This window comes from Aeromonas sp. R1-2 (assembly GCF_040908505.1).
GTDB lineage: Bacteria > Pseudomonadota > Gammaproteobacteria > Enterobacterales > Aeromonadaceae > Aeromonas > Aeromonas veronii.
The window spans coordinates 1-53,285 of record NZ_JBFODU010000027.1 but is presented as its reverse complement, the minus strand read 5'-3'; the positions used below and the strand labels follow the sequence as shown (position 1 = coordinate 53,285).

At 59.2% G+C, this 53,285-nt stretch carries 62 protein-coding genes and 1 pseudogene (1 of these 63 running past the window's edge); 48 read left to right on the top strand and 15 right to left on the bottom strand.

The features are described 5' to 3' along the window. A protein-coding gene (gene priA / locus AB5Y76_RS10655) for a primosomal protein N' (protein WP_263717994.1) crosses the window boundary here: on the top strand, positions 1-2,073 show its 3' portion. Its footprint begins 135 nt before the window's first position; 2,073 of the gene's 2,208 nt are visible here — the last part of the coding sequence; its start codon lies off the left edge, out of view; its stop codon occupies positions 2,071-2,073. A 66-nt stretch (positions 2,074-2,139) separates the two neighbouring features. Here priA and AB5Y76_RS10650 read toward each other — a convergent pair whose 3' ends face one another. Next, the gene (locus AB5Y76_RS10650; RefSeq protein ID WP_263717995.1) at positions 2,140-3,231 is read right to left on the bottom strand and encodes a hypothetical protein; all 1,092 of its coding nucleotides are present in this window, start codon (positions 3,229-3,231) and stop codon (positions 2,140-2,142) included. Between the two features lie 286 nt (positions 3,232-3,517). Between AB5Y76_RS10650 and AB5Y76_RS10645 the strand changes: the two genes are divergently transcribed. From AB5Y76_RS10645 to dtd, 5 genes are all read left to right on the top strand, one after another. After that, positions 3,518-4,951, top strand: coding sequence for an SDR family oxidoreductase (locus AB5Y76_RS10645; protein WP_263717996.1), 1,434 nt, complete (start codon positions 3,518-3,520; stop codon positions 4,949-4,951). Between the two features lie 169 nt (positions 4,952-5,120). Further along, positions 5,121-6,347, top strand: coding sequence for an aromatic amino acid transporter (locus AB5Y76_RS10640; RefSeq protein ID WP_159162701.1), 1,227 nt, complete (start codon positions 5,121-5,123; stop codon positions 6,345-6,347). Positions 6,348-6,601: 254 nt separating this feature from the next. Continuing rightward, complete coding sequence (locus AB5Y76_RS10635; protein ID WP_263717997.1) at positions 6,602-7,843, top strand: malic enzyme-like NAD(P)-binding protein; 1,242 nt, start codon at positions 6,602-6,604, stop codon at positions 7,841-7,843. Positions 7,844-8,019: 176 nt separating this feature from the next. Continuing rightward, entirely contained in the window at positions 8,020-8,892 is an 873-nt protein-coding gene (locus AB5Y76_RS10630; protein ID WP_005340664.1) for a virulence factor BrkB family protein, read from the top strand. 86 nt (positions 8,893-8,978) lie between these two features. Continuing rightward, entirely contained in the window at positions 8,979-9,416 is a 438-nt protein-coding gene (dtd, locus tag AB5Y76_RS10625; protein WP_263717998.1) for a D-aminoacyl-tRNA deacylase, read from the top strand. Here dtd and AB5Y76_RS10620 read toward each other — a convergent pair. Then, positions 9,405-10,085 carry a spermidine synthase gene (locus AB5Y76_RS10620; RefSeq protein ID WP_263718009.1) on the bottom strand — a complete coding sequence of 227 codons (681 nt, stop codon included), beginning with the start codon at positions 10,083-10,085 and terminating at the stop codon, positions 9,405-9,407. The genes dtd and AB5Y76_RS10620 overlap by 12 nt on opposite strands. 51 nt (positions 10,086-10,136) lie before the next feature. On the opposite strand from AB5Y76_RS10620, the gene AB5Y76_RS10615 reads away from it, so the two are divergent. Further along, positions 10,137-11,045 (top strand): bifunctional GNAT family N-acetyltransferase/hotdog fold thioesterase, encoded by a 909-nt coding sequence (locus tag AB5Y76_RS10615; protein ID WP_263717999.1) that lies wholly within the window; start codon positions 10,137-10,139, stop codon positions 11,043-11,045. Positions 11,046-11,099: 54 nt separating this feature from the next. Here the strand turns inward: AB5Y76_RS10615 and AB5Y76_RS10610 are convergent, their stop codons facing one another. The 4 genes from AB5Y76_RS10610 to gntU form a co-directional block, all read right to left on the bottom strand. Next, on the bottom strand, positions 11,100-13,217 hold the full coding sequence (locus AB5Y76_RS10610; RefSeq protein ID WP_263718000.1) for an AsmA family protein: 2,118 nt from the start codon (positions 13,215-13,217) through the stop codon (positions 11,100-11,102). Between the two features lie 143 nt (positions 13,218-13,360). Beyond that, a complete protein-coding gene (gene recG, locus AB5Y76_RS10605) occupies positions 13,361-15,430 on the bottom strand; it encodes an ATP-dependent DNA helicase RecG (protein WP_263718001.1) in 2,070 nt (689 codons plus the stop codon). A 190-nt stretch (positions 15,431-15,620) separates the two neighbouring features. Beyond that, positions 15,621-16,970, bottom strand: coding sequence for a CDP-diacylglycerol--serine O-phosphatidyltransferase (gene pssA / locus AB5Y76_RS10600; protein WP_263718002.1), 1,350 nt, complete (start codon positions 16,968-16,970; stop codon positions 15,621-15,623). A gap of 150 nt (positions 16,971-17,120) precedes the next feature. After that, entirely contained in the window at positions 17,121-18,461 is a 1,341-nt protein-coding gene (gntU, locus tag AB5Y76_RS10595; protein ID WP_005355418.1) for a gluconate transporter, read from the bottom strand. A 245-nt stretch (positions 18,462-18,706) separates the two neighbouring features. Here gntU and AB5Y76_RS10590 point away from each other — a divergent pair, with 245 nt between their 5' ends. The 3 genes from AB5Y76_RS10590 to AB5Y76_RS10580 are packed head-to-tail and all read left to right on the top strand — an operon-like array spanning position 18,707 to position 21,660. Then, positions 18,707-19,216, top strand: coding sequence for a gluconokinase (locus AB5Y76_RS10590; RefSeq protein ID WP_005340649.1), 510 nt, complete (start codon positions 18,707-18,709; stop codon positions 19,214-19,216). Beyond that, positions 19,213-21,009 carry a phosphogluconate dehydratase gene (gene edd, locus AB5Y76_RS10585; protein WP_064339166.1) on the top strand — a complete coding sequence of 599 codons (1,797 nt, stop codon included), beginning with the start codon at positions 19,213-19,215 and terminating at the stop codon, positions 21,007-21,009. Before AB5Y76_RS10590 ends, edd begins: the two co-directional genes overlap by 4 nt. A gap of 9 nt (positions 21,010-21,018) precedes the next feature. Continuing rightward, on the top strand, positions 21,019-21,660 hold the full coding sequence (locus AB5Y76_RS10580; protein ID WP_005342660.1) for a bifunctional 4-hydroxy-2-oxoglutarate aldolase/2-dehydro-3-deoxy-phosphogluconate aldolase: 642 nt from the start codon (positions 21,019-21,021) through the stop codon (positions 21,658-21,660). Positions 21,661-21,744: 84 nt separating this feature from the next. On the opposite strand, the gene AB5Y76_RS10575 is transcribed toward AB5Y76_RS10580, so the two are convergent. After that, on the bottom strand, positions 21,745-22,752 hold the full coding sequence (locus tag AB5Y76_RS10575) for a substrate-binding domain-containing protein (RefSeq protein WP_064339167.1): 1,008 nt from the start codon (positions 22,750-22,752) through the stop codon (positions 21,745-21,747). 89 nt (positions 22,753-22,841) lie between these two features. On the opposite strand from AB5Y76_RS10575, the gene AB5Y76_RS10570 reads away from it, so the two are divergent. Continuing rightward, positions 22,842-23,492: a Qnr family pentapeptide repeat protein gene (locus AB5Y76_RS10570; RefSeq protein ID WP_139408823.1), complete on the top strand. Its 651-nt coding sequence runs from the start codon at positions 22,842-22,844 to the stop codon at positions 23,490-23,492. Positions 23,493-23,623: 131 nt separating this feature from the next. Here AB5Y76_RS10570 and envC read toward each other — a convergent pair whose 3' ends face one another. Together envC and gpmM are read right to left on the bottom strand one after the other, a co-directional pair. Next, positions 23,624-24,976 (bottom strand): murein hydrolase activator EnvC, encoded by a 1,353-nt coding sequence (envC, locus tag AB5Y76_RS10565; protein WP_064339169.1) that lies wholly within the window; start codon positions 24,974-24,976, stop codon positions 23,624-23,626. Positions 24,977-24,985: 9 nt separating this feature from the next. Beyond that, complete coding sequence (gpmM, locus tag AB5Y76_RS10560; RefSeq protein WP_005342668.1) at positions 24,986-26,515, bottom strand: 2,3-bisphosphoglycerate-independent phosphoglycerate mutase; 1,530 nt, start codon at positions 26,513-26,515, stop codon at positions 24,986-24,988. Positions 26,516-26,761: 246 nt separating this feature from the next. Between gpmM and AB5Y76_RS10555 the strand changes: the two genes are divergently transcribed. The 3 genes from AB5Y76_RS10555 to gpsA are packed head-to-tail and all read left to right on the top strand — an operon-like array spanning position 26,762 to position 28,721. After that, positions 26,762-27,193: a rhodanese-like domain-containing protein gene (locus AB5Y76_RS10555; RefSeq protein WP_005340640.1), complete on the top strand. Its 432-nt coding sequence runs from the start codon at positions 26,762-26,764 to the stop codon at positions 27,191-27,193. Positions 27,194-27,243: 50 nt separating this feature from the next. Beyond that, positions 27,244-27,714 carry a protein-export chaperone SecB gene (secB, locus tag AB5Y76_RS10550; protein ID WP_042054222.1) on the top strand — a complete coding sequence of 157 codons (471 nt, stop codon included), beginning with the start codon at positions 27,244-27,246 and terminating at the stop codon, positions 27,712-27,714. 2 nt (positions 27,715-27,716) lie between these two features. Then, a complete protein-coding gene (gene gpsA, locus AB5Y76_RS10545; RefSeq protein WP_005356865.1) occupies positions 27,717-28,721 on the top strand; it encodes an NAD(P)H-dependent glycerol-3-phosphate dehydrogenase in 1,005 nt (334 codons plus the stop codon). A 72-nt stretch (positions 28,722-28,793) separates the two neighbouring features. On the opposite strand, the gene nfuA is transcribed toward gpsA, so the two are convergent. Both nfuA and AB5Y76_RS10535 read right to left on the bottom strand, forming a co-directional pair. Next, the gene (gene nfuA, locus AB5Y76_RS10540) at positions 28,794-29,372 is read right to left on the bottom strand and encodes a Fe-S biogenesis protein NfuA (protein WP_005340636.1); all 579 of its coding nucleotides are present in this window, start codon (positions 29,370-29,372) and stop codon (positions 28,794-28,796) included. An 80-nt stretch (positions 29,373-29,452) separates the two neighbouring features. Further along, on the bottom strand, positions 29,453-30,181 hold the full coding sequence (locus AB5Y76_RS10535) for a ComF family protein (protein WP_064339170.1): 729 nt from the start codon (positions 30,179-30,181) through the stop codon (positions 29,453-29,455). 38 nt (positions 30,182-30,219) lie between these two features. Between AB5Y76_RS10535 and bioH the strand changes: the two genes are divergently transcribed. The 4 genes from bioH to AB5Y76_RS10515 all read left to right on the top strand — a co-directional run bounded on the left by bioH (position 30,220) and on the right by AB5Y76_RS10515 (position 32,422). Continuing rightward, positions 30,220-30,984: a pimeloyl-ACP methyl ester esterase BioH gene (gene bioH / locus AB5Y76_RS10530; protein WP_263718003.1), complete on the top strand. Its 765-nt coding sequence runs from the start codon at positions 30,220-30,222 to the stop codon at positions 30,982-30,984. Between the two features lie 71 nt (positions 30,985-31,055). Continuing rightward, a complete protein-coding gene (locus tag AB5Y76_RS10525) occupies positions 31,056-31,289 on the top strand; it encodes a flagellar basal body rod C-terminal domain-containing protein (protein WP_005342675.1) in 234 nt (77 codons plus the stop codon). A 1-nt stretch (position 31,290) separates the two neighbouring features. Next, complete coding sequence (locus tag AB5Y76_RS10520; protein WP_263718004.1) at positions 31,291-32,058, top strand: putative metalloprotease CJM1_0395 family protein; 768 nt, start codon at positions 31,291-31,293, stop codon at positions 32,056-32,058. 85 nt (positions 32,059-32,143) lie between these two features. Further along, positions 32,144-32,422, top strand: a complete 279-nt coding sequence (locus AB5Y76_RS10515) for a hypothetical protein (protein ID WP_005355353.1) — start codon at positions 32,144-32,146, stop codon at positions 32,420-32,422. Positions 32,423-32,492: 70 nt separating this feature from the next. Here the strand turns inward: AB5Y76_RS10515 and AB5Y76_RS10510 are convergent, their stop codons facing one another. Continuing rightward, positions 32,493-34,802, bottom strand: a complete 2,310-nt coding sequence (locus tag AB5Y76_RS10510) for a Tex family protein (protein ID WP_257124153.1) — start codon at positions 34,800-34,802, stop codon at positions 32,493-32,495. A gap of 191 nt (positions 34,803-34,993) precedes the next feature. After that, a complete protein-coding gene (greB, locus tag AB5Y76_RS10505; RefSeq protein WP_005340627.1) occupies positions 34,994-35,467 on the bottom strand; it encodes a transcription elongation factor GreB in 474 nt (157 codons plus the stop codon). A gap of 249 nt (positions 35,468-35,716) precedes the next feature. Between greB and ompR the strand changes: the two genes are divergently transcribed. Next, the gene (ompR, locus tag AB5Y76_RS10500; RefSeq protein ID WP_005340625.1) at positions 35,717-36,439 is read left to right on the top strand and encodes a two-component system response regulator OmpR; all 723 of its coding nucleotides are present in this window, start codon (positions 35,717-35,719) and stop codon (positions 36,437-36,439) included. Beyond that, on the top strand, positions 36,436-37,746 hold the full coding sequence (gene envZ, locus AB5Y76_RS10495; RefSeq protein WP_368177722.1) for a two-component system sensor histidine kinase EnvZ: 1,311 nt from the start codon (positions 36,436-36,438) through the stop codon (positions 37,744-37,746). The genes ompR and envZ overlap by 4 nt, the downstream gene beginning before the upstream one ends. 37 nt (positions 37,747-37,783) lie before the next feature. On the opposite strand, the gene AB5Y76_RS10490 is transcribed toward envZ, so the two are convergent. After that, entirely contained in the window at positions 37,784-38,698 is a 915-nt protein-coding gene (locus AB5Y76_RS10490; RefSeq protein ID WP_005355344.1) for a DMT family transporter, read from the bottom strand. A gap of 356 nt (positions 38,699-39,054) precedes the next feature. Here AB5Y76_RS10490 and rpsJ point away from each other — a divergent pair, with 356 nt between their 5' ends. The 28 genes from rpsJ (at position 39,055) to rplQ (ending at position 52,678) form a co-directional block, all read left to right on the top strand. Continuing rightward, positions 39,055-39,366, top strand: coding sequence for a 30S ribosomal protein S10 (rpsJ, locus tag AB5Y76_RS10485; RefSeq protein ID WP_005307944.1), 312 nt, complete (start codon positions 39,055-39,057; stop codon positions 39,364-39,366). Positions 39,367-39,388: 22 nt separating this feature from the next. Further along, entirely contained in the window at positions 39,389-40,021 is a 633-nt protein-coding gene (gene rplC, locus AB5Y76_RS10480; RefSeq protein ID WP_005340620.1) for a 50S ribosomal protein L3, read from the top strand. 17 nt (positions 40,022-40,038) lie between these two features. Further along, positions 40,039-40,644 (top strand): 50S ribosomal protein L4, encoded by a 606-nt coding sequence (gene rplD, locus AB5Y76_RS10475; RefSeq protein WP_005340616.1) that lies wholly within the window; start codon positions 40,039-40,041, stop codon positions 40,642-40,644. After that, a complete protein-coding gene (gene rplW, locus AB5Y76_RS10470) occupies positions 40,644-40,943 on the top strand; it encodes a 50S ribosomal protein L23 (RefSeq protein WP_342690021.1) in 300 nt (99 codons plus the stop codon). The genes rplD and rplW overlap by 1 nt, the downstream gene beginning before the upstream one ends. Before the next feature lie 15 nt (positions 40,944-40,958). Then, positions 40,959-41,780 carry a 50S ribosomal protein L2 gene (rplB, locus tag AB5Y76_RS10465; RefSeq protein ID WP_005340614.1) on the top strand — a complete coding sequence of 274 codons (822 nt, stop codon included), beginning with the start codon at positions 40,959-40,961 and terminating at the stop codon, positions 41,778-41,780. Positions 41,781-41,802: 22 nt separating this feature from the next. After that, positions 41,803-42,081, top strand: coding sequence for a 30S ribosomal protein S19 (rpsS, locus tag AB5Y76_RS10460; protein ID WP_005307960.1), 279 nt, complete (start codon positions 41,803-41,805; stop codon positions 42,079-42,081). Positions 42,082-42,091: 10 nt separating this feature from the next. Next, positions 42,092-42,436, top strand: a complete 345-nt coding sequence (rplV, locus tag AB5Y76_RS10455; protein WP_005319741.1) for a 50S ribosomal protein L22 — start codon at positions 42,092-42,094, stop codon at positions 42,434-42,436. Between the two features lie 3 nt (positions 42,437-42,439). Beyond that, positions 42,440-43,153 carry a 30S ribosomal protein S3 gene (rpsC, locus tag AB5Y76_RS10450; RefSeq protein WP_005307962.1) on the top strand — a complete coding sequence of 238 codons (714 nt, stop codon included), beginning with the start codon at positions 42,440-42,442 and terminating at the stop codon, positions 43,151-43,153. Between the two features lie 13 nt (positions 43,154-43,166). Further along, complete coding sequence (rplP, locus tag AB5Y76_RS10445) at positions 43,167-43,580, top strand: 50S ribosomal protein L16 (RefSeq protein ID WP_005340612.1); 414 nt, start codon at positions 43,167-43,169, stop codon at positions 43,578-43,580. After that, entirely contained in the window at positions 43,580-43,771 is a 192-nt protein-coding gene (rpmC, locus tag AB5Y76_RS10440) for a 50S ribosomal protein L29 (protein ID WP_005307965.1), read from the top strand. Before rplP ends, rpmC begins: the two co-directional genes overlap by 1 nt. Next, positions 43,771-44,019, top strand: coding sequence for a 30S ribosomal protein S17 (gene rpsQ, locus AB5Y76_RS10435; protein ID WP_005307966.1), 249 nt, complete (start codon positions 43,771-43,773; stop codon positions 44,017-44,019). Before rpmC ends, rpsQ begins: the two co-directional genes overlap by 1 nt. Positions 44,020-44,166: 147 nt before the next feature. Then, positions 44,167-44,535, top strand: coding sequence for a 50S ribosomal protein L14 (rplN, locus tag AB5Y76_RS10430; protein WP_005307975.1), 369 nt, complete (start codon positions 44,167-44,169; stop codon positions 44,533-44,535). Positions 44,536-44,546: 11 nt separating this feature from the next. Beyond that, positions 44,547-44,864, top strand: a complete 318-nt coding sequence (rplX, locus tag AB5Y76_RS10425; RefSeq protein ID WP_005307977.1) for a 50S ribosomal protein L24 — start codon at positions 44,547-44,549, stop codon at positions 44,862-44,864. Positions 44,865-44,877: 13 nt separating this feature from the next. Beyond that, positions 44,878-45,417 (top strand): 50S ribosomal protein L5, encoded by a 540-nt coding sequence (gene rplE / locus AB5Y76_RS10420; protein ID WP_005331162.1) that lies wholly within the window; start codon positions 44,878-44,880, stop codon positions 45,415-45,417. A 10-nt stretch (positions 45,418-45,427) separates the two neighbouring features. Next, positions 45,428-45,733 carry a 30S ribosomal protein S14 gene (gene rpsN, locus AB5Y76_RS10415; protein WP_005340609.1) on the top strand — a complete coding sequence of 102 codons (306 nt, stop codon included), beginning with the start codon at positions 45,428-45,430 and terminating at the stop codon, positions 45,731-45,733. 21 nt (positions 45,734-45,754) lie between these two features. Then, entirely contained in the window at positions 45,755-46,147 is a 393-nt protein-coding gene (rpsH, locus tag AB5Y76_RS10410) for a 30S ribosomal protein S8 (protein WP_005307980.1), read from the top strand. Between the two features lie 13 nt (positions 46,148-46,160). After that, positions 46,161-46,694 (top strand): 50S ribosomal protein L6, encoded by a 534-nt coding sequence (gene rplF / locus AB5Y76_RS10405; RefSeq protein ID WP_005340607.1) that lies wholly within the window; start codon positions 46,161-46,163, stop codon positions 46,692-46,694. A 9-nt stretch (positions 46,695-46,703) separates the two neighbouring features. Further along, positions 46,704-47,057, top strand: coding sequence for a 50S ribosomal protein L18 (gene rplR, locus AB5Y76_RS10400; protein ID WP_005340606.1), 354 nt, complete (start codon positions 46,704-46,706; stop codon positions 47,055-47,057). Positions 47,058-47,071: 14 nt separating this feature from the next. Then, positions 47,072-47,572 carry a 30S ribosomal protein S5 gene (rpsE, locus tag AB5Y76_RS10395; RefSeq protein WP_005340605.1) on the top strand — a complete coding sequence of 167 codons (501 nt, stop codon included), beginning with the start codon at positions 47,072-47,074 and terminating at the stop codon, positions 47,570-47,572. A gap of 6 nt (positions 47,573-47,578) precedes the next feature. Then, the gene (gene rpmD / locus AB5Y76_RS10390; RefSeq protein WP_005307985.1) at positions 47,579-47,758 is read left to right on the top strand and encodes a 50S ribosomal protein L30; all 180 of its coding nucleotides are present in this window, start codon (positions 47,579-47,581) and stop codon (positions 47,756-47,758) included. Between the two features lie 2 nt (positions 47,759-47,760). Then, entirely contained in the window at positions 47,761-48,198 is a 438-nt protein-coding gene (rplO, locus tag AB5Y76_RS10385; RefSeq protein WP_005340604.1) for a 50S ribosomal protein L15, read from the top strand. Positions 48,199-48,206: 8 nt separating this feature from the next. Beyond that, entirely contained in the window at positions 48,207-49,535 is a 1,329-nt protein-coding gene (gene secY / locus AB5Y76_RS10380) for a preprotein translocase subunit SecY (protein WP_005340602.1), read from the top strand. A 27-nt stretch (positions 49,536-49,562) separates the two neighbouring features. Then, positions 49,563-49,676 (top strand): 50S ribosomal protein L36, encoded by a 114-nt coding sequence (gene rpmJ / locus AB5Y76_RS10375; protein ID WP_005319705.1) that lies wholly within the window; start codon positions 49,563-49,565, stop codon positions 49,674-49,676. Positions 49,677-49,815: 139 nt separating this feature from the next. Continuing rightward, positions 49,816-50,172, top strand: coding sequence for a 30S ribosomal protein S13 (rpsM, locus tag AB5Y76_RS10370; RefSeq protein ID WP_005307991.1), 357 nt, complete (start codon positions 49,816-49,818; stop codon positions 50,170-50,172). A 14-nt stretch (positions 50,173-50,186) separates the two neighbouring features. Next, complete coding sequence (rpsK, locus tag AB5Y76_RS10365; RefSeq protein WP_005307993.1) at positions 50,187-50,576, top strand: 30S ribosomal protein S11; 390 nt, start codon at positions 50,187-50,189, stop codon at positions 50,574-50,576. 39 nt (positions 50,577-50,615) lie between these two features. After that, the gene (gene rpsD / locus AB5Y76_RS10360) at positions 50,616-51,236 is read left to right on the top strand and encodes a 30S ribosomal protein S4 (RefSeq protein ID WP_005340600.1); all 621 of its coding nucleotides are present in this window, start codon (positions 50,616-50,618) and stop codon (positions 51,234-51,236) included. A gap of 25 nt (positions 51,237-51,261) precedes the next feature. Then, positions 51,262-52,251, top strand: a complete 990-nt coding sequence (gene rpoA / locus AB5Y76_RS10355) for a DNA-directed RNA polymerase subunit alpha (RefSeq protein WP_005307997.1) — start codon at positions 51,262-51,264, stop codon at positions 52,249-52,251. Positions 52,252-52,294: 43 nt separating this feature from the next. After that, positions 52,295-52,678 carry a 50S ribosomal protein L17 gene (gene rplQ, locus AB5Y76_RS10350; RefSeq protein ID WP_005307999.1) on the top strand — a complete coding sequence of 128 codons (384 nt, stop codon included), beginning with the start codon at positions 52,295-52,297 and terminating at the stop codon, positions 52,676-52,678. A 275-nt stretch (positions 52,679-52,953) separates the two neighbouring features. Here rplQ and AB5Y76_RS10345 read toward each other — a convergent pair. Beyond that, a pseudogene (locus AB5Y76_RS10345) lies at positions 52,954-53,034 on the bottom strand (gamma carbonic anhydrase family protein); the annotation flags it as partial. Positions 53,035-53,285 lie beyond the last annotated feature (251 nt).

Genomic DNA, 53,285 nt, shown 5'->3' with positions numbered 1-53,285 from the left:
CTGGTCGGGCTGGTGGTGGAACATCCGGCCGACAGCCAGGTGCCCCGCAACAAGCTCAAGCCCATCAAGCGTGTACTCGATGCGACGCCGGTGCTGGGGCCGGATATTCTGGCGCTGATGAACTGGAGCGCCAGCTACTACCAGCATCCGCTGGGTGAGGTGTTGCCTCACGCCCTGCCAGTGCTGGTGCGCAAGGGGGAGCCAGCTGCTTATCGAGAGCTGGAGTTCTGGTTTGCTACCGAGGCTGGCATGGCCATCGACCTTAACGAGCTCAAGCGGGCGGCAAAGCAGCAGCAAGCGCTCGCCTTGTTGCGCAAGGGGCCGCAGACACCTTCCGCCCTCAAGCAGGAGGAGATCCAGAGCGCAGCTCTCACCGCGCTGGAGAAGAAGGGGCTGCTGGAGAAGCGCTCGCTGGAGCCAAGCCATGACGGCGACTGGGCCGCCCGTTTTGAACCGGGGGAGGGGCTGCGCCTCAACGGCGAGCAGGCGCTGGCCGTCTCTGCCGTTACCAGCCAGAGCGACAAGTTCGGTGCCTTCCTGCTCGATGGCATCACAGGTTCCGGCAAGACCGAGGTCTACCTGAGCATCCTCGAGCCCTTGCTCAAGGCGGGCAAGCAGGCGCTGGTGATGGTGCCGGAGATCGGCCTCACCCCGCAGACCATCAACCGCTTCCGCCGCCGCTTCAACGTGCCGGTGGTAGCGATGAACTCCGCCATGAACGATCGGGAGCGGCTCGACGCCTGGCTCGCCTGCCGCGACGGCGGCGCCGCCATCCTGATCGGCACCCGCTCCGCGGTGTTCACCCCGTTTCACAACCTCGGCATCATAATCATCGACGAAGAGCACGACGGCTCTTTCAAGCAGCAGGACGGTTTTCGCTACCACGCGCGGGATCTGGCGGTGATGCGGGCTCATCGTGCCGGTATCCCCATCCTGCTTGGCTCGGCTACCCCGTCGCTGGAGACGCTGCACAACGCCCGCACCGGCAAGTATCACCACCTCAGCCTGACGCGGCGCGCCGGTAACGCCCAGACCGCCCGTCAGGTGATCCTGGATATCAAGAACGTGCGGCTGCAGGCCGGGCTCTCCCCCCAGCTGGAGCAGCTGATGGCGGAGCATCTGGCGGCGGGCAATCAGGTGATGCTGTTTCTCAACCGCCGTGGCTATGCCCCGGCTCTGATCTGCCACCAGTGCGGCTGGAGCGCCGCCTGCGAGCGTTGCGATGCCTGGTACACCTGGCATCAGGCCGGACGACGGCTGCACTGTCACCACTGTGACAGCGTGCGCCCGTTGCCACACCACTGCCCCGAGTGTGGCAGCAACGAGCTGATCGGATCGGGAGTGGGCACCGAACAGCTGGAACAGCTGCTTACCACAGTGTTCCCGCAATATCCGGTAGTGCGCATCGATCGGGACAACACCCGCCGCAAGGGGGAGCTGGAGACCCATCTCGGCGACATCAAGGCGGGCAAGTACAAGATCCTGATCGGCACCCAGATGCTGGCCAAGGGCCACCACTTTCCGGACGTGACGCTAGTGGGTCTGCTGGATGTGGATGGTGCCCTGTTCAGCGCCGATTTTCGCGCCGCCGAGAAGCTGGCCCAGCTCTACACCCAGGTGGCGGGCCGTGCCGGTCGCGCCAGCAAACCCGGGCTGGTGGTGCTGCAGAGCCACCATCCGGAGCACGCCCTGCTGCAGGATCTGACCCAGAACGGTTACGGCCACTTCGCCGATACGGCGTTGAAAGAACGCCGTCTGCTGGGGCTGCCGCCCTTCAGCTATCAGGGGCTGTTCCGCGCCGAGGCCAACGGCCGTGACGAGGTGCAACTGTTCCTCGCCCGCCTCGCCGATACCCTGCGCAGCGCCCGTTATCCCCACGTTCAGGTGCTCGGGCCCATCAGCGGCTTCATGGAGCGCAAGGCGGGCAAGTTTCGCATGCAGTTGCTGGTGCAGGGGCCGAATCGTGCACCGTTGGCCCAGCTGCTGGATTGGGCGGTGAAGGAGCTGGAAGGCTGGCCGGAAACCAAAAAGGTGCGCTGGAGTCTGGATATCGACCCCACCGAGCTGAGTTGATGGTGGCACCGGAGCCGGTCGCTGGCAGTTATCGTCAGCGACCGATGGGTGATTTCATTTCAAGGCTCAGACCCGCAGATCGATCTGCTGCACCCAGCCTCCTTTACCCTGTTCAGTGAGATAGAGGCCGGATTGGCGCAGCACCCCCTGATTGCCGCTCTCCCCCAGATGGGTGAAGGGGGTGTCGAGGGGGCGCAGCAGGATGGCGCCGATCCCCAGCTCCACCAGAGCGATGGGGGCGTGATCCGGATGCCAGAACTGCAGGGCTGAAAACTGGCTATCGTCCTCATCCAGCACCCCGTTGCCATCCTCATCCAGGGTGGCCAACTCGCCGAAGCCATTGCCGGAGCGAGCACCAAACAGCTCGCCCCCATCGTCTATGGTGCCGTTGCCATTGCGATCCAGCGCCACAAAGCCGCTCCCTTCACTCAAGCCCGGCAGGCTATCCTCTTTGCCATCCTGATCAATATCGAAAGTGACCCGTGCCTCGGTCAGATCGGCAATCTTGCCATCCAGACTCAGCACCAGCGGATCTTTGAGGGCATTGAGGGTGGTGCGCCGCTGGCTCACCTCCAGCTGGCGCCAGTCGAGCACAAAGCCGAGATCGAGCTGAATAGTCTGACCATCCCGAGTCGCTACGCTGGCCGATGCCACCACGTTGAGCTGCTCCTGTTGCAGCAGGGTGTCTGTCACCTCCACCAGTTGATCCGGCTCGGCGGCCTGAGCTGCTGCTTCTCCTTGGGTCACCCCTTCGCCCCCCTCTTCGGTGGGCTTGATCGGCTTGGGCAGCTCGATTTCGTGGCCCAGCATCGCCTCAATCATCAGCTTGATCAGCCGCTGGCGGTTATCCAGCCCATCGTCGGGAATGCCATCCTGCTCTTTGCCGACTTCCGCTGCGGGCGGGGCGGGAGGTGTTGCCGCTTGCTGGCTGGCGGCTGATTGCCTCGCGGTTTGCAGCATCAGGGCGCTGGTGAGGGTCAGAGTGCTGCTGCGTTCGCCGGCCACTGCCGTGTTGTTGCCCTCCGGTGGATTGACGGCGGGTGGCACTGGCCCGAGGTTGCGCACCTTGCGGCTCTGGGCCTGTTGTTGCCGGTATTGCACCTCCCCCTGGAGGTCGTAGTGATCGATGCGCATACATTCGCCCTCGGCGCTATACATCTGGTCAGTTATCGACCGGTTAGTGAGCAGGGCTTAACACCAAATCGGACTAATCAGGGAGGTGGTTAGTACTAGGTTGCAAGGTGGTGGCGTGGCAGGATGGCAAGAGACTGGATGGTGGCGCTGTAGTTGAACATTTTCAGGTAACGCGGCGCACTCTGGCTGACAAGCGGCATCGGTGAGGATAGGGAGAATTACATGAGAAATTGTCTGGTGATGGACGTGGCGGGCTATGGTGGATTCCTGTCTGGCGCCCCTTGCATCAATGATGTTGAGGGCTTCACTCATGCGTAATTGTCTGGTGATGGGAGCGGCGGGCTATATAGGCTCCTATCTGGTGCCCCACCTGCAAACCCTGGGCTACAAGGTGATTGCCGGGGCGCGCCGTCCCTGCCGCTTGCCTGAGGGAGTCGAGTTTCGCCTCGCCGACAGCCTCAAGCCCATCACTTTGCTGCCTGCGCTGGCGGGCATAGATACCGTTTTCTATCTGGTGCATGCCATGGGGGCGGGGGCCGATTTTCACCGGCTGGAGCAGCAGGGGGTGAAGAACTTTGCTGCCGCCGCCCGCGCCGCCGGGGTGCGCCGCATCATCTATCTCGGGGCAATCCAGCCGGAGCATTGCAACAGTCGCCATCTCAACTCCCGCCGCCACTGTGGCGAGCTGTTTCGCGAATCCGGTGTGCCTATGGTGGAGCTGCGTGCCGGCATCATTGTCGGGCCCGGCTCGGCGGCGTTCGAGGTGATGCGGGATCTGGTGTTCAACCTGCCGCTGATGGTGACACCCAAATGGGTGCGCTCGCGTACGCCGCCGATTGCGCTTTCCAACTTGCTGCACTATCTGGGTGGGCTGGTGGAAGCCGACGAGGTGGATGGCCGCATCTTCAATGCGGTCGGCCCAGAACTGCTCAGCTATCAACAGCAGTTGCAGAAGTTCGCCGCCCATATCGGCAAGCGTTGCCCTATCATTCCCATCCCGTTTTTGAGTCCGCGTCTCTCCGCCTGGTGGCTGCAGTTTGTCACCTCGGTGCCGCAGCCGGTGGCCAAGGCGCTGGTGGGCGGTCTCAAGCACGATATTCCGGCCGATGACGGCCCGCTGCGTGCCCTGCTGCCACAGACCCTGCTCAGCTTCGACGAGGCGCTGGCGGAGAGTCTGGCGCTGGAGCAGAAGCTGGGTGCCGAGCAGCAGGGGCAGGAGACGCCGCTCGGCCTGCGCTGGCGCCATCCCGAATATGGTTTCTACGACCGCACCGCCAGCGGCGATGCCATCTGCCTCGCCTCGCCCGAGGTGGTGTGGCAGGTGTTGCAGCAGCTGGGGGGTGAGCAGCGCTACTTCTACATGAACCAGCTGTGGGTGGTGCGCGAATGGATGGATCATCTGATCGGCGGCCCGGCCCGCACTCGTGGTCGCACCAATCCGGATTGCTTCGTGAAGGGTGACATGCTCGACTCTTGGCAGATCCTCGGGGTGGATGAGGGGCGCAGGCTCGATCTCTTGTTCAACATGAAGGCCCCGGGCGTCGGGCGGCTGGAGTTCAACATCCTGCCGGAGGAATCTGGCCTGACCCGCATCCGGGTCACAGCTCACTGGCACCCGCAGGGCGCCTGGGGGTTGGCCTACTGGCTCGCCATGTTGCCGTTCCACCTCTTCATTTTTCAGGGGATGACCGAGGCCATCGCCCGTCAGGCTGAGGCGAGGGCAGGTATCCCGGTGATGGATTAACCCCTATTCACACCATCCCCGCTGATAGAGTGCCCCGTTCGGGGCACTTTTTATGCGGCGGCCATGCCCGGTTATGGCAGATAGTGGTAGGCGTCTCATGGCAAAGGCTGGCATCATGCCGCGGTCTTGTTTACCGCGGATAGATAATCAGTCAGAAAAAGAAGGGATTATGAAGAAAAAACCGTCAATTTTGGGGGGCGCCTGCATCATTGCCAGCGTCTGCGTGGGAGCTGGCATGCTCGGTCTGCCGAGTTCGGGGGCGGGGGCCTGGACCCTCTGGTCGGTGCTGGCGCTGACCGTCACCATGGTGATGATGACCCTCTCCGGCTGGATGCTGCTGGAATCCTTCCAGCACCACGACATGCGGGTCTCCTTCAATACCGTGACTCGCGAGCTGCTGGGGGAGAAGCTCAATCTCCTCAACAACCTCTCGGTCTACTTTGTTGGCGGCATTCTGCTCTACGCCTATATCACCTCCTCCGGTGCCATCCTGCAGGGCATTCTGGGGATCGACAGCAAGCTCGCGTCCGTGCTGTTCGTGGCGCTCTTCTCTGCGGTGGTGTGGCACTCGACTCGCGCTGTTGACCGTATTTCGGTGGTACTGATCGCCTTCATGATCCTCAGTTTCGCCCTCGGGGTGGCCGGGCTGCTCGGCAGTATCAAGCTGCCGACCCTGCTCGATCTGGCGGGCAGCGAGAGTCGCTACGCCCCCTATGCCATGGCGATGCTGCCGGTGGCGCTCACCTCGTTTGGTTATCACCACTCTGTTGCCTCCCTGCGTGCCTACTACCAGAACGAGCAGCAGGCCAGATGGGCCATTCTGGGGGGAACCCTGATCGCGCTGGCGCTCTACGTACTCTGGCTGTTGGGGATCTTCGGCAACCTGCCCCGTCAGGATTTTGCTCCCGTGATTGCCAAGGGGGGTGACGTGAGTGTGCTGCTTTCCGCGCTTTCAGGGGTGATCGAATCGGAGAAGGTGGCCAGCGCCATCAACGGCTTCTCCATGGCGGCCATTCTCTCCTCCTTTATCGGGGTGGGGCTCGGGGTGTTCGACTATCTGGCTGATCTGTTCAAGTTCGACAACAGCCGCGCCGGTCGCTGCAAGACCTGGGCGGTCACCTTCCTGCCGCCGTTGGTGCTCTCCCTGCTCTTCCCGTTCGGCTTCCTGCTGGCCATCGGCTATGCCGGTGCCGCCGCCACCATCTGGACCTGCATCATCCCGGCATTGCTGGTGCTGCGCACCCGGGCGCGGGCCGAGCGGGGCGAAGTCACCCCCCATTTCGTCACCCCAGGCGGCAAGCTGATGGCCTGGCTGCTGATCCTGTTCGGATTGGCGACCGCGCTGTTCCACTTCCTGTCGATGGCAGATCTGTTGCCGGTCTATCTGGGCAACTGAGTCAGGTCTACAGCACTGGCAAAAAGGGCGGCAAGGCCAACTTGCCGCTCTTTTTGCGCCATTTTTATCCCACACGGCAGAATCTATAACTAAAGTGGTAGTTTTGGGTGGGGTAAGGTGCTGAAATAACTGGTCTGATCTGGCTGGCGGCAGCATGATCTGCTGGGCATGCCCACCGCTTTCTTTTATGATCCCCGCCCTTCTGCGTGCCCCCTGTCGGCACCTCATTTGCACCAACCACATCGGGGTCCCCCATGTCCGATCTGCGTCAAGAAGCACTCGATTACCACGCCCAGCCCGTACCGGGCAAAATTGCCATCGCCCTGACCAAGCCTGCCGAAACCGCCCGTGATCTGGCGCTGGCCTACAGCCCGGGTGTTGCCGAGCCGGTGCGCGAGATCGCCGCCAACCCGGCCGATGCCTATCGCTATACCGGCAAGGGCAATCTGGTGGCCGTCATCTCCAACGGCACCGCCATTCTGGGTCTGGGCAATCTGGGGCCGCTGGCCTCCAAGCCGGTGATGGAAGGCAAGGCCCTGCTGTTCAAGCGCTTCGCCGGTATCGACGCCATCGACATCGAGGTGAAGCACGAGACCAGCCAGCAGTTCATCGACACGGTAGCGGCTATCGCCGATACCTTCGGTGGCATCAATCTGGAAGATATCAAGGCGCCGGAGTGTTTCGAGATTGAACAGGCGCTGATCGAGCGCTGCGATATTCCGGTGTTCCATGATGACCAGCACGGTACCGCTATCGTCACCGCAGCCGGTCTGCTCAATGCGCTGGAAGTGCAGGGCAAGCAGATCAGTGACAGCCGCATCGTCTGCATGGGGGCGGGGGCTGCCGCCACCGCCTGTATGGATCTGCTGATCAAGTGCGGCGCCAGGGCGCACAACATCTTCATGCTGGATCGTCAGGGGGTGATTCACACCGGCCGCAGCGATCTCAACAAGTACAAGCAGCGTTTCGCCAACGAGACTCCGCTGCGCACCCTGATGGATGTCATCGAAGGGGCGGATGTGTTTGTCGGTGTTTCAGGCCCCGATGTGCTGCCCGCCGAAGCGGTCGCCCTGATGGCGCCCAACCCGGTGATCTTTGCCTGCTCCAACCCGGACCCGGAGATCAAGCCGGCGCTGGCCCACGGAGTGCGCAGCGACCTCATCATGGGCACCGGCCGTTCCGACTACCCGAACCAGATCAACAACGTGCTCTGCTTCCCCTTCATCTTCCGCGGTGCGCTCGACGCCCGTGCCAGCCGCATCAACGATGCCATGAAGATTGCTGCGGTCGAGGCGATCCGCGCGCTTGCCAAGGAGTCGGTGCCGGCCGAAGTGCTGACCGCCGCCGGGGTGAGCGAGCTCGCCTTTGGCAAGGATTACGTCATTCCCAAGCCGATGGATGCCCGTCTGCTGCCACGGGTTGCCCGCGCCGTGGCGCTGGCGGCGGTCGCCTCTGGCGTCGCCCGCATCGAGCTGCCTGCGGACTACATGCTGTAATCCGGCGTTGCAAACGGCCCCATAGCGGGGCCGTTTTTATTTCTGCTTCTGGCGACAGCCAGAGACGCCATCGGGGCGACAGGTTGGGGCAGATGGAGGCAAATCGGGTTCAAAGGTGGTCAAACAGCGCTCTCCTCTGACACAATATTGCCACTATGACGCTAACGAGAATCAAGATGCAGCAGCCTGTCAGCGGCCGTTTGGCCCACGCCCTCTCCTTCTTGCGCCATGATGGTCGCCACTTTGCCCAGTTTGTCTGGGGCCGTTTCCAGCAGGACAGATTGACGGTTACCGCCGGTTATCTGGCCTATGTCACCCTGCTTTCGCTGGTGCCGATGATCGCCGTGGTCTTTGGCATGATGTCCGCCTTCCCGGTGTTCCAGAGCCTCAAACAGGCGATGGAGCAGTTCGTCTACCACAACTTCGTGCCGACCGCGGGCGACATGCTCAAGGAGTACATCGACGGCTTCGTCGCCAATGCCACCAACACCACGGCAGTGGGGATTGGGGCGCTGGTGGTGGTGGCGTTGATGCTGATCTCCGCCATCGACAAGAACCTCAACTACATCTGGCGTTCGACCCAGGGCCGCCCGCTGGCGCAGGCCTTTGCCATGTACTGGATGATCCTGACCCTGGGGCCCGTGCTTATCGGGGCCAGTATCGCCATCTCCTCCTATATCTTCTCGCTGCGGCTGTTTGGCGCCGAGAGCCTGTTCGGTATCGGTTATCTGCTGTTGCGCGGTTTGCCGTTCCTCTTCTCGGTGCTCACCTTCCTGCTGGTCTATACCGTGGTGCCGAACTGCAAGGTGCGGCTGATCCACGCCTTTATCGGTGCGCTGGTAGCGGCGACCCTGTTCGAGCTGGCCAAGCGCGGCTTTGCCATCTACATCACCAACTTCCCCTCCTATCAGGCCATCTACGGCGCGCTGGCCACCATCCCGATCCTGTTTGTCTGGGTCTATCTCAGCTGGCTGGTGGTGCTGCTGGGGGCTGAAACCACGGCCTGCCTCGGTGAATATGAGAAACCGGCGAGTGAGGAGCTTGGCTAAGCCATCGCCTTGCCCACCGGTTTATTGGTAGCATCGACGACCGCCCCTGCGAGGGGGCGGTCGTTCTGTTTTCAAAGGAGAGGGATGTGATTGCATTGATTCAGCGGGTCAGCGAGGCCAGCGTGACCGTCGAGGGGGAGGTGACCGGCGCCATCGGTCAGGGATTGCTGGTGCTGCTCGGGGTGGAGCAGGGGGATGATGAGGCCAAGGCCGACAAGTTGCTGCATCGGGTCAGTGGTTATCGCATCTTTCCGGATCAGGAGGACAAGATGAACCTGAATGTCAGCCAGATCGGCGGCAGCCTGCTGGTTGTCTCCCAATTCACGCTGGCGGCGGATACCAAGCGAGGGATGCGTCCCAGCTTCTCCTGCGGAGCTCACCCGAGCGAGGCCGAGCGCCTCTATGACTACTTCGTGGCCAAGGCCGCCGCCAGCGGCATCCCGACCGAAACCGGCCGTTTTGCCGCCGACATGAAGGTAGCACTGGTCAACGAGGGACCGACGACCTTCTGGCTACAGGTCTGAGGATGTTTCGTCCCGCGGTGTGACGTGGACGATCACGTTGATAAGCCCCGCTACCGGATAAGGGGTGGCGGGGCCAATCCACTGTTCGATCAGCGTCAGGGCGTGGGTTAGCTCCAGCGCGGTGCGCGGCAGCAGGTTGATCACCAGGGTGCCGCAGAGGCGGGGAGCCAGCGCCCGGTAAAGCCGCTCCTGAAACAGCAGCAGCGGGTTGCCATCCTGACTGAAGAGATCGAGCAGGATGAGGTCGTACTGCTGCTCGCTCTGCTCGAGAAAGGCGAGGGCATCGGCCTGATGGAGTGCCGGAACGGTGCGTTCATCGCTCTCCTGATGCTGGAAAAACTGCTGATAAACGGTCAGTACCTCTTCGTCGAGGTCAACGCACTCGTGGCCGGCATCGGGCCAGCGTTGGCAGAGATGGCGAGTGAGATCGCCGCCCCCCAGCCCGAGTTCGAGGATCTGCCCGGCCTGTTCCGGCAGCAGGCAGGCGATGACCCGTTGATGGGGCAGACAGAGGGTCGCGGGGTCGGCGAGCGACATGGCGGATTGCACCACGCCGTCTATCTCCAGCCAGCGGTGCTGGTCATTTTCCTGTACCGTGAGGCGGCGCTGGGGTTTGACGCTGAGGTGCAACAAGTGATCGGCTTGGTACGCTTGCAGATTGAAGTCCATGAATTTGCACGGCAAGATGGTTTCCGACCAGTGTAACTCAAGGATGAAACTATGTACCGGGTAGTCACCCCTCAAACGGCAGCCGAGCTGGATGCCTACTACCAGTTGCGCTGGGAGCTTCTGCGTAAGCCCTTCAATCTGCCCGTCGGTTCCGAGCGGGACGAATACGACACGGTCGCCATTCACCGGTTGATGCTGGCACCCGATGGCACTCCCATCGCGGTAGGCCGCCTCTTTATCGGCGGCGACGAGGCACAGATCCGCTTTATGGCGCTGCGGCCCGAATATCGCGGCCAGGGGCTGGGTGCCCGAATGGTGGAGGATCTCGAGCAGCTGGCCCGCAGCGAGAAGGTGAAACGGCTGGTGATGAACGCCCGTCAGGAGGCGGTGGAGTTCTATCGCAAGTGCGGTTTTCTCGAAGTGGGGGGCGGCCCCGTCTCCTTTGGTCGGATTCCCCATCGCCAGATGATCAAATCCCTGAGCCCGTTGCAGACTATCCAGTACCGGCCGGAGTGGTGTCAGGATCTCACCACCCGCTGGTCGCGCGGGGTACCCATCAGCGAGAAGATGGGGATGCACATCAGCCACTACGATGGCCAGACTTTCCATCTCAAGGCCAATCTGGCGGCCAATTTCAACGTGCATGGCAGCATGTTCGCCGGCAGTGTCTACAGCCAGTGCGTGCTGGCAGGCTGGGGGCTGATCTGGTTGCAGCTTAAAGAGGAGGGGCTGGTGGGCGAGCCGGTGCTGGCCGAGAGCACCATCAAATATCATGGCCCGGTCGATGAGGAGCCGGAGGCGCGAGTGGCCCGCGAGGGGATGCCCGCCGTGCTGCAGCCACTCAAACGGGGCGAGCCTGCCACCTTCAGCCTCAAGATCCAGCTGTTCAGTGGCAGCAAGCTGGCGGCGGAGTTTTGCGGTCACTACGTGGTGCAGCCGCCCCGCCGCCCGGGCCAGTAACCGCGTCGTTTCCCCATCAAACGACAAGGCCTCATCATGAGGCCTTGTCTGTTTTTACCCTTGCTGGCTGTCGCTTGTCTGCCCGGCTTGGGTCTGCACTTGGGCCTGGTTTTGGGCTTTCGTTGCGGGAGCCGGTCGCCAGAGCGGGGCGCTGTTGCCTTGCGGCGGATAGCGTACTCCTACTTCCCAGCCGCAGGCGTCCTGCTTCTGCGGGAAGCTCCAGGCCAGTGTGGGTTCCGTCAGCGGCCCGCGCCACTGGCCGAGCAGCTCGGCGCAGCGGTTGCCGTTGAGCACCCCCAGATCCAGCTGCCACTGCTCGTTGACCAGATCGATCCCCCCTTGCAGTGCCAGCAGATGAGTGATGGTGGAAGCGCCAGCCTGCTCGACTTGTAGTTGCCCCTTGTCGATCTTGCCCTGCAGCTTGATGCGGTAGAAGGGGGTGTCACCCTCCTGCATCGCCTGCCACAGCTGATCCGGCGTCAGGGTGGGCGGGGTCGCCCCCTTGAACCACTGATCCAGCAGCTGATCTATCTTTACCTTGTCCCAGAACGGCTCGTCGGCATCGAGGGCAAAGCTGCCCTGCAGGGTCTGGCGCCACTCGCCCGCCGTTTTGCCATGTTCGGCTTGCAGATCGGCGCTCACGTCCGCCTTGCCAGCGAACGATACAGGGGAGTGGAATATCTTGCCCCATTGCTGCAGATCCAGCTTGGTTGCCTGCAGTTGGAGGCGGCTGCTCTGGCCCGGTTCGCGGCCCCACTGGCCACTCAGGCTGAGAGTGCCCTCATCCGGCAGCGAGCTGGTGAGTTTGCCCAGTTGCCAGGAGCTGGGGGTCAGCTCCCCATCCAGCTCGCCGTTGCGGGCGCTGAGGCCATCCCACACCAGCTCGAACCACTTGCTCTCGATACGGGCACGGCCGAGCAGCGGGCCGGGTTGGTTATCGCGCAGGGCGAGATCGCTCAGATAGAGCTGCCAGCCGGTCAGCGACAGAGGGATGGAATCGTCGAAGGAGAGCACCTTAAGCTTGTCGAACGCCAGCTTGCGGATATCCACCTGCTGCGGGCGCCAGCCCTGCCAATCCTGCCACCACCCCTGTGGCAGACTGATATCCATGCCGCTCAGCGCCACGTCTTTCAGGGTCAGCTTCTGCTGCTGGCTATCGAGGGATAGCTCGACATTGAACTCCCCTTCATAGGCCTTGCCCTGCAGTTCGCCGTCGATCTGCTGAGGCGAGAAGGCGAGCTTGCCCTTGATCTCCTCCAGCTGGAACAGGCCACGGCCCATGTCGCCCAGGGTGCCGCTCAGATAGCCGGTGGGCTGGTTGCCCGCCTGCCAGTTGAAGGCGGTGAGCTGGCCGCTGAAGTTGTTGAAGGAGAGCTCCTGATTGATGTCGTTGAGGCTGACGCCGTCCAGCTGGCCGCGATCCAGCGACACGCTTTGCAACGGGAAGCGCTGCGGGAAGCCTTGCTGTGTCAGATCGCCCAGCTCCACCCGCATGCCGCGCGCCTTGAGGTCGTGCAGTTGCAGGGTGCGGGCGGGCCAGTCCAGCACCATGCCGGTCTCCAGCAGACCGTCAAACAGGTTGGTTACCAGCTTGTCGGTGCGCAGCACTTCTCCTTCCAGCCGTCCTTGCAGGTTGAGACGGGCGAAGGTGAACTGCGGAGTCTCCAGCTGGCCGATATTGAGGCTCAGGTTGGCCTGTGGCTGCCGTTTCGGGTCGATCAGCTCCCAGTCGCTCAGGGTGGCATTGAGTCCACGCAGGGTCAGCTCGGGGCTTTCCAGACTGAGGCGATCGATAGTGCTGTCGTTGATGGTGAGGGAGTGCACCGGCAGGTTCGGCAACTGGTTGGGCAGTGGCAGCTTGATGGCGGGACGAATGAGATCGAGGTGGGCGATCCGCACGTCGCGGCTCAGCCAGTCGATGCTATCGATCTCCAGATAGATCTTGTCGAGGGAGACCGCATCGCCGTAGCGTACCTGCTCTGCCAGCAGGGTGTAAGGGTGGAGCGGGTTGAATACCAGCCGCCCTATGGTGACCGGCACGCCGGTCTGCTGGCTGATCCAGCTGGCGATGGGGCCTTTGGCGCGCTCGGCGTCGAACAGGCCGAGGGCAACCCAGACAAACAGCAGCAGGAAGGCGAAGGTGTAGAGCAGGCCGCGTAGCCAGGAATTCATGGGTGCTTTCCTCCTGTTTTGGGATTGGTTGTCAGGCGTTTGAGTAGTGGTCTCGCAGACCGAACCAACGGCGAATCAAGGGTTCGACATGACTCGGATGCCTATCCATAAGGACATGTGCCCATCTTCTGCATCTACCTCGATCAGGCATTGGAATAGTGATCCCGTAAGCCGAGCCAACGGCGAATCAAGGGTTCGACATGGCTTGGGTGCCTATCCATGAGGAAGCGCGCCATTTTTTGCACCTGCGGAATAAGCGGCTGATCCCGCACCAGATCGGCGATCTTGAGGTCGGCCAGACCGGTCTGGCGGGTGCCGAGCAGTTCCCCCGGGCCGCGCAGTTCCAGATCGCGCTGGGCGATGAGGAAGCCGTCGTTGGTCTCCCGCAGCACCCCGAGTCGGCTCTGGGCCGTCTTGGACAAGGGGGCATGATAGAGCAGCACGCAGTGAGAGGCCACCGCCCCCCGGCCAACCCGGCCGCGCAGCTGGTGCAACTGCGCCAGCCCGAGACGTTCCGGGTTCTCGATGATCATCAGGCTGGCGTTGGGCACATCCACCCCCACCTCGATGACGGTGGTGGCGACCAGCAGTTGCAGTATGCCTGCCTTGAACTCCTCCATCACCCGCTGTTTCTCCACCGGCCGCATCCGGCCGTGCACCAGCCCGATATGCAGGCCGGGCAGCAGGTTTTGCAGCTCGGCGGCGGTATCCTCGGCAGCCTGACACTCCAGCACCTCCGACTCCTCGATCAGGGTGCAGACCCAGTAGGCCTGCTTGCCCTCGGTGCAGGCGAGCTTGACCCGCTCGATCACGTCGCCGCGACGGCTGTCGGGCAGCGCCACCGTGGTGATGGGGGTTCGGCCCGGCGGCAGTTCGTCGATGACCGAGGTGTCGAGGTCGGCATAGGCGGTCATCGCCAGGGTGCGAGGGATGGGGGTGGCGGTCATGATGAGCTGATGGGGATGCACCCCTTCCCGCTCCCCTTTCTCGCGCAGGGCGAGGCGCTGATGCACCCCGAATCTGTGCTGTTCATCGATGATGACCAGCGCCAGACGCTGGAACACCACCTGCTCCTGAAAGATGGCGTGGGTGCCCACCACCATCTTGACACTGCCATCGGCGATGGCAGCCAGCGCCTCCTCCCGCGCCTTGCCTTTCTGCTTGCCCGCCAGCCAGCCAACCCCGATGCCGAGCGGCTCCAGCCACTTGGCGAAGTTGATGGCGTGCTGTTCGGCCAGCAGCTCGGTCGGCGCCATCAAGCCCACCTGACAGCCATTGCCGATAGCCTGCAGGGCCGCCAGCGCCGCGACCAGGGTCTTGCCGGAACCTACGTCACCCTGCACCAGCCGCATCATGGGGTGGCTCTGTTGCAGATCCTTACTTATCTCCGCTACTACCCGGCTCTGTGCGCCGGTGGGCTTGAACGGCAGGGCGCCGAGCAGCAGTTCGACCAGCTCGGGCGCCGGTTTGAGAGCGCGAGCCAGCTGGGTTTGTGCCTGAGCGCGCACCTTGAGTACCGAGAGGTTGTGAGCCAGCAGCTCCTCCAGTACCAGTCGCTGCTGGGCCGGATGCTGGCCGCTTTCCAGCAGCGGCAGCGCCACCGAGGGGGGTGGGCGGTGCAGCAATTTCAGGGCGGCGGCCAGTTCAATCTGATGGGGATAGAGTCCGGCGGGCAGCAGCTCCTCCACGCCATAGAGGTCTAGCTGGGCCAGCGCCTGATCGGTGAGGTTGCGCAGGGTGAGTTGGCGCAGCCCTTCGGTAGTCGGGTAGACGGGGGTGAGCGCTTCCTCGGTCTGACCGGCCTGCTCCTCGCCGAGCAGCTTGTACTCGGGGTGGGCCATCTCCAGCCCGTATTTGCCGGGGCGCACCTCGCCAAAGCAGCGGATCAGACGGCCCGCCGCCAGACTGTTTTTCTGGGCGGCGGTGAAGTTGAAGAAGCGCAGGGTGAGGGTGCCGGTGCCATCGCTGATGCGACAGACCATCATACGGCGGCGCCCCATCACCAGCTGAGTGTCCTGGATTTCGCCCTCGACAGCGCCGTGCAGGCCGGGCGGCAGATCGCCGATGGGCCATACCTGGGTGCGGTCCTCGTAGCGCAGGGGGAGGTGGAACAGCAGATCCTGTACCGTGGCCAGCCCCAGCCGCTCGAGCTTCTCCAGCATCTTGCTGCCGACACCCTTGAGGCTATCGAGAGGAATTTTATCCAATTTCATCAATTAGATGCCCGAAAACACTGTAAATATGTCCAGATGATAGGGGTTGTTGAGGGGCCGATGCAAGCCGAGTTGCTGCTGGCAGGGCCGTCAAGGCGGGGGAAACGGCGGATATAACAAAGGCCTGCCGAAAACGGGAGGCCTTTGTGTGGCTGCCAACAGGCAAGGTGCGGGCGCATGGCGCCCAAGGTCAGATGATGCGCTTGAGCAGCAGGTGGGCCTTAACCCGGTGGATCCGTCCCAGCAGCTTGCGCACCTGTTCCGGGTAGTCCTGGATCTGTTCCACCTGATCGAAGTGGCTGATCCGCTTGGTGTTGGTCAGGATGTTATCCCGCTCCGCGTTGAACTGAGGGCGCAGCAGGTGGCGACGATCGTGCACCAGCAGGCCATTCTCCAGATCCAGCGCCCAGGCGCGGGGGTTGAGGTTGTTGCCGGTGAGCAGGGCCCACTCGTCATCCACGAAGATCCCCTTGAGATGGTAGGAGTTGCGCTCGCAACACCAGAGCATCAGGTTGAGGCGACCGTCGTCGATGTGGCGCTGGTTGCGCTCGGCAAACTTGCGCAGGTTGGTCTCGTAGAGATAGGGCAGGCCACCGATGGTGGAGAACTTCTCTTCCGGCGGAATGAAGAAGTCGTTGGCGGTCTTGTCGCCCACTACGATGGTCACCTTGCAACCGCGCTGCAGCAGATCCTCGATATCCTTGCTCAACTCCTTGGGGGGGTTGAAGTAAGGGGTGCAGATGAAGATCTCCCGCTCGGTGGCGCGCACCAGATTGCGGATCATCAGGTTGAGCTGATTGTTGCGCTTGCCCAGACCCACCATGGGGGTGACGGCCACTTCCTGAGTGTTGACCGGCATGGTGCTGAAGCGGTACTGGCTCTGGCGCAGGTTCTGCTTGAAGCGGCGGATCGGCCCCTTCAGTTGTTTGGCGCTGGGGATGTCGCTGTGATCCAGTCGCTGCACCGCGTCGCTCTTCACGAACAGGTCATCCACATAGTTGACCATGCTGCGGGCCAGCTCCGGGCTGATGATCTGGTGATAGCGGTCGAAGCGGTAGCGATCCTGCTGGTGCAGGTAGATGTCGTTGAGGCTGGCACCGGAGTAGAGCACCACATCATCAAAGATGAATCCCTTGAGGTGGAGCACGCCGAGCAGCTCGCGCCCCTTGACCGGCACGCCGTAGATTTCGATCTGGTGCTCGTGTTCGGCAGCCATGGCCTGATACATCAGGTGGTTGCCACCTTGCTTGCCTTTGCCGATCAGGCCGCGCTGGGCACGGTGGAAGTCGACGAACAGCTTGATGTCGAGGGCCGGATTGCGCTGCTTGGCGGCGTAGAGGGCGGAGAGGATCTCCCGGCCTGCTTCGTCATCCTGCAGATAGAGCGCGACCAGATAGATGCGCCGGGTGGCACTGGCGATAAGCGCAAGAATGCGGCGTTTGAAATCCTGGGCGCTATAGAGCACTTCAAACTGATCCGCTGCGACGGCGATCTGGGGCAGGCGCGCCAGCAGTTGTCGATAATGGGCCGATGAATGCATAGATAAACCTGAAATCACGGGGTTAAGCGTTCCACTCGGAGCGATGAATAGGCGATTCTAGCAATCTCGCCCTCTCAGCCAAAGAAAGAATCATCAGAAAGATGAAAAAGGCCTCACGAGTGAGGCCTTTTTGTCAGCATTTTGCCCTTGTCAGAGGAAGCTGTAGATGATCATCGCCATCACGCCGCCGGTGGTGCCGATGATGGTCTCCATCACGGTCCAGGTCTGCAGGGTCTGCTTCTCGGTCAGGCCGAGGTAGCGGTTCGCCAGCCAGAAACCGGAGTCATTGACGTGAGAGAGCACGATGGCACCGCCGCCAATGGCGATGGTGACGGCAGCCAGCTGGGCACCGTTCAGACCGAGCGGCTCCAGCATCGGCAGCACCAGACCGCAGGCGGTCAGCATGGCGACGGTGGCAGAGCCCTGAATCACCCGTACCGCAGCGGCCAGAATGAAGGCCAGCGCGACGATGGGCAGACCGGAGTCGGCCAGCATGTTGCCCAGAGCGGCACCCACGCCGGAATCAACCAGCACCTGCTTGAAGACGCCACCGGCACCGGTCACCAGGATGATGACACCGGCGGGCTGGATGGCGCTGTTGCAGACGCTCATCACCTCGTCACGGGACATGCCGCGGCGAATACCCAGCAGATAGAAGGCGGCCAGACAGGCGACCATGATGGCAGTGAAGGGGTGACCGATGAACTCCAGCCAGTTGTGCAGGGTGGAGCCCGCCTCGACGAAACGACCGACGATGGTCTTGAGGCCGATCAGCAGCAGCGGCAGACCGATGAGGCCCATGGCCAGCCCGAAGGAGGGCAGGGATTTGCTGTCATCGTGGACGCTGTTCTGGGCATCGGCAGGCAGCGGTACATCGACGATCTTGCTGATGAAGTCACCGAACAGCGGGCCAGCCAGGATCAGCGCCGGTACGGCGGCGATCAGGCCGAACAGGATCATGTAGCCGAAGTCGGCACCCAGTTGGGATGCCACCAGGATCGGGCCCGGCGCCGGGATAAGGAAGGCTTGGCAAGTGGCGATACCGGCCAGCAGAGCGATACCGATCTTCACCACGCTGCCGCCGCCACGACGGACGATGGCGAAGGCGACGCCAATCAGCAACACCACGGCCACGTCAAAGAAGAGCGGCAGGGCGCAGACAAAGCCGGTCAGGGCCATGGCCCAGTTGGCGCGCTTGACGCCAAACTTGCCGAGCAGAGTGTGGGCTACCCGGTCGAGAGCACCAGTCACTTCCATCACCTTGCCGAACATGGCGCCCAGCGCCACCACTACCGCGACGAAACCGAGGGTGCCACCCATCCCTTTCTGGATGGTGTTGGCGATATCGGCCGGGTTCATGCCGGCGGCGAGACCCGCCACCATGGAGACCAGGATCAGGGCTACCACGGCGTGGAGCCGGGCCTTCATCACCAGGAAGAGCAGCAGCACAATCGAGCCGGCGGCTGTCATGATCAGGGAGAGGTCAGACATTGTTATGCGTTCCTTTTTCCAAGTTCAGTCGTGACACCTTGCCGATCCGTCGGCAAACCATATCTTTATGATTTATTTAGATTTATGGCAAGGGCTCAACATCATATGCCCAGGTGACTATGGGTTTGCTCAGTCTGTGGCAGACTTCACATTTTCAATCGTTACCGGTAACATGTTACCGGTAATGTGTTAGATTAGAACCCATCAACAGCTGGTTTTTTGAAAAGTGGGACAGAGGTCAAATTATGGCGGGTAAGTGCATTATCGTGATGGGTGTGTGTGGTAGCGGCAAATCCAGCGTGGGTCTGAAAGTGGCCGAAGCGCTGGGCGCCAAGTTCATCGATGGTGATGACCTGCACCCCAAGGCCAACATCCAGAAGATGGCTGGCGGCAACCCCCTCAACGATGAGGATCGTGCCCCCTGGCTGGAGCGGATCCGCGACGCCGCCTACAGTCTCGAGCAGAAGAACGAGACCGGCATCATTGTCTGTTCCGCCCTCAAAAAGAAGTACCGCGACCAGATCCGCGAAGGCAACGAGTCGGTCAGCTTCATCTTCCTCGATGGCAGCCAGCCGCTGATCCTCGAGCGGATGCGTGCCCGCAAGGGCCACTTCATGCGCGAAAGCATGGTACAAAGTCAGTTCGATACCCTGGAGCGCCCGGATGGCGAAGCCGGTGTATTCCACATCGATATCGACGGCACCTTCGAACAGGTGGTTGACCGCGCCGTCACAGCATTGGAGCAAGCCCAATGATTCATCAGGTAATTTCCGACGTCACCGCCCGCATCCGCGAGCGCAGTGTCGCCCGTCGTCAGGCATTTCTGGCCCGTATCCAGCGTCAGGCAGAGCAGGGCAAGACCCGCGCCGCGCTGGCCTGTGGCAACCTGGCTCACGCCGTGGCCGCCTGCAGCAGTGACGAGAAGGGTCGCATCCTCGACATGACCCGCGCCAACGTCGGCATCGTCACCGCCTACAACGATATGTTGAGCGCCCATCAGCCCTATCAGGGCTATCCGGATCAGATCAAGGCGGTGCTGGCCGAGCTGGGCCACAGCGCCCAGGTCGCCGGCGGCGTGCCCGCCATGTGCGATGGCGTGACCCAGGGTCAGCCGGGGATGGACATGTCCCTCTTCTCCCGCGACCTGATCGCCCAGGCGACCGCGCTGTCGCTCTCTCACAACACCTTTGATGCCACCCTGCTTCTCGGTATCTGCGACAAGATCGCTCCGGGTCAGATCATGGGGGCCCTCTCCCACGCTCACCTGCCGACTGCATTTGTTCCTGCTGGCCCGATGGCGAGCGGCATCAGCAATGACGAGAAGGTGAAGGTGCGTCAGAAGTACGCTGCCGGTGAAGTGGGTCGCGACGCCCTGCTGGAGATGGAGTGCGGCGCCTACCACGCGGCAGGCACCTGCACCTTCTACGGCACCGCCAACACCAACCAGCTGGTATTCGAGGCCATGGGCCTTATGCTGCCGGGCTCCGCCTTTGTGCACCCGCATAGCGAGCTGCGCCGCGCCCTGACCGCCGAAGCGGCCCGCCGTATCAGCGCCATGATCTCGGGTTCCCCGGCCTATCGCCCGCTGAGCGAAGTGCTGGACGAGCGCTCGCTGGTCAACGGTCTGGTGGCCCTGCTCGCTTCCGGTGGCAGTACCAACCACAGCATCCACATGGTGGCGCTGGCTCGCGCCGCCGGTCTGGTTCTGACCTGGGATGACATCAGCGATCTCTCCGACGTGGTGCCGCTGCTGGTGCGCATGTACCCGAACGGCCCGGCCGACGTCAACGCCTTCGAACAGGCAGGCGGCGTGCCCGGCCTGATGCGCCGTCTGGCAGAAGAGGGGCTGATCCACATGGATGCCACTCCGGTCTTTGGCGAAATGCAGGATTACCTCAGCCGTCCGGCATTGGTCGATGGCCAGCTGGTGTGGCAGCCGGTGGGCGAGAGCGGCGATGCGAGCGTGTTGTCCCCCTCCGGCAGCGTATTCCAGGCCACTGGCGGCACCAAGCTGCTGGCGGGCAATCTGGGCCGCGCCGTGGTCAAGGTCTCCGCCGTGGCTCCCGAGTATCGGGTTATCGAAGCGCCAGCGCGGGTCTTCTCCTCCCAACATGCGGTGGAAGCGGCCTACAAGGCGGGCGATCTCAATCAGGATGCCGTGATCGTGGTGCGCCACAATGGCCCGGCCGCCAACGGCATGCCGGAGCTGCACAAGCTGATGCCTGTGCTCGGCAACCTGCAGAAGGCGGGTTTCAAGGTGGCGCTGGTCACCGATGGCCGCCTCTCCGGCGCCTCCGGCAAGATCCCGGCCGCCATCCACGTCACCCCGGAAGCGCTGCACGGCGGGGCCATTGGCCTGCTGGCCGACGGCGATCTGCTACGGGTTGACGCGGTAAACGGCAGCCTCGACTGCCTGACCGATTTGAGTGGCCGTACCCAGGCCGAGATTGACCTCACTCTGGAACAAGAGGGGTGGGGCCGTGAACTGTTCAGCGTGATGCGTCGCGCGGTATCGAGCGCCGAGTGTGGCGCCACCATCTTTGACTAAGGAAGAGCTATGCAGAACTGGAAAGTGACCCCGGCCGAGGTGTTTGCCGCCTCCCCGCTGGTACCCGTGATGGTTATCAACGAGCTGGATCAGGCCCTGCCGATGGCCAAGGCGCTGCTCGACGGCGGCATCTCTGTCTTCGAAATCACCCTGCGCACCCCGGTGGCGCTTGATGCCATCGCCCTTATCGCCAAGGCGATGCCGGATGCCATGGTCGGTGCCGGTACCGTGCTCAACTGCGAGCAGTTTGACGCAGCCGTCGCTGCCGGTGCCCGCTTCGTCATCTCCCCGGGGATGACCCCGGCCCTGCTGGCCCACGCGGCCAAGAGCACTGCACCGCTGATCCCGGGCGTGGCTACTCCGTCTGAAGTGATGCAGGCGCTGGAAGCGGGTTATGACCATCTGAAGTTCTTCCCGGCCGAAGCGAACGGCGGCACCAAGGCGCTCTCCGCCATTGCCGCGCCGCTGCCCCAGGTGAAGTTCTGCCCGACCGGCGGTATCGGCCCGAAAAACGTGGCCGACTATCTGGCGCTCAAGTGCGTCGCCACCGTCGGCGGCTCCTGGATGCTGCCGGCCGATGCGGTCAAGAGCGGCAACTGGGAAGAGGTGACCCGCCTCTCCCGCGAAGCGGTTGAGCTGGTTAAACGCTAAGCGTCAGTTGTGCAGAAAACCAAACAGGCCACCCTCGGGTGGCCTGTTTGCTATCAGCGTGACTTAAGTGGGTGAGGGAAGGGATTACCCCAGACTCTCCCCGACATAGAGGGAGAAGCCGATATCCTTGCGGGTGTCGGGTTGGGATTGGCCGCTGAGACGCGCCAGCAGCATGGTGGCCGCCTCCCGACCGATCGCTTCCCGCGGGGTGGCGATACTGGCCAGTTTGGGGGTCATGGCGTGGCCGATGTCGAGAGCGTTGCAACCGGCGATGGCGATCTGCTGGGGCACCGGGATCCACTTGGCCTGACACTGCAGCAGGGCGCCCACCGCCAGGTCATCGTTGGTGCAGAACAGGCCGTCGAGGTCGGGATAGCGCACCAGCGCCTGATCCAGCAGCTCGCCCCCCAGGGTGAAGCTGGAGGATTGTTCGGTCAGCAGATGCTGGCCGGTGAGGCCGAAGTCGATCATTGCCTGATAGTAACCCTCCATCCGCAGCTGGGTACGTACGTCGAGCCGCGCCCCCAGATAGACCACCTTGCGACGGCCCCGGCGCAGCATCTCTGTTACCATGGCCCGGGCGGCGGCTCTATGGTCCATGCCGACCACCATGTCGATGGGGGTTTGCGGCAGATCCATGGTCTCCACCACCGGAATGCCGGCGGTGGCGATCATCTTGCGAGTGCGCTCGGTGTGCTGGCTGTCGGAGAGGATCAGCCCATCCACATGGTAGGAGAGCAGGGACGCGACCTGCTCCTCCTCCCGCTCCGGGCTGTAGCCGTAGTGGGCCAGCAGGGTCTGGTAGCCAGCCGGTCGGGTTACCGACTCGATGCCGTGGATCACCGCCGAGAAGACCTGGTTGGAGAGGGAGGGGATCAGGATGCCGATCGCCTTGCTGGTCGCGTTGGAGAGAATATCCGGCGCTCGGTTGGGGATATAACCCAGCTCTTCCACTACAGCTGCGATCCGCTCGCGGGTCCCCTCCGCTACGGTCTGCGGGTCGCGCAGATAGCGGCTGACAGTCATCTTGGTCACGCCGGTTTGGTCGGCGATATCTTGCAGGGTGGGGCGGCGCTTGCGGGTGGGGCTCATAGGGGTGTCCAGCGTGGATGTTACATGTAACATTACCGTTTTTGGCGGATAAAGTCAGCATATGAAGCCGTTTTTGCAGGAGTTTTCCGATGATCAGAGGCAAACAGTTCGTGGATGTCCGGTTCGAGCAACAGGATGTGGAGGGGGAGCAGTTCTCGGAGTGCCGCTTTATCGGCTGCAACTTCTCTTGGCTGGATTTGAGCGATAGCCGCTTCATCGACTGCAGCTTCTACGATCGGGAGAGTGAACGGGGCTGCCTGTTGCAGGGTTGCGATCTGCGCGAGGCCAGCTTCCTGCGCTGCGATCTCACCATGGCCGATTGCAGCCGCAGCCAGTGTCTGGGGTTGGAGATGCGCGACTGTCAGGCGGTCGGTATCAACTTCAGCCATGCCAGCTTCGCCAACCAGATCACCGCCAAAAGCTACTTCTGCGAGGCCCATCTGACCGGCAACAACTTCAGCTACGCCAGCTTCGAGGGCTGCCTGCTGGAGAAGTGCGAGCTTACCGGCAACCGTTGGCAGGGGGCCAACCTGTTTGGTGCCTCGCTGGCGGGTTCCGATCTCAGCGGCTCCGAGTTTGGCCAGATTGACTGGACCAGCATCAAGCTGCAGGGCTGCGATCTGCGCCAGTGCGATCTGCCGGGGCTGGATCTGCGCCGGGTCGACCTGCAAGGGGTGCAGATCAACGAGGATCAGCAGCAGACCTTGCTGGAGCAGATAGGTCTGGTTGTCTTCCCCTGAGCCGAGAGAAAAATTAGGTAATTTTTCATCAAATTAAGCCGACAGTGGGGAGGGCGCTCCTGAAACGACAAAAGCCTGCGTGATGCAGGCTTTTGCTAGTGAGCGTGTGATGGCTTGTCGGCCGGGTTAACTCAACCCTTGGCCAGCCATTTGGTTGGGTTGATGGCCTCGCCCTGATAGCGAATTTCGAAGTAGAGGCCCGGTCTGTCCTGACCGCCGCTGTCACCGACCAGCGCTACCGGTTCACCCTGTTCCACATTCTGGCCAACCTGACGCAGCAGCGACTGATTGTGACCGTAGAGGCTCATATAGCCTTTACCGTGGTCGATCACCAGCAGCATACCGAAGCCGTCGAGCCAGTCGGCGTAGACCACTTGTCCCGGTGCAACCGCCTTGACCTGGGTCCCTTCGCTGGCGCCGATCAGGGTGCCTTTCCACTTGAGCTGGGCGGTGCGCGGTGAACCGTAGGAGATGAGGATCGGCCCCTGTACCGGCCAGCGCAGGCTGCCATTGGTCTTGAGACCACTGTAGTGACCGGCACTGCTGATGCCCGAGCCACGCTCCGGTTTGCTGCTGGCCACCTCTTCGACCGGTTCTGCCGGTTTGACGGTTTTGTTCTGCTGGGCGGCGAGTCGTTGCTGCTCGGCGCGGCGTTGTTCGGCCAGCTTGCGCTGACGCTCCTGCTCCGCTTTCAGCTTGGCCAGCCGTTCCCGCTCGGCCCGTTCACGGCGCTCCTGCTCTTCCCGCTTGCGGCGCAGCTCTTCCAGCCGGGCTTTCAGCGCCTTCTCCGCCTTGACCAGCTTGGTGAGCTTCTGCTCGTCATCCTGTACCGACTGCTGCAACTGGTTGCGCACCTTGGCCCGGCTCTGCTGGCTGGCCAGCAGGGTCTGGTGATGCTCTTGCTGTTCGGCAAGCAGGGTCTGCAGTCTGGTCTCGGTCTCTTTGGTTGCCTGCTGGTTTTTCGCCAGCTTGTCGCGGGTGGCGCGCAGGGCGTCGATGGCCTCGATGCGGGCCTTGTTGAGGTAGTCGTAGTAGTCGAGTGAGCGGCTCAGTTTGGCCGGATCCTGCTGATTGAGCAGCAGTTTCAGGTAGTCGTGGTTACCCGCTTGAAAGGCGCTCTCCGCCTGTTTGGCCAGCAACTGCTTTTGATGTTTGGCTTGAACTTCCAGCCCCTGCTTGTCTTTTTGCAGGGTCGCCAGCGTCTGCTGGTTCTGCTTCAACTGCTGCCTGGTCTGGTTGAGTTTGGCGGCGGCGGCCGAGATGGCCTGCTCGTCAGCCTTGAGCTGGGTATTGAGCTTGGCAAGCTCCTGCTTGCTGAGCTTGATGGTCTGCTGTTGTTCCTTGATCTGGGACTGCATGGTCCCCAGTTGCTGATTGGCGGCCAAAGCCGGTTTGCTGGCGCCAAACGACAGGCAAAAAAACAGCGCGCCGGCCAACAGGCCGACGCGACTGGTTTTCTGTGAAATAACTTCGCATCCCCGCATGGGGAAGGATTATTTCAGAATCATCAGGGGCTTGCCAGTCATTTCCGGCGGCACCGGCAGACCCATCAGGGTCAGCATGGTGGGGGCCAGATCGGAGAGTTTGCCACCTTCAACCACCTCGGCTTTGCGACCGAAATAGATGAGCGGAACCGGCAGATTGGTGTGGGCGGTGTGGGCCTGACCAGTCTCTTCGTCCAGCATCTTCTCGGCGTTACCGTGGTCGGCAGTGATCAGGCACTCGCCACCCACTTCGGCCAGCGCGTCGGTCACGCGACCGATGCAGTGGTCAACGGCTTCACACGCTTTGACGGCGGCATCGAACACACCGGTGTGACCAACCATGTCGCCATTCGGGTAGTTACAGATGATGACGTCGTACTTGCCGCTCTTGATGGCCGCAACCAGCTTGTCGGTCAGCTCTTCGGAGCTCATTTCCGGCTGCAGGTCATAGGTCGCCACTTTCGGGCTGGCCACGATCTCGCGATCTTCGCCGGTGAAGCAGGACTCTTCGCCACCGTTGAAGAAGAAGGTGACGTGAGCATACTTCTCTGTTTCGGAGATGCGCAGCTGGGTCTTGCCCTGCTTGGCCAGCCACTCACCCAGGGTGTTGACCAGAGCGGTCGGCGGGTAGGCACAGGCAGTTTTGATGTCGGCCGCGTATTCGGTCAGCATCACGAAGTTCAGCTTCGGCTCGACTGCACGGGCGAAGCCGGTGAAGTCGGTGTCAACGAAGGCGCGGGTGATTTCACGGGCACGGTCGGCACGGAAGTTCATGAAAATCAGCGCATCGCCATCTTCCATCGGTGCAGCTTCGCCGATGCGGGTGGCTTTGACGAACTCGTCGTTCTCGTCGCGAGCATATGCGGCAGCCAGCGCTTCGGTGGCGCTATTGGCGGTGAACTCGCCCTTGCCCTGGGTCATCAGGTCATAGGCTTGCTGCACGCGATCCCAGCGGTTGTCACGGTCCATGGCGAAGTAACGACCGATCATGGAAGCGAAACGACCCTTGCCCAGCTTGGCGAACAGGGCGTCGAACAGCTCGATGGAGGACTGGGCGGAGCGCGGCGGAACGTCGCGGCCATCCAGGAAGGCGTGCAGGTAGATCTTCTCGGCGCCACGCTTGGCTGCCATTTCGATCATGCCCATGATGTGCTCTTCGTGGCTGTGTACGCCACCCGGGGACATCAGGCCCATGATGTGAACTGCTTTGCCGTTGGTCACGGCAGCGTCAACAGCCTTGGCCAGCTCGACGTTCTGGAAGAATTCGCCATCCTGGATGTCTTTGGAGATGCGGGTCAGCTCCTGATAGACGATGCGACCGGCACCGATGTTGACGTGGCCCACTTCGGAGTTGCCCATCTGGCCATCCGGCAGACCGACATCCAGACCGGAGCCGGAGATAAGGGTGCTGGTGTAGTCACGGGCCAGACGATCGAGGTTGGGAGTCTTGGCGGCAGCGACGGCGTTGTGCTCTTGCTTGGTGCTGTAGCCCCAACCGTCCATGATGACCAGAACCAAAGGTTTCTTAGCTGTTGACATAAGACTATGTCCTCTCGGATTGGAAAAAATGCGGGAAATGAAACTAGCGTAATATTACTACATCTGCCGAAATAGTCACCTGATAGCCAAGGGGCGCTCCCGTGGCCCCGCAAGCCACGCCTTTCCTGCCATGCTCGCTGCCCAATGTTGATGGGAGCCTGCTCGCGCTTTGCCGCCAAGATGGCTGATCTTATCAATACCCCCATGTATACTCGGGCCCTTGTCTTGGTCCCTGGATAGTAGAAGATGCAAGAGTATTTGGATTTTGCGGCCCGTAACCCGCTGCTGACCGCAGCCTGGTTGGGCCTTGCTGGCACCCTGGTTTACACCACGGTGCGTGCCCGTTTGTCTCCGGTAAAAACCGTCAACAACCACACTGCGACCCTGCTGATCAACCGCGAGAATGCTACCGTGGTGGATATTCGCAGTCAGGAAGAGTACGCCAAGGGCCATCTGGCCGGTGCCCAGCACCTGCCGCTGACCCAGATCCAGAGCAATAATCTGGGCCCGGTTGAAAAGCATAAAGATGCCCCCATCATAGTGGTGTGCGAGTCGGGAATGACTGCGGGCGGCGCGGGCCGTCAGCTGAGCAAAGCTGGCTTCAAGCAGGTTTATGTGCTCGGCGGTGGCATGGCCCAATGGCGTGCAGAAAATCTGCCGGTAACCAAGAAACGCTGATTTAAGCAGGGCCTGAGCCCACTTATCCATATAACAAGGAATCAAACGAAATGGCTGACGAGATCAACAACCAGGAAGTACAACCGGAATTCCACATCCAGCGTGTTTACACCAAGGATGTCTCTTTCGAAGCGCCGAACACCCCGCACATCTTCCAGAAAGAGTGGCAGCCGGACGTCAAGCTGGATATGGATACCAAGACCAACATCCTGGCTGAGAGCGTGTACGAGGTTGTCCTGACCCTGACCGTGACTTGCAAACTGGAAACCGAAACCGCCTTCCTGTGCGAAGTACAGCAAGCCGGTATCTTCACCATCGGTAACCTGCCGGAGCCGCAACTGGCTCACTGCCTGGCTGCCTTCTGCCCGAACATCCTGTTCCCGTATGCCCGCGAAGCCGTGGCCAACATGGTGAGCAAGGGTTCCTTCCCGCAGCTGAACCTGGCACCGGTCAACTTCGATGCCCTGTTTGCCCAGCACATGGCGCAAGCACAGGCCCAGCAGGCGACTGCGGAAGCCTGATAATGGCTGACCAGATCGCTATCTCGGTCTTGGGGGCGGGGTCTTATGGCTCCGCCCTTGCCATTTCTCTGGCGCGCAATGGTCATCCGACCCTGCTGTGGGGTCACGACCCCGCTCATGTCGCCGAGCTGGAACAAGACCGCTGCAACAAGGCATTTTTGCCTGATGTCCCTTTTCCCGCCGATCTGCAGCTGACTGCGGATCTGCAACGTGCGGTACAAGCTGCCCCCGTGCTGCTGCTGGTCGTGCCGAGCCATGTATTTGGCGATGTGCTGACCCGGATCAAACCCTTCCTGCGCCCCGATACCCGTATCGCCTGGGCCACCAAGGGTCTGGAGCCGGACAGTGGCCGTCTGCTGCAGGACGTGGCCCGTGAAGTGCTGGGTGACGAGATACCGCTGGCGGTGATCTCCGGTCCCACCTTCGCCAAGGAGCTGGCTGCCGGTTTGCCGACCGCCATCTCGGTCGCCTCGACTCACGACGAGTTCGCCGACGATCTCTCCCACCTGCTGCACTGTGGCCGCTCGTTCCGGGTCTATACCAATCCGGACTTCGTCGGTCTACAGCTGGGTGGGGCGGTGAAGAACGTCATCGCCATCGGTGCCGGTCTCTCCGACGGGCTCGGGTTTGGCGCCAATGCCAGAACCGCACTCATCACCCGGGGTCTGGTAGAGATGCAGCGTTTGGGTGCGGCGCTGGGTGCCGATGCCAAAACCTTTATGGGGATGGCGGGGCTCGGGGATCTGGTGCTCACCTGTACCGACAACCAGTCGCGCAACCGTCGCTTCGGGCTGGCCCTCGGGGCTGGCAAGGATGTGAACACCGCAATGACCGAGATCGGTCAGGTGGTTGAGGGATATCGCAACACCAAAGAGGTGCATCTGCTGGCGGCCCGCTGCGGCGTCGAGATGCCCATCTGCGAGCAGATCTTCAAGGTGCTCTACGAGGGTAAGAACCCGAAAGAGGCGGCCATCGCCCTGCTGTCGCGAGACAAGAAGGACGAGTAATCTGCCGATTGCCCATGCAAAAGGCCCCGCCAGATGGCGGGGCCTTTTCTTTGCAGCCGCAAGGGCCACAAATCAGTAGTAGGAGTGGTCGCCGCGCTGGTGCTCGGTGGCGTCTTTCACGCCGTTGAGCTCACCCGGGAACTTCTCCAGCAGCTGCTTCTCGATCCCCTCTTTAAGGGTGTAATCGACCATGGAGCAACCGTTGCAACCACCGCCAAACTGCAGGATGGCCAGTTTGTCTTCAGTCAGCTCGACCAGGGTGACCTTGCCACCGTGACCGGCCAGCATGGGGTTCACTTCGGACATCAACACGTACTCGATGCGCTCGATCAGCGGCGCGTCGTCGGCCACTTTACGCATCTTGGCATTCGGTGCCTTCAGGGTGAGCTGGGAGCCCATCTGATCGGTCACGAAGTCGATGGTGGCATCCACCAGGAAGGGGGCGCTCAGGGGATCGACCATACAGTCGAAGCCGCTGAAGGGCAGGTGTTGATCTTCCGGGTCCACGGCATCGGGCGGGCAATACGATACGCCACACTCGGCATTCTGGGTTCCCGGATTGACCACAAACACCCGGATATTGGTGCCATCAGGCTGTTTTTCCAGCAGTTTACGGAAATGGGCCTGGGCGGCGTCGGAAATGCTGATCATCACTATCCTCATAAACCTGAGTGTACGACTAGGGTATTCATGATAACGCGGTTATTAATGCTTGGGTAGCATGCCGATGGCTACTTGTTGTGCCGCAGGGTTCGACAGATTGCCCATACTTCTACCTTTGTGATGCCGCTCTCATGGAGCAAACGGCTGAGCTGCCCAGCGGTGGCGCCTGTGGTCACGACGTCATCGAGCAGGGCGACATGGCGATAGTGGTGGGGGCGGATCCGGAATGCCCCGCGCAGATTGCGCCGTCGCTGCCCGGCGCTCAAGGTTGTTTGTTGCGGGGTCGCCTTGATGCGTTGCAACAGAGTGTTGTCGCAGAGAATACCGGTGAACTCGCCAAGGGCTTGTGCGATCTCCTCCGCCTGATTGAACCCACGCCGCCACTGCCGCCACCAGTGCAGGGGAACCGGAATGATCGCCTCCGGCGGCTCGCGGCTATCCAGATGATCGGCCAAGAGGCGTGCCAGTAGCGGCGCCAGCAGGATCTGGCCGGAATATTTAAGCCGGGGGATCAGCATGGGGTAGGGGGCTCGGTAGTCGCCAATCACCTGCAACCGCTCCCAAGGGGGAGGTCTGCGCTGGCAGCGACCACAGACCGGTATGTTCTCTTCTATATAGTCAGCCAGCGGTGCGGCGCAGAGGTGGCATCTCGGCTGTGACTGGTGCAGCGCCTGCCGACACCAGCTGCAGAGCAGGGGCTCGTGGTCGCAAGGCTGATGGCAGAGCAGGCAGCTCCCTTGCCAGTCGCCGTGGCTGCCGAGCAGCGGGCTTGCTTTAGCGAGCAGTCGCTTTAACATGCTGACCCCAAGAGCATGAACAGGGATCTTGAGTCTAGATGAGCATATCGGTAGAGCAGTTTGGCCAGGGGCCCGATCTGGTGCTGTTGCACGGTTGGGGGATGAATGGTGCGGTCTGGCATGGCGTTGCCCAACAGTTGGCGTCCCACTATCGGGTTCATCTGGTGGATTTGCCCGGCTTTGGCAATAGCCTGCTGGATGACGAGGTGGATTACAGCCTGCCCTGGCTTGCCGAGCAGGTGGTCGCGATCTTGCCGCAGAAGTGTCATCTGCTTGGCTGGTCGCTCGGCGGTCTGGTGGCAAGCCAGTTGGCGCTGACGCATCCCGATCGGTTGCATTCCCTGATCACGGTAGCCAGCTCTCCCTGCTTTATGGCGCGGGACGAGTGGCCCGGAATTGCCCCCAAGGTACTGACCGGCTTCAACCAGATGTTGGCGGGGGATTTTCGCCAGACCATAGAGCGCTTTCTGGCGATCCAGGCAATGGGCAGCGAACATGCCCGAGATGATATCCGTCAGTTGCGCCACTGGCTGGCCGAGCGCCCGGCGCCCCAGTTTGCCGCACTTGAGGCCGGGCTGACGCTGTTGGCCGAGATTGATCTGCGCGAACCGCTGCAGGTGCTCGATCTGCCCTGGTTGCGGATCTATGGCCGACTGGATTCATTGGTGCCCAAGGCGGCCATTCCCCTGCTGGATGATCTCTACCCTGCCAGCCGCAGCGTGACTCTCAATAAGGCCTCACACGCACCTTTTATCTCCCACCCTGACGAATTCATTGAAATCGTTCGAGATTTTGTTGGCTAAAAAACAGCCTGCAAGCTTCATTAATCCTCTGGTCTGGCGGATAATTAAGCTGTGACCAGAGGAGTAACACCATGCGTATTGATTCTGCTTTCAACAGCGGGGTACAGGGATTTCAGCGAGCCGAACAGATTGCCGACAAGGCATCCAATCAGATCGCCCGCCTCAATACCCCCAGCGGGGATCAGGTGCAAGTGACCGATGAGCTTGTCAATCTCAAGGTGGCCGAGCAGCAGGCTGGCGCTTCCGCCAAGGTAGTGCAGACCGCCAGCGAGATGATGGGAACCCTGATCGACATCCGGGTGTGAGATGAACATCAATGTCAGTCTGCCTCCCCTTATCCCGACACAGCTGCAACCCCAGGTGGAAGCGGCGAGGACGGATAATCGCCGGGCAGAACTGATCCCTCAGGCCCGAGCGGGCCAAGCTTCCGTTGCCGAATCTGAAGTCGGCTCCCAGAAAGAGAAATCCAAAGCCGCTCAGGCCTCCAGCAATCAGACCTCCCAGAACAGCCGTGAAACCGGGCAATTAGCCCCGACGACACTGCCAGATAATCGCTTTGTCGAGGCCACCGGTGAGGATGGGCAGCGCAAGCAGCAAGATCCCAAACAGCAGGAGCAGCAACAGCGGCAAGAGCAGCAGGTTCAGGATCTTGTCGAGCGTGACAAGGAGGTGCGCACTCACGAGCAGGCGCACCAGTCTGCGGGTGGAGAGTACGCCAGCTCGCCCACCTATCAGTTTACGCAAGGGCCGGATGGCAAGCGTTATGCGACGGGTGGCGAAGTCCAGATCGATACCAGTGTCGTACCCGGTGACCCTGCCGCTACCATCGCCAAGATGCAGCAGATCCGCTCTGCAGCGCTGGCGCCTGCCGAGCCTTCTGCGCAGGATTTGGCCGTCGCGCGCAGCGCCGCCGCCAGTGAAGCCAAGGCGCGCAAAGAGCTGATGGCCGAGCAGAGCGCAAAATCGGGCGGCGTGCTGAGTGCCTATATGGACAAGCGCAACAGCGTCATCGCGGGCCACTATCAACAGGCTGTCAGCCCGGCCTCGACCCAGTCCCTCAGTCTGCATATCTGAATCACTCTCGCCAAACTTTCAGCTGCTTTGCCTGTTTTGCAACTAACCTGAAGATCAGGCCCATTCCAATTTCACAGGAGCTGTCATGCATTTCGATGAAGTCAAAGCGGAAGATTTCACCACCTTCTCCCGTGTACCGCCCCCCCACCTGCAGATGGAGCAGTTTCTGATGCAGCTCGGGGGAGGGGGAACTGAAGGAACCAGTTTCAAGAAGAAAGTGATGCTGGCGGCTGGCTGGAGCCACACCGGCGTCGTCTCTTACGGTAAGTATCCGCAAGAGGCCTGCAAGGCATTCAACCGACTGCGGGAGGTGCTGGCCCAGCATGGAGAGCCCGAGAGCATTCTTGCTGCCCTGACGCAGTGATCCTGAGCTTCGCGTGTAAAAAAGCCCCTTGCGGGGCTTTTTGCATTCAGAGTCGTTCCGGACGGTGTCGTTACTTTTTCGCTTTGGAGAGCGCTGCCGCGAAGGCGTTGCCCATGGCACCACCCATAGGGGGGCTTTGGCGCGGCTCATTTCTTGGTTTGGTGTTGCCAGCACTGCTGTTGCGCGCTTCAGCCGGCTTGCGGGCGGGTTGCCCTGCCTTTTCGTCGAGACGCATGGTCAGACTGATCCGCTTGCGCGGGGCGTCCACTTCCAGCACCTTGACCCGCACAATGTCGCCCGCCTTGACCACCTCACGGGGATCCTTGACGAAACGGTCGGTCAGGGAGGAGATGTGCACCAGACCGTCCTGATGAACACCGATATCGACGAAGGCGCCGAAGTTGGTGACGTTGGTGACCACCCCTTCCAGTACCATCTCTGGCACCAGGTCGCTGATCTGCTCCACCCCTTCCTTGAAGGTAGCGGTTTTGAACTCGGGGCGCGGGTCGCGGCCCGGCTTGTCCAGCTCGCCGATGATGTCGGTGACGGTAGGTACGCCGAATTGCTCATCGGTGTAATCGGCCGGTTTCAGGCTGCGCAGCAGGCTGCTGTTGCCGAGCAGGCTCTCCACGGTCTGCTCCAGCTTGGCGAGGATCCGCTCCACGACCGGATAGGACTCCGGGTGCACTGCCGAGCTGTCGAGGGGATTGCTACCGCCGCGAATGCGCAGGAAGCCGGCGCACTGTTCGAAGGCTTTGGGGCCGAGTCGGCTCACTTTCAGCAACTGCTGACGGCTCTTGAATGCGCCGTGCTCATCCCGGTAGGCGACGATGTTCTGGGCCAACGTCTGGGAGAGGCCGGAAACCCGGTTGAGCAGGGCGACCGAGGCGGTGTTCACATCGACCCCGACCGCGTTCACGCAATCCTCGACCACCGCATCCAGCCGGCGGGCCAGCTGGCTCTGGCCGACGTCGTGCTGATACTGGCCCACCCCGATACTCTTGGGGTCGATTTTGACCAGTTCGGCCAACGGGTCTTGCAGGCGGCGGGCGATGGAGACGGCGCCACGGATCGAGACGTCGAGATCCGGGAACTCCTGGGAGGCAAGCTCGGAGGCGGAGTAGACCGAGGCTCCCGCTTCGCTCACCACTATCTTCTGCGCCTTGGCGGCGGGGTAGCGCTCGAACAGGTCGCTGACCAGGCGGTCGGTCTCCCGCGAAGCGGTACCGTTGCCGATGCTGATGAGCTCGACCTTGTGTTTCTGGCACAGCTCGCTCAGGGTCTTGAGGCTCTGATCAATCTGGCGTTTTGGTTCGAACGGATAGATGGTTGCGTGATCGACCAGTTTGCCGGTGGCATCCACCACGGCAACCTTGACCCCGGTGCGGATGCCCGGATCCAGCCCCATGGTGCAGCGCATGCCCGCTGGGGCCGCCATCAGCAGATCCTTGAGGTTCATGGCGAACACCTTGATCGCCTCCTCCTCTGCCGACTCGCGGATGCGGCCGATCAGCTCTGTCTCCATCTGAAGCGACAACTTGATCTTCCAGGTCCAGCTCACTACCCCTTGCAGCCATTTGTCGGCCGGGCGGTTCTGCAGATTGAGCTTGAGGTGGTGGGCAATGATCCCTTCGCAGGGGCTGGCACTCTCATCGTCACCGGTGACCAGCGCCAGATTGAGGATCCCCTCATTGCGGCCGCGCAACATGGCCAGCACCCGGTGGGAGGGGGCTTTGTGCAGCGGTTCGTCGTGTTCGAAGTAATCCTTGAACTTTGCCCCTTCCTGCTCCTTGCCTGCCACCACGCGGGCGCGCAGAGTGGCGTTCTGCCACAGGTAGTCGCGCAGCTTCTCCAGCAGGTCGGCCTGCTCGGCGAAGCGCTCCATCAGGATATAGCGGGCGCCGTCGAGGGCAGCCTTGCTGTCAGCAATGCCCTGTTCGGGATTGAGGAAGGTGGCAGCCGCTTGCTCGGGATCCTGCATCGGGTCGCTGAGCAGCAGGTTGGCCAGCGGCTCCAACCCGGCTTCGATCGCCATCTGCCCCTTGGTGCGGCGCTTGGGCTTGTAGGGGAGGTAGAGATCTTCCAGTCGGGTCTTGCTGTCGGCGCCATTCAATTCGCGCATCAGCTCGGGGGTCAGCTTGCCCTGCTCCTCGATGGAGCGAATGATCACCTGACGGCGATCTTCCAGTTCACGCAGATAGCCGAGGCGGCTCTCCAGCGTACGCAGCTGGCTGTCGTCCAGACCACCGGTCACCTCTTTACGGTAACGGGCGATAAAGGGCACGGTCGAGCCTTCATCCAGCAGGCGCACTGCGGCCTGCACCTGCTCCGGGCGAGCATTGAGCTCACCGGCAATCTGTCTCTCTATGGTTTGCATCATGATGTTGTTGAGGGCCTCTGTGGTCGAGTCCGCGCCATCAGGCGCCAAGTGTGAGCACTATATGGGGTCGTGTTGCGGGATGCCACCCTGCGCCGGGGTCTGCACCCGTCAGACTGATAAAGTCGCAGGGGAGGGCGTTTATCTTGCCATTGCACCAGTGACTCAGGATGTGCCTGTGGCAAGCAGTCCGGCTATTTGGGGTAGCTGATCTCGTTGATATACCAGCAGACGTCACCAACTGGCGTACGGACGATGGCCTCATCACCGACCTCTTTCTTGAGCAGGGCGCGGGCCATGGGGGAGTCGATGGAGATGTAATCCTTGCGCTCGAAGATCTCGTCATAGCCGACGATGCGAAAGCGCTTGGTCTCGCCCTCATCGTTTTCCACCTCGACCCAGGCGCCGAAGAAGACCTTGCCCTCCTGCGCGGGGGCATAGTCGACGATCCCCAGCTCTTCGAGGCATTTGCGCAGGTAGCGCACTCGCCGGTCGATCTCCCGCAGCCGCTTCTTGTTGTACTGGTAGTCGGCATTTTCGCTGCGATCCCCTAGGCTGGCGGCCCATGCCACCTTCCTGGTGACCTCGGGGCGCTCCTGACGCCAGAGGAAATCGAGCTCTTCTTTCAGCTTGTTGTAACCTTCGCGGGTGATCAGCTTTGTCTTCATGGTGATGCGGACCTGGTCAAAGAGGAGTATTCATCGCTAACTGCTCGGGAATATTAGCTTTTGTCCTCTTGCTGTCGAGGGAAATCGTGATGGCTCGGCTGGCGCCATTCAGGGAGTAGCTGGCCAGCGCAGTGACTTGATGGCCGTCACGCTCTCGGGATGGGTAATAACCGGTAACATATTTGTGCTTTGCTCCCGCTATATCCCCCCCTAGTATTGGGGGCAGCTAAAGAATGAAGAGGCAAAACAATGAGTCAGCAGCAATACAAGGTCCTGGTCGTGGACGATGACCTGAAATTACGTTCCCTGTTGGAACGCTATCTCACCGAGCAGGGATTCGTAGTGCGCGGCGTGGCCAATGGCGAGCAGGCCGATCGCTTGCTGACTCGTGAAAATTTCAGCCTGATGGTGCTCGACCTGATGTTGCCGGGGGAGGATGGGCTCTCCATCTGCCGTCGTCTGCGGGAAGCGGGCAACCAGATCCCGGTGCTGATGCTCACCGCCAAGGGGGATGAAGTGGATCGCATCGTCGGGCTCGAGATGGGGGCTGATGACTATCTGCCCAAGCCGTTTAACCCCCGCGAACTGCTGGCGCGGATCCGTGCCGTGCTGCGCCGCCATACCGTCGAGCTGCCGGGGGCTCCCTCTGCTGCAGAAAAGGTGGTCAACTTCGGAGCTTTTCAACTCAATCTCGCGACCCGCGAGCTGAGTCGGGATGGCGAGCCGATGGCGCTCACCAGCGGTGAATTTGCGGTGCTCAAGGTGCTGGTCAGCCATCCGCGCGAGCCGCTCTCCCGCGACAAGCTGATGAATCTGGCCCGTGGTCGTGAATACACCGCCACCGAGCGCAGCATCGACGTGCAGGTCTCTCGCCTGCGCCGCCTGCTGGAGCAGGATCCGGCCCAGCCACGCTATCTGCAGACCGTCTGGGGTCTGGGGTATGTGTTCGTGCCAGATGGTGACGGTGCATGAAAAAGGTCGGCAGCATGTTCTCGCGCATGCTCTGGTTTCTGGCCGCCGTTCTGGTGGTCTATCAAGCGGTCTCCTACGTCACCTTTTACAACTATCTGCTGGCGCCAACCGTCAAGCAGATCAGTCACTTGCTGGCCAATCAGGTCAAGCTGATCTTTCCGGTCAACACTGAACAACTGGCGCTGAGCGAAGATGCCGAGGCGCTGGTCTATGTGACGACCGGTACCGATATCTATACCCAGAGCGAGGCGGTGCAGCATGGCTTCAACGATGCCAAGCCGTACCCCTATCTGGAGGAGAACATCAGTCGCGAACTGGGTGGCCCGGCCAAGGTGCGGGTCGAGATCCAGGATCACTACATCATCTGGATCCAGCCGCCGCAGGCCAGCAAAATCTGGGTGCGGATCCCGCTGACCGAGATTGAAGATGACGATATCGAACCCCTCATCATCTATCTGAGCGTGCTGCTGGTGATCACCCTGTTTGCGGCCTGGCGCTTTGCCCGGCAGTTGGTGCGCCCGCTCGAGGGTCTCGAAGCTGGCGCTGTTGCGGTGGCCAGAGGCCATTTCCCCGAGGCGCTGGGGGAGCTGGGATCACGGGAAGTGCGGCGACTGACCCGCACCTTCAACCACATGTCGCACTCCATCAAGAGCCTGATCGAAGAGCGTAACCTGATGATGGCGGGGGTTTCCCACGATCTGCGTACCCCGCTGACCCGCATCCGGCTGGCGACCGAGATGATGTCCTCTGGTGACGAGTACCTCAAGGAGAGCATCAACGCCGACATCGATGAGTCCAATGCCATCATCGATCAGTTCATCGACTACATCCGCCCGGACGAGGGGCAGGATTTGGAGCCTATCGACCTGACCCAGCTGGTGCACGATACCTTGCTGATCTACTCGGAGCAGGGGCTGGAGGTTGATCTGGCGCTGCCGCAAGAGGCGGTGCGGGTGGCCTGCAATCCGGTCAGCATCCGGCGGGTGTTGAACAACCTCTCAAGCAACTCACTGCGTTATGGGGCGAGCCGCTTGCATGCCGAGCTCAAGGACGATGGGCACTGGGTGCGCCTGCGCCTTTCCGATGATGGTCCCGGCATTCCGGAGCAGGACTACTCCCGGGTGCTCAAGCCGTTTACTCAGGGTAATGTGGCGCGTACCGTTGGCGGTAGTGGCTTGGGGTTGGCTATCGTGGCCAAGATAGTCGCCCAGCACCATGGCACTATCCGGTTGGGAAGTTCGGATCTCGGCGGCCTGCTGGTCGAGATGCGGCTGCCGAAACATCAGCCACAGGAGTGGATGGATTGAGAGAAGGGCGTATCCGTGGATACGCCCTTCTGCATGGTCAGCTCTTTGTTTCGACTGATGCACGATAGCGTTTGCCGTACTTGAGCTGCTGGATCAGCAGGGCGGCAACGATGAGCGCCAACCCGATGGGGGTGGCCGGATGGATGGCTTCGCCGATCAGCAGATTGAGCAGCACCAGTGAGGCAAACGGCGAGATAAAGATGAGGTTGCTGATGGGGGCAGTGTTGGTGGCATGGCGCAGCGCCATCAGCCAGAGCACGAAACCGAAGCCCATTTCGAACAGTCCCACATAGATGGCTCCAGCCCATCCCTGCCAGGCGGTCATGGCAAAATCGGAGAGCAACCAGGTTGCCACGACGATAAAAGGCAGGCTGATCATAAAGCCGAGCAACAGGCTGACGATGGGATCGCCCTGATTGCGGGTGTTGAGGATCCAGTAGCTGGCCCAGATGAGGGTCGAGACCAGCGCCAGTGTCACGCCGAGGGGGCTGTCGAACTGGAGGCCGAATACATCCCCTCTGGTGGCTATCACCAGTGCGCCAAAATACCCCAGCACGATGGCGACGCCATCACGCCGACGCAGCTTCTGGCCGAGGAAGGGGACGGCCAGCAGACTGAGAGTAATGGCCCAGGTGTAGTTGAGGGTCTGTGCCTGCTGGGCAGGCAACAGGTCATAGGCCTTGAACAGCAACAGGTAATAGAGAAAGGGGTTCAGCACGCCCAGAGTCAGGTAGTAGAAAGGGCGGGCTTTGATGTAGCTCCCCAGCAGCGGCAGTTTGCCCTGTTTGGCGACGACGGCTGTCAGCGTGAGAGTCGAGGTGAAGGCTGCCACAAGCAACAGTTGCACAGGTTCGAAATAGGCGAGGGAGATCTTGAAGGCTGTGGCGACCGTCGACCAGAGGGCAACGGCGCAAAGGCCATACTGATAGGCTTTCTTTTGATCTTTGAGCATGGGATGTCGTTCCACTGACAGAGGCAAGCGCACAGTCTACCAGTCTGCTTGTAACATTGTCGTTACCTGGGTGTTGGCAGCAGAGTGCGTTGCCGCAAGCGAGATCCATCTGTCACATAAAACTGCGCATAATCTGTTCGTTCTCCCTTGCGCAAATTTGAAAAATCCGTATAATCCCCTCCGCTTACCCATGAGGTAAGCCAGACGATATGTCTGCTGCTGAGTTTCCTGTTTACAGGAGCCAGCCATACAGTCCTCCCGATATGGGGGGAAACGTGAAAAATCACACCTCTGGCGGGAGCAATCTCGGTCGGGCGGTGTTGATTTATGTTCTTTTATCTATTGGAGCTCTGTCAATGCAGAACCAAAGAATCCGTATCCGCCTGAAGGCTTTTGATCATCGCCTGATTGATCAATCCACTGCGGAAATCGTTGAAACTGCTAAGCGCACTGGCGCGCAGGTTCGCGGTCCTATTCCGCTGCCGACTCGCAAAGAGCGCTTCACCGTCCTGATCTCCCCGCACGTCAACAAAGATGCGCGTGATCAGTACGAGATCCGCACTCACAAGCGTCTGGTAGACATCGTTGAGCCGACTGACAAGACCGTAGACGCCCTGATGCGTCTGGATCTGGCAGCTGGTGTAGACGTCCAGATCAGCCTGGGTTAATTACGGAAAGAGGTTGATAACAATGACAATCGGTCTTGTAGGTCGCAAAGTGGGTATGACTCGCATCTTCACTGAAGATGGCGTTTCTATCCCGGTGACTGTTATCGAAGTTGAAGCTAACCGTGTAACTCAGGTCAAATCTGTAGAAACCGACGGCTACAACGCTATTCAGGTTACCACTGGCGCCAAGAAAGCCAGCCGTGTGACCAAGCCGGAAGCTGGCCACTTCGCCAAAGCTGGTGTAGAAGCCGGTCGCGGTCTGTGGGAATTCCGCCTGAACAACGGTGAAACTTTCACTGTTGGTAGCGAGCTGAAAGTAGATCTTCTCGCTGACGTTAAGCTGGTAGACGTTACCGGCACATCCAAAGGTAAGGGCTTTGCTGGTACTGTTAAGCGCCACAACTTCCGCACCCAGGATATGACCCACGGTAACTCCTTGTCTCACCGCGTTCCGGGTTCTATCGGTCAGAACCAGACTCCGGGTCGTGTATTCAAGGGCAAAAAGATGGCTGGTCACATGGGTGCTGAGCGTGTAACGACTCAGAACCTGGAACTGGTTCGTGTTGACGCTGAACGCAACCTGCTGCTCATCAAAGGTGCAGTACCGGGTGCAACCAACGGCAACGTGATCGTCAAACCTGCCGTCAAAGCGTAACGTCTGAGGAGATAGTAATGGAATTGGTAATGAAAGACGCCAAGAGCGCTCTTGAAGTTTCCGAGACTACCTTCGGGCGCGAATTCAACGAAGCTCTGGTTCACCAGGTCGTCGTTGCATATGCCGCTGGTGCCCGTCAGGGTACTCGTGCGCAGCTGACTCGCTCTGAAGTGTCTGGTGGCGGCAAAAAGCCGTGGCGTCAGAAGGGTACTGGTCGTGCCCGTGCTGGCTCCATCCGTTCGCCCATCTGGCGTTCCGGTGGTGTGACTTTTGCTGCTAAGCCGCAAGATCACAGCCAGAAAGTAAACAAGAAGATGTACCGCGGCGCTATCCGTAGCATTCTGTCCGAGCTGGTACGTCAAGAGCGCCTGATCGTTGTTGAGAAGTTCGGCATCGAAGCTCCGAAGACCAAAGAACTGATCGCCAAGCTGAAAGAAATGGAACTGACTGACGTTCTGATCGTGACTGCTGAAGTCGATGAGAACCTGTTCCTGGCTGCTCGCAACCTGTACAAAGTTGACGTGCGTGACGTTGCCGGTATCGACCCGGTCAGCCTGATCGCTTTCGACAAGGTTCTGATGACTGCTGATGCAGTTAAGCAAATCGAGGAGATGCTGGCATGATCCGTGAAGAGCGTCTGCTGAAAGTTCTGAAGGCTCCGCACATCTCTGAAAAGAGCACCATGGTTGCAGAAAAGCAGAACACTATCGTGTTCAAAGTTGCTGTTGATGCTACCAAGGCGGAAGTCAAAGCTGCAGTTGCGAAACTGTTCGAGGTCGAAGTTGAGACCGTCCGTACCCTGAACATGAAGGGTAAGACCAAGCGCGCAGGTGCACGCGTAGGCCGTCGTTCCGATTGGAAAAAGGCTTATGTGACCCTGAAAGCTGGTCAGGACATCGACTTCATGGGCGCAGCCGAGTAAGAGGAGTTCTCAAAAATGGCAATCGTTAAGTGCAAGCCTACTTCTCCGGGCCGCCGCCACGTCGTCAAGATCGTCAATCAAGAGCTGTACAAGGGCAAGCCCTTCGCCGCTCTGCTGGACAGCAAAAGCAAGTCCGGTGGTCGTAACAACAACGGCCGTATCACTACCCGTCATATCGGTGGTGGTCACAAGCAGCACTACCGTATCGTCGACTTCAAGCGCGACAAAGACGGTATCCCGGCTAAAGTAGAGCGCCTGGAATACGATCCGAACCGTACCGCTAACATCGCTCTGGTGTTGTATGCAGACGGTGAGCGTCGTTACATCCTGGCTCCGAAAGGCCTGAAAGCTGGTGACGCGATCGCTTCTGGTGCTGATGCAGCCATCAAGGTAGGTAACGCCCTGCCGATGCGCAACATCCCGGTTGGTTCTACCGTTCACGCTGTAGAGATGAAGCCTGGTAAAGGTGCCCAGCTGGCTCGTTCCGCTGGTACTTTCATCCAGATCCTGGCTCGTGAAGGTAACTATGTAACTCTGCGTCTGCGTTCCGGCGAAGTACGTAAAGTTCTGGCCGAGTGCCGCGCTACCATCGGTGAAGTCGGTAACTCCGAGCACATGTTGCGTCAACTGGGTAAAGCCGGTGCAAACCGCTGGCGTGGTATTCGTCCGACCGTTCGCGGTATGGCGATGAACCCGGTTGACCACCCGCACGGTGGTGGTGAGGGTCGTAACAAGGGCATGCAGCCTGTGTCCCCATGGGGCCAGAAGGCTAAAGGCTTCAAGACCCGTAAGAACAAGCGTACCGACAAGTACATCGTACGTCGTCGTAACAAGTAATTGTTAACATAGAGGAATCACCATGCCACGTTCTCTCAAGAAGGGTCCATTTATTGACCTGCACTTGCTGAAGAAGGTAGAGAAAGCGGTGGAAAGCGGGGATAAAAAGCCGGTTAAAACCTGGTCCCGTCGTTCAATGATCATCCCGAACATGATCGGTTTGACCATCGCTGTCCATAATGGTCGTCAGCACGTTCCGGTTTTCGTTACCGAAGAAATGATCGGTCACAAACTGGGTGAATTCGCACCGACTCGTACTTATCGCGGCCATGCTGCTGATAAGAAGGCTAAGAAGCGCTAAGGGATAAATGATGGAAGCTATCGCTAAACACCGTTATGCCCGTACTTCTGCCCAGAAAGCTCGTCTGGTAGCCGATCAAGTACGTGGTCTGTCCGTAGACAAGGCTCTGAATATCCTGACCTTCAGCCCGAAAAAGGCTGCAGTGCTGGTTAAGAAAGTGCTGGAATCTGCCATTGCAAACGCTGAGCACAACGAAGGCGCCGATATCGACGCGCTGCGTGTTGCTACTATCATGGTCGACGAAGGTCCCTCCATGAAGCGCATCCGTCCGCGTGCCAAAGGTCGTGCGGATCGTATCCTCAAGCGTACCGCTCACATCACTGTAGTGGTATCCGACGCTAAGGCTGGGAGATAAGCAATGGGTCAGAAAGTACATCCTAATGGCATTCGCCTGGGTATTACCAAGCCTTGGAATTCTACCTGGTTCGCGAACACCAAAGACTTCGCTGACAACCTGTACAGCGATTTTCAAGTACGCCAGTTCCTGACCAAGGAACTGAAAAACGCGTCCTTGTCCAAGATCACCATTGAGCGTCCGGCCAAGAGCATCCGTGTGACCATTCACACCGCTCGTCCGGGTGTTGTAATCGGTAAGAAAGGCGAAGACGTTGAGAAGCTGCGCAAAGCTGTAGCCACTATTGCTGGCGTGCCTGCTCAGATCAACATTTCCGAAGTCCGCAAGCCGGAGCTGGATGGCAAACTCGTTGCCGACAGCATCACTTCCCAGCTGGAGCGTCGTGTAATGTTCCGTCGTGCTATGAAGCGCGCCGTACAGAACGCAATGCGCCTGGGTGCCAAGGGCATCAAAGTGGAAGTTTCCGGTCGTCTGGGCGGCGCTGAAATCGCGCGTACCGAATGGTACCGTGAAGGTCGTGTGCCGTTGCACACCCTGCGTGCCGACATCGACTACGCAACTTCTGAAGCCCACACCACTTACGGTGTGATCGGCGTTAAAGTTTGGATCTTCAAGGGCGAAGTTCTGGGCGGTCTGGCTGCTGTTAACGCTGCCGCTGCTCAAGAGCAAGCTCCTGCAAAGCCCAAGCGTGACAACAAGCGCCGCGCTGCTAAGTAAGGAGATTCGGTAAATGTTGCAACCTAAGCGTACTAAATTCCGCAAGACCCACAAGGGTCGTAACCGCGGTCTGGCCACCTCTGGTAACGAAGTATCCTTCGGTACCTTTGGCCTGAAGGCGACATCCCGTGGTCAACTGACTGCTCGTCAAATCGAAGCAGCCCGTCGTGCCATGACCCGTCACGTTAAGCGTCAAGGTAAGATCTGGATCCGTGTGTTCCCGGACAAGCCCATCACCGAAAAGCCCCTCGAAGTTCGTATGGGTAAAGGTAAGGGTAACGTGGAATACTGGGTTTGCCCGATCCAGCCTGGCAAGGTTCTGTACGAGATGGACGGTGTACCTGAGGCTCTGGCGCGTGAAGCGTTTGCCCTGGCCGCAGCTAAGCTGTCTGTTCAGACCACTTTCGTAATTAAGACGGTGATGTGATGAAAGCCCAAGATCTGCGTCAAAAGAGCGTCGAAGAACTGAACCAGGAGCTGCTGGGCCTGCTGCGTGAGCAATTCAACATGCGCATGCAAGCGTCCACCGGCCAGCTGGCTCAGACTCACACTCTGAAACAAGTGCGTCGTGACGTCGCACGTATCAAGACTGTACTGACTGAGAAGGCAGGTGCGTAATGACTGACAAGATCCGTACTCTGCAAGGTCGTGTAATCAGCGACAAGATGGACAAGTCCATCACTGTTGCTATCGAGCGTAAGGTAAAGCACCCGATCTACGGTAAGATCATCAAGCGCACTACCAAGCTGCACGTGCATGACGAAAACAACGAGTGCAAAGCTGGCGACCTCGTGGAAATCCGCGAATGCCGCCCGCTGTCCAAGACCAAGTCCTGGACCCTGGTTGCCGTTGTAGAAAAGGCCTAATCGGTACTTTGTAGTCCAAGCGGCCCCTTTCAGGGGCCGTTTGTTTTTTAGGCTACCTTTTCTGAAAATCCTGTGTTATAGTTTCGCGCCTTTTGAAGGCAGCCAGATCCCATTAGGGATAAGAAGTAAACAAAGCGGAGCACTAAGATGATCCAGATGCAAAGTATGCTGGGTGTTGCCGACAACTCCGGCGCTCGCAGTGTAATGTGTATTAAGGTTCTGGGTGGCTCGCACCGCCGTTACGCCGGCATCGGCGACATCATCAAGGTTTCCATCAAGGAAGCCATTCCTCGCGGTAAAGTGAAGAAAGGTGATGTGTATAACGCGGTGGTCGTACGCACCCGTAAAGGCGTTCGTCGTCCGGACGGCTCTGTCATCCGTTTCGACAACAATGCGGCTGTGTTGCTTAACAACAACCAACAGCCAATCGGTACTCGTATTTTTGGCCCGGTGACCCGTGAACTGCGTAATGAGAAGTTCATGAAGATTGTGTCCCTGGCACCCGAAGTACTGTAAGGAGTCGAACGATGGCAGCTAAAATCCGTCGCGAAGACGAAGTGATTGTTCTTACCGGCAAAGACAAGGGCAAGCGTGGCAAAGTCACTCAAGTCCTGATTGCAAAAGGTAAGGTAATCGTGGAAGGCATCAACCAGGTGAAGAAACACCAGAAGCCGGTACCCGCACTGGGTCAGGCTGGCGGTATCGTCACCAAAGAAGCCCCCATCGATGTATCAAACGTAGCGCTGTTCAACTCTGCCACTGGCAAAGCTGACCGCGTTGGTTTCCGGATTGAAGACGGCAAAAAAGTCCGTTTCTTCAAATCCACCGGCGAACTTGTGAAGTAATTGGAGTTTAACGATGGCGAAACTGCATGATTACTACAAATCCGATGTAGTAAATGAACTGTCCAAGCAGTTCGGTTACAAGACTATCATGCAAGTCCCTCGGATCGAGAAAATCACCCTGAACATGGGTGTTGGTGAAGCGATCTCTGACAAGAAATTGCTGGAAAATGCTGCTGCCGATATGGCTGCCATTTCCGGTCAGAAGCCGCTGATCACCAAAGCTCGCAAATCTGTTGCGGGCTTCAAGATTCGTGAAGGCTACCCGATAGGTTGTAAAGTAACCCTGCGTGGCGAGCGTATGTGGGAGTTCCTGGAACGGCTGATCTGCATCTCCGTACCGCGTATCCGTGACTTCCGTGGCCTGAACGCTAAAGCGTTCGACGGTCGTGGTAACTACTCCATGGGCGTGCGTGAGCAGATCATCTTCCCGGAAATCGACTATGACAAAGTCGATCGCGTCCGTGGTCTGGATATCACCATCACCACTTCCGCGAATACCGATGAAGAAGGCCGTGCTCTGCTGGCTGCCTTTAACTTCCCATTCCGCAAGTAAGGTTAGGGTTATGGCTAAAACATCCATGAAAGCGCGCGAAGCAAAGCGTGCCAAGCTGGTAGCCAAGTACGCGACCAAGCGTGCCGAGCTGAAAGCTATCATCGTTGACATGAACGCTTCTGAAGAAGCGCGTTGGGATGCTGTACTGCAACTGCAACAGCTGCCCCGTGATTCCAGTCCGTCCCGCCAGCGTAACCGTTGCAATATTACTGGTCGTCCGCACGGTTTCCTGCGCAAGTTTGGCCTGTCTCGCATCAAGGTGCGTGAGCATGCCATGAAGGGCGAAATTCCGGGCCTGAAGAAGGCTTCTTGGTAACGAATCTCGGGAGTTAGACTTATGAGCATGCAAGATCCGATCGCGGATATGCTGACCCGCATCCGTAACGGTCAGGCGGCGAGCAAAGTTGCGGTTTCCATGCCTTCTTCCAAGCTGAAAGTGGCTATCGCCAAAGTGCTGAAAGAAGAAGGTTACATCGCTGGCTACTCCGTAGCTGGTGACGTGAAGCCGGAACTGGAAATTGAACTGAAATATTTCCAGGGCAAGCCAGTTGTAGAACTGATCCAACGCGTAAGCCGTCCAGGCCTGCGTATTTACAAGCGCACTACTGATCTGCCGAAAGTTATGGGCGGTCTCGGTGTTGCTATCGTGTCCACGTCTAAAGGTGTGATGACTGACCGTGCTGCTCGCAAAGCAAGCATGGGCGGTGAGATCATCTGCTACGTCGCTTAATAGGAGGTAGGAAATGTCTCGTGTTGCTAAGGCACCCGTCACTATTCCTGCTGGCGTAGAGGTGACTCTGAACGGCCAGGAACTGACCATCAAAGGTGGTAAAGGTTCTCTGGTTCGCTCTATTCACGCCGGTGTAGAAGTGACCAAAGAAGACAATGTACTGAAGTTCGCCCCGCGCGGCAGCATCGCTGGTGCTGACGCTCAGGCCGGTACTGCCCGTGCATTGGTCAACAACATGGTAATCGGTGTTACCCAAGGCTTCGAGCGCAAGCTGCAGCTGGTTGGTGTAGGTTATAAAGCCTCCATCAAGGGCAATGCTGTTGCGCTGGCTCTGGGCTTCTCTCACCCGGTAGAGCATGCGCTGCCGGCTGGTGTGACCGCTGAGTGCCCGACTGCTACAGAAATCGTTCTGCGTGGCGTCGACAAGCAGCTGGTTGGCCAAGTCGCCGCCGATATCCGTGCTTACCGCGCTCCGGAGCCCTACAAGGGCAAGGGTGTACGCTATGCCAACGAGCAAGTGCGTACTAAAGAAGCTAAGAAGAAGTAAGGTAACACTATGGACAAGAAAGCAGCTCGTCTCCGTCGTGCTACTCGTGCTCGGAAAAAGATGCAGGAACTGGGAGCTACCCGTCTGGTTGTTCACCGTACCCCGCGTCATATCTATGCGCAGGTTATTGCAGCCAACGGTTCCGAAGTTCTGGCCTCTGCTTCCACAGTAGAGAAAGCCATCAGTGAAGCTCTGAAATACACCGGTAACGCAGATGCTGCTACCGCTGTAGGTAAGGCTATCGCTGAGCGTGCTATTGCCAAAGGCGTTCAGAACGTATCTTTCGATCGTTCCGGTTTCAAGTATCACGGTCGCATCGCTGCCCTGGCAGCTGCCGCACGTGACGCTGGTCTTCAGTTCTAAGCTAGGAGTCGAAGATGGCTAAAGTCGAATCTCAAGCCGGCGAACTGCAAGAAAAGCTCATTGCAGTAAACCGTGTTTCGAAAACTGTTAAAGGTGGTCGTATCATGTCCTTCACCGCGTTGACCGTGGTGGGTGATGGTAACGGCCGTGTAGGTTACGGTTACGGTAAAGCCCGTGAAGTTCCGGCTGCTATTCAAAAAGCAATGGAACAGGCTAAGCGTAACCTGAACAAGGTTGAGCTGAACAACGGCACTCTGCACCACCCGGTGCGTGGTGTTCACTCTGGCTCCACCGTGTTCATGAAGCCGGCCTCCCAAGGTACTGGTATCATTGCAGGCGGCGCTATGCGTGCTGTTCTGGAAGTTGCCGGTATCCACAACGTGCTGGCCAAGACCTACGGTTCCACCAACCCAATCAACGTTGTTCGCGCTACTGTAGACGCTCTGGTTCACGGTCAATCACCGGAACAGATCGCTGCCAAGCGTGGTCTGCGCGTTGAAGAAATTCTGGGGTAATGCGACATGGCTAACACTGTAAAAGTAACTCAAACTCGCAGCTCTATCGGCCGTCTGCCAAAGCACAAGGCGACTCTGCGTGGTCTGGGTCTGCGTCGCATTGGTCACACCGTTGAGCTGGAAGATACTCCTTGCGTACGCGGCATGATCAACCAGGTTTATTACATGGTTAAGGTGGAGGGCTAAGCATGCGTCTGAACACTCTGTCTCCGGCCGCTGGTTCCAAGCCTGAAAAACAACGTCGTGGTCGTGGTATCGGCTCCGGCCTGGGCAAGACTGGTGGTCGTGGTGTTAAAGGCCAAACCTCTCGTTCCGGTGGCGGCAAAGTCCGCAACGGTTTCGAAGGCGGCCAGATGCCTTTGAAAATCCGTCTGCCGAAGTTCGGTTTCTTCTCTCGCAAATCTTTGGTTTCTGCCGAAGTGCGTCTGAACGAAATCGCCCTGGTAGAAGGTGATGTGGTCGACCTGAGCACTCTGAAGCAAGCCGGTGTTGTTACTAAGAACATCGTGTTCGCTAAAGTTGTTCTGTCAGGCAACATTGACCGTGCTGTGACCGTTCGTGGTCTGTCCGTCACCAAAGGTGCACGCGCAGCCATCGAGGCCGCTGGCGGTAAAATCGAGGAATAATCAGTACAATGGCTAAGAAACCAGGATTGGATGTTAAAGCACAGGGTGGTCTGAGTGAACTGAAGAGCCGTCTGCTCTTCGTTCTCGGGGCGATTATCGTTTTCCGTGCAGGCTCTTATGTGCCGATTCCTGGTATTGACGCCGCCGTACTGGCCGAGTTGTTCCAGCAACAGAAGGGCACCATCATTGAGATGTTCAACATGTTCAGTGGTGGTGCACTCTCGCGTGCTTCTATTCTTGCGTTGGGGATCATGCCGTACATTTCGGCGTCGATCATTATCCAGCTGCTGACAGTGGTTCACCCCGCTCTTGCTGAACTCAAGAAAGAAGGTGAATCCGGCCGTCGCAAGATTAGCCAATATACCCGTTGGGGCACGCTGGTTTTGGGAACTTTCCAGGCCATTGGTATTGCAACCGGTCTGCCGAATATGATGCATGGACTCGTGACTAATCCGGGTCTAGGATTCTATTTCACAGCGGTTGTGAGTCTGGTCACCGGTACCATGTTTTTGATGTGGTTGGGTGAACAGATTACCGAGCGTGGGATTGGTAATGGTATCTCGTTGATTATTTTCACAGGTATCGTTGCTGGTCTGCCGCATGCCATTGGCGCTACGGCCGAACAGGCACGTCAAGGGGAATTGCACATCCTGCTGTTGTTGTTGCTGGGCTTGATTGTTTTCGCAGTGACTTACTTTGTGGTGTTCGTGGAGCGTGGTCAGCGTCGTATCGTCGTTAACTATGCCAAGCGTCAACAAGGCCGCCAGGTATTTGCCGCGCAAAGCACACACCTGCCGTTGAAAGTGAATATGGCTGGTGTGATTCCTGCGATTTTCGCATCCAGTATCATCCTCTTCCCGGGGACCATTACCTCCTGGTTTGGTCAGGGTGAGGGTAAAGTAGCTGATATCCTGCAACAGGTCTCTATGGTCCTGCAGCCGGGTCAACCGCTTTACGAGATGCTGTATGCAGCAGCCATTATCTTCTTCTGCTTCTTCTATACCGCGCTGGTGTTCAACCCCCGCGAGACAGCAGATAATCTGAAGAAGAGTGGAGCCTTTATCCCGGGGATTCGCCCGGGCGAGCAGACAGCACGTTACATCGATAAGGTTATGACTCGCCTGACATTGGCAGGTGCGCTCTATATAACCTTTATCTGTCTGGTACCCCAGTTCTTGATGACTGCCTGGAACGTACAGTTCTACTTCGGTGGCACTTCGCTGCTGATTATCGTGGTAGTTATCATGGACTTCATGGCTCAGGTACAAACCCATATGATGTCTCATCAATATGGCGACGTCCTGAGGAAGGCCAACCTGAAGGGCTACGGCCGCTAAAGGTCGGCGTAGTTACGGAGTTAAGCAATGAAAGTTCGTGCTTCCGTTAAGGCAATCTGCCGTAACTGCAAAATCATCAAGCGTCACGGTGTGGTGCGTGTGATTTGCAGCGAGCCAAAGCATAAACAGCGCCAAGGCTAATTTTTTACGGTTAGTACTTGCAACAAATAGTTGTGCTGGCTAATATAGCCAGCCAACTTTTGTTGTGTATTGGTTGACCGCCACGTATCCGCTCACGGGCTTTGTGGTGGTCGTAATCTACTATATGTAGGAGTGAATAGTGGCCCGTATCGCTGGCATTAACATTCCTGACCATAAGCATGCAGTCATCGCTTTGACTGCTATTTATGGCGTCGGTCGTACCCGCTCCAAGGCCATCTGTGCCGCAGCCGGTATCGCTGAGAATGTGAAAATTAAAGACCTGGACGAAGCTCAGATCGAGAGTCTGCGTGAACAAGTAGGTAAATTCACCGTTGAAGGTGACCTGCGTCGTCAGATTTCCATGAACATCAAGCGATTGATGGATCTGGGTTGCTACCGTGGTTTGCGTCACCGTCGTAGCCTGCCTGTTCGTGGTCAACGTACCAAGACCAACGCTCGTACCCGTAAGGGTCCGCGCAAGGCTATCAAGAAGTAACGGGAAGGTAGAAAATGGCTAAAACTCCGACTCGTGCTCGCAAGCGCGTTAAAAAGCAAGTGAGCGACGGTATTGCGCACGTTCATGCATCTTTCAACAACACAATCGTGACCATTACTGACCGTCAGGGCAATGCTCTGTCTTGGGCTACTTCTGGTGGTTCCGGTTTCCGTGGTTCTCGTAAGTCCACCCCGTTCGCTGCTCAGGTAGCTGCCGAGCGCGCTGGTGAGATGGCCAAAGAATATGGCGTCAAGAACCTGGAAGTCATGGTCAAAGGTCCGGGTCCCGGTCGTGAGTCTTCCATCCGCGCCCTGAACGCGGCTGGTTTCCGCATCACTAACATTACTGATGTGACTCCGATCCCGCACAACGGTTGTCGTCCTCCCAAGAAGCGCCGCGTATAACGCTGTAGCTACTTGGTCTAGGATTGTTGGAGAAAGAAGATGGCAAGATATATCGGTCCTAAGCTTAAGCTTAGCCGTCGTGAGGGCACCGACCTCTTCCTGAAGTCAGGTGTTCGTGCGATTGATTCTAAGTGCAAGATTGACACCGCCCCTGGTCAGCACGGTGCGCGTAAAGCGCGTCTGTCCGACTATGGTGTTCAGCTGCGCGAGAAACAAAAAGTTCGTCGTATCTACGGCGTATTGGAAAAACAGTTCCGCAACTACTACCGCGACGCTGCCCGTCAAAAGGGTAACACCGGTGAAAACCTGTTGCAGCTGCTGGAAGGTCGTTTGGACAACGTTGTTTACCGTATGGGCTTCGGCGCTACCCGTGCTGAATCTCGTCAGCTGGTGAGCCACAAGGCCATCATGGTAAACGGTCGCGTTGTGAACATTCCTTCTTTCCAGGTTTCCCCTGAGGACGTGATCTGCGTTCGTGAGAAGGCTAAGAAGCAAGCGCGTATCAAAGCTTCCCTGGAAGTTGCTGGTCAGCGTGAGAAGCCGACTTGGGTAGAGGTTGACGCCGCTAAAATGGAAGGTGCTTTCAAGCGTCTGCCAGAGCGTTCCGACCTGTCTGCCGACATTAACGAACAGCTGATCGTCGAGCTTTACTCCAAGTAAAGCTAGCTTCTAAAGAGAGGACACAATGCTGGGTTCTGTAACAGATTTTCTTAAACCGCGGCTAGTTGACATCGAGCAAGTTAGCCCGACTCATGCGAAAGTGACTCTTGAGCCACTCGAGCGTGGCTTTGGTCACACGCTGGGCAACGCCCTGCGTCGTATTTTGCTGTCATCTATGCCCGGTTGTGCAGTTACTGAAGTCGAAATTGACGGGGTACTGCATGAGTACAGCAGCAAAGAAGGTGTACAGGAAGACATTCTTGAAATCCTGCTCAACCTGAAAGGTATCGCTGTGAAGCTGGAAGGCAAGGACGAGGTAACTCTGTCCCTGACCAAGTCTGGAACAGGCCCCGTTACCGCTGGTGATATCACTCACGGTGATGAAGTCGAGATCGTAAACCCGGAGCACGTAATCTGCCATCTGACTGGTGCCAATGCTGAAATCAGCATGCGCCTGAAAGTTCAGCGCGGTCGTGGTTATGTGCCTGCTTCTGCTCGTGTTCACAACGATGACGAAGAGCGTCCTATTGGTCGCCTGCTGCTGGACTCTGCGTTCAGCCCCATCGTTCGTATTGCCTACAATGTTGAGGCAGCACGTGTGGAACAGCGTACCGACTTGGACAAGCTGGTCATCGACATGGAGACCAATGGTACCCTGGATCCTGAAGAAGCCATCCGTCGTTCTGCCACTATTTTGGCCGAGCAACTGGAAGCCTTCGTGGATCTGCGCGATGTTAGCGTGCCCGAGAAGAAAGAAGAGAAACCCGAGTTTGATCCGATTCTGCTACGTCCTGTCGATGATTTGGAGCTGACAGTTCGTTCTGCGAACTGTCTGAAGGCAGAAGCTATCCACTATATTGGTGATCTGGTACAGCGTACCGAAGTTGAGTTGCTTAAGACTCCTAACCTCGGTAAGAAGTCCCTGACTGAGATCAAGGACGTGTTGGCCTCCCGTGGTCTGTCTCTTGGCATGCGCCTTGAGAACTGGCCGCCCGCCAGCATCGCTGACGAGTAATCCAGATTACGGGTTTCACAGATTTAGTTAGAAGGATAAGGTCATGCGCCATCGTTTGAGTGGTCGTCAACTGAACCGGAACAGCAGCCATCGTCAGGCAATGTTCCGCAACATGGCCAGCTCCCTGGTTCGTCATGAGATCATCAAGACGACTCTGCCTAAGGCAAAAGAGCTGCGTCGTGTAGTTGAACCGCTGATCACCCTTGCCAAGACTGATAGCGTTGCTAATCGTCGCCTGGCATTTGCCCGTACTCGCGATAACGCGATCGTGGCTAAGCTGTTCAATGAACTGGGCCCGCGCTACCTGGAGCGCGCCGGCGGTTATACTCGCATTCTGAAATGCGGTTTCCGTGCAGGCGACAACGCCCCTATGGCTTATATTGAGCTGGTAGACCGCCCGGCCGCTGCTGAAGCAGCTGCTGAGTGATAAAGAAAAAGCCGGGCTTGTCCCGGCTTTTCTTTTAATCCATTCTGATCCTGCCTCAACTGCCTCAACTGCCTCAACTGCCTCAACTGCCTCAACTGCCTCAACTGCCTCAACTGCCTCAACTGCCTCAACTGCCTCAACTGCCTCAACTGCTTCTATATAGGAAGTAAGAGTTGTTCCTGAACCTGGCGAAATGGTGAATTGTCTGTTCATTTCATTCGAGCATCGTCGGCCAGCTCGATATCGCCTACCAGTGTCGCGCAGGGATCTACTTATACTCCTTTGCCCAGTTGCGGGCGTTTTCCCTTGTAGGGTCTCAGTCGCAAGTCCATCTTGGCCTCCTTGTTTTCGGCCATTCTAGCAACCAGAAGGGTGTTTCTGTGGATAAGTTTGTATAAAAGCTGTGGTTGGATATGAATAACTAAAAAAGTGCTGTTTTTTTGCAATTTTATTGCAGGTAAGGGGTTGCCAGAAAGAATCTGTTCCCTATAATGCGCCTCCATCGACAGGGCAAGCGGCAACGCAGAAAGCCAAGTCGATAACCTCGAAAACCCTTTGAAAATAAGGCTTGACTCGAGAAGGCGGTTGAGTAGAATTCCACTCCCGC

What these genes read in the sequence shown, in the direction of transcription:
- rplR (WP_005340606.1), top strand. Translation starts at nt 46,704, where the DNA reads ATGGACAAGAAAGCAGCTCGTCTCCGTCGTGCTACTCGTGCTCGGAAA.
- AB5Y76_RS10620 (WP_263718009.1), bottom strand. Translation starts at nt 10,085, where the DNA reads ATGGACTTCAATCTGCAAGCGTACCAAGCCGATCACTTGTTGCACCTC.
- bioH (WP_263718003.1), top strand. Translation starts at nt 30,220, where the DNA reads ATGAGCATATCGGTAGAGCAGTTTGGCCAGGGGCCCGATCTGGTGCTG.
- rpoA (WP_005307997.1), top strand. Translation starts at nt 51,262, where the DNA reads ATGCTGGGTTCTGTAACAGATTTTCTTAAACCGCGGCTAGTTGACATC.
- AB5Y76_RS10555 (WP_005340640.1), top strand. Translation starts at nt 26,762, where the DNA reads ATGCAAGAGTATTTGGATTTTGCGGCCCGTAACCCGCTGCTGACCGCA.
- AB5Y76_RS10640 (WP_159162701.1), top strand. Translation starts at nt 5,121, where the DNA reads ATGAAGAAAAAACCGTCAATTTTGGGGGGCGCCTGCATCATTGCCAGC.
- rpsC (WP_005307962.1), top strand. Translation starts at nt 42,440, where the DNA reads ATGGGTCAGAAAGTACATCCTAATGGCATTCGCCTGGGTATTACCAAG.
- rplQ (WP_005307999.1), top strand. Translation starts at nt 52,295, where the DNA reads ATGCGCCATCGTTTGAGTGGTCGTCAACTGAACCGGAACAGCAGCCAT.
- AB5Y76_RS10590 (WP_005340649.1), top strand. Translation starts at nt 18,707, where the DNA reads ATGGCGGGTAAGTGCATTATCGTGATGGGTGTGTGTGGTAGCGGCAAA.
- AB5Y76_RS10580 (WP_005342660.1), top strand. Translation starts at nt 21,019, where the DNA reads ATGCAGAACTGGAAAGTGACCCCGGCCGAGGTGTTTGCCGCCTCCCCG.
- AB5Y76_RS10630 (WP_005340664.1), top strand. Translation starts at nt 8,020, where the DNA reads ATGCAGCAGCCTGTCAGCGGCCGTTTGGCCCACGCCCTCTCCTTCTTG.
- rpmC (WP_005307965.1), top strand. Translation starts at nt 43,580, where the DNA reads ATGAAAGCCCAAGATCTGCGTCAAAAGAGCGTCGAAGAACTGAACCAG.
- rplO (WP_005340604.1), top strand. Translation starts at nt 47,761, where the DNA reads ATGCGTCTGAACACTCTGTCTCCGGCCGCTGGTTCCAAGCCTGAAAAA.
- rplC (WP_005340620.1), top strand. Translation starts at nt 39,389, where the DNA reads ATGACAATCGGTCTTGTAGGTCGCAAAGTGGGTATGACTCGCATCTTC.
- gpsA (WP_005356865.1), top strand. Translation starts at nt 27,717, where the DNA reads ATGGCTGACCAGATCGCTATCTCGGTCTTGGGGGCGGGGTCTTATGGC.
- rpsN (WP_005340609.1), top strand. Translation starts at nt 45,428, where the DNA reads ATGGCTAAAACATCCATGAAAGCGCGCGAAGCAAAGCGTGCCAAGCTG.
- rplB (WP_005340614.1), top strand. Translation starts at nt 40,959, where the DNA reads ATGGCAATCGTTAAGTGCAAGCCTACTTCTCCGGGCCGCCGCCACGTC.
- secB (WP_042054222.1), top strand. Translation starts at nt 27,244, where the DNA reads ATGGCTGACGAGATCAACAACCAGGAAGTACAACCGGAATTCCACATC.
- rpmD (WP_005307985.1), top strand. Translation starts at nt 47,579, where the DNA reads ATGGCTAACACTGTAAAAGTAACTCAAACTCGCAGCTCTATCGGCCGT.
- rplF (WP_005340607.1), top strand. Translation starts at nt 46,161, where the DNA reads ATGTCTCGTGTTGCTAAGGCACCCGTCACTATTCCTGCTGGCGTAGAG.
- rplX (WP_005307977.1), top strand. Translation starts at nt 44,547, where the DNA reads ATGGCAGCTAAAATCCGTCGCGAAGACGAAGTGATTGTTCTTACCGGC.
- AB5Y76_RS10575 (WP_064339167.1), bottom strand. Translation starts at nt 22,752, where the DNA reads ATGAGCCCCACCCGCAAGCGCCGCCCCACCCTGCAAGATATCGCCGAC.
- AB5Y76_RS10615 (WP_263717999.1), top strand. Translation starts at nt 10,137, where the DNA reads ATGTACCGGGTAGTCACCCCTCAAACGGCAGCCGAGCTGGATGCCTAC.
- rplE (WP_005331162.1), top strand. Translation starts at nt 44,878, where the DNA reads ATGGCGAAACTGCATGATTACTACAAATCCGATGTAGTAAATGAACTG.
- AB5Y76_RS10650 (WP_263717995.1), bottom strand. Translation starts at nt 3,231, where the DNA reads ATGTATAGCGCCGAGGGCGAATGTATGCGCATCGATCACTACGACCTC.
- edd (WP_064339166.1), top strand. Translation starts at nt 19,213, where the DNA reads ATGATTCATCAGGTAATTTCCGACGTCACCGCCCGCATCCGCGAGCGC.
- AB5Y76_RS10610 (WP_263718000.1), bottom strand. Translation starts at nt 13,217, where the DNA reads ATGAATTCCTGGCTACGCGGCCTGCTCTACACCTTCGCCTTCCTGCTG.
- rpsQ (WP_005307966.1), top strand. Translation starts at nt 43,771, where the DNA reads ATGACTGACAAGATCCGTACTCTGCAAGGTCGTGTAATCAGCGACAAG.
- AB5Y76_RS10635 (WP_263717997.1), top strand. Translation starts at nt 6,602, where the DNA reads ATGTCCGATCTGCGTCAAGAAGCACTCGATTACCACGCCCAGCCCGTA.
- rpmJ (WP_005319705.1), top strand. Translation starts at nt 49,563, where the DNA reads ATGAAAGTTCGTGCTTCCGTTAAGGCAATCTGCCGTAACTGCAAAATC.
- AB5Y76_RS10515 (WP_005355353.1), top strand. Translation starts at nt 32,144, where the DNA reads ATGCATTTCGATGAAGTCAAAGCGGAAGATTTCACCACCTTCTCCCGT.
- AB5Y76_RS10535 (WP_064339170.1), bottom strand. Translation starts at nt 30,181, where the DNA reads ATGTTAAAGCGACTGCTCGCTAAAGCAAGCCCGCTGCTCGGCAGCCAC.
- rpsE (WP_005340605.1), top strand. Translation starts at nt 47,072, where the DNA reads ATGGCTAAAGTCGAATCTCAAGCCGGCGAACTGCAAGAAAAGCTCATT.
- rpsJ (WP_005307944.1), top strand. Translation starts at nt 39,055, where the DNA reads ATGCAGAACCAAAGAATCCGTATCCGCCTGAAGGCTTTTGATCATCGC.
- pssA (WP_263718002.1), bottom strand. Translation starts at nt 16,970, where the DNA reads ATGCATTCATCGGCCCATTATCGACAACTGCTGGCGCGCCTGCCCCAG.
- AB5Y76_RS10525 (WP_005342675.1), top strand. Translation starts at nt 31,056, where the DNA reads ATGCGTATTGATTCTGCTTTCAACAGCGGGGTACAGGGATTTCAGCGA.
- rplD (WP_005340616.1), top strand. Translation starts at nt 40,039, where the DNA reads ATGGAATTGGTAATGAAAGACGCCAAGAGCGCTCTTGAAGTTTCCGAG.
- ompR (WP_005340625.1), top strand. Translation starts at nt 35,717, where the DNA reads ATGAGTCAGCAGCAATACAAGGTCCTGGTCGTGGACGATGACCTGAAA.
- nfuA (WP_005340636.1), bottom strand. Translation starts at nt 29,372, where the DNA reads ATGATCAGCATTTCCGACGCCGCCCAGGCCCATTTCCGTAAACTGCTG.
- rplV (WP_005319741.1), top strand. Translation starts at nt 42,092, where the DNA reads ATGGAAGCTATCGCTAAACACCGTTATGCCCGTACTTCTGCCCAGAAA.
- AB5Y76_RS10570 (WP_139408823.1), top strand. Translation starts at nt 22,842, where the DNA reads ATGATCAGAGGCAAACAGTTCGTGGATGTCCGGTTCGAGCAACAGGAT.
- envZ (WP_368177722.1), top strand. Translation starts at nt 36,436, where the DNA reads ATGAAAAAGGTCGGCAGCATGTTCTCGCGCATGCTCTGGTTTCTGGCC.
- envC (WP_064339169.1), bottom strand. Translation starts at nt 24,976, where the DNA reads ATGCGGGGATGCGAAGTTATTTCACAGAAAACCAGTCGCGTCGGCCTG.
- greB (WP_005340627.1), bottom strand. Translation starts at nt 35,467, where the DNA reads ATGAAGACAAAGCTGATCACCCGCGAAGGTTACAACAAGCTGAAAGAA.
- AB5Y76_RS10520 (WP_263718004.1), top strand. Translation starts at nt 31,291, where the DNA reads ATGAACATCAATGTCAGTCTGCCTCCCCTTATCCCGACACAGCTGCAA.
- rplP (WP_005340612.1), top strand. Translation starts at nt 43,167, where the DNA reads ATGTTGCAACCTAAGCGTACTAAATTCCGCAAGACCCACAAGGGTCGT.
- AB5Y76_RS10490 (WP_005355344.1), bottom strand. Translation starts at nt 38,698, where the DNA reads ATGCTCAAAGATCAAAAGAAAGCCTATCAGTATGGCCTTTGCGCCGTT.
- gpmM (WP_005342668.1), bottom strand. Translation starts at nt 26,515, where the DNA reads ATGTCAACAGCTAAGAAACCTTTGGTTCTGGTCATCATGGACGGTTGG.
- rpsD (WP_005340600.1), top strand. Translation starts at nt 50,616, where the DNA reads ATGGCAAGATATATCGGTCCTAAGCTTAAGCTTAGCCGTCGTGAGGGC.
- AB5Y76_RS10645 (WP_263717996.1), top strand. Translation starts at nt 3,518, where the DNA reads ATGCGTAATTGTCTGGTGATGGGAGCGGCGGGCTATATAGGCTCCTAT.
- gntU (WP_005355418.1), bottom strand. Translation starts at nt 18,461, where the DNA reads ATGTCTGACCTCTCCCTGATCATGACAGCCGCCGGCTCGATTGTGCTG.
- AB5Y76_RS10510 (WP_257124153.1), bottom strand. Translation starts at nt 34,802, where the DNA reads ATGATGCAAACCATAGAGAGACAGATTGCCGGTGAGCTCAATGCTCGC.
- secY (WP_005340602.1), top strand. Translation starts at nt 48,207, where the DNA reads ATGGCTAAGAAACCAGGATTGGATGTTAAAGCACAGGGTGGTCTGAGT.
- rpsS (WP_005307960.1), top strand. Translation starts at nt 41,803, where the DNA reads ATGCCACGTTCTCTCAAGAAGGGTCCATTTATTGACCTGCACTTGCTG.
- rpsH (WP_005307980.1), top strand. Translation starts at nt 45,755, where the DNA reads ATGAGCATGCAAGATCCGATCGCGGATATGCTGACCCGCATCCGTAAC.
- recG (WP_263718001.1), bottom strand. Translation starts at nt 15,430, where the DNA reads ATGAAATTGGATAAAATTCCTCTCGATAGCCTCAAGGGTGTCGGCAGC.
- rpsK (WP_005307993.1), top strand. Translation starts at nt 50,187, where the DNA reads ATGGCTAAAACTCCGACTCGTGCTCGCAAGCGCGTTAAAAAGCAAGTG.
- rplN (WP_005307975.1), top strand. Translation starts at nt 44,167, where the DNA reads ATGATCCAGATGCAAAGTATGCTGGGTGTTGCCGACAACTCCGGCGCT.